The 57,671-nt window shown below is 59.6% G+C and carries 48 protein-coding genes (2 of these 48 cut by a window edge); 7 read left to right on the top strand and 41 right to left on the bottom strand.

The window, feature by feature from the left end; all coding sequences use genetic code 11:
* The 12 genes from msub_RS03480 to leuC all read right to left on the bottom strand — a co-directional run.
* Positions 1-64, bottom strand: the 5' end (the start) of a protein-coding gene (locus tag msub_RS03480; RefSeq protein WP_048494723.1) for an SPOR domain-containing protein. It extends 614 nt beyond the left edge of the window; the window shows 64 of its 678 coding nt (coding positions 1-64); its start codon is at positions 62-64; the stop codon falls past the left edge of the window.
* A gap of 142 nt (positions 65-206) precedes the next feature.
* Positions 207-1,532 (bottom strand): bifunctional tetrahydrofolate synthase/dihydrofolate synthase, encoded by a 1,326-nt coding sequence (folC, locus tag msub_RS03485; RefSeq protein WP_048494724.1) that lies wholly within the window; start codon positions 1,530-1,532, stop codon positions 207-209.
* Positions 1,516-2,442, bottom strand: a complete 927-nt coding sequence (accD, locus tag msub_RS03490) for an acetyl-CoA carboxylase, carboxyltransferase subunit beta (protein WP_048494725.1) — start codon at positions 2,440-2,442, stop codon at positions 1,516-1,518. The genes folC and accD overlap by 17 nt, the downstream gene beginning before the upstream one ends.
* A 46-nt stretch (positions 2,443-2,488) precedes the next feature.
* Positions 2,489-3,301 (bottom strand): tryptophan synthase subunit alpha, encoded by an 813-nt coding sequence (gene trpA, locus msub_RS03495; RefSeq protein ID WP_048494726.1) that lies wholly within the window; start codon positions 3,299-3,301, stop codon positions 2,489-2,491.
* 19 nt (positions 3,302-3,320) lie between these two features.
* Entirely contained in the window at positions 3,321-4,529 is a 1,209-nt protein-coding gene (gene trpB / locus msub_RS03500; protein ID WP_406564699.1) for a tryptophan synthase subunit beta, read from the bottom strand.
* Complete coding sequence (locus msub_RS03505; protein WP_048494727.1) at positions 4,522-5,151, bottom strand: phosphoribosylanthranilate isomerase; 630 nt, start codon at positions 5,149-5,151, stop codon at positions 4,522-4,524. Before msub_RS03505 ends, trpB begins: the two co-directional genes overlap by 8 nt.
* Complete coding sequence (gene truA, locus msub_RS03510) at positions 5,148-6,056, bottom strand: tRNA pseudouridine(38-40) synthase TruA (RefSeq protein WP_048494728.1); 909 nt, start codon at positions 6,054-6,056, stop codon at positions 5,148-5,150. Before truA ends, msub_RS03505 begins: the two co-directional genes overlap by 4 nt.
* Before the next feature lie 106 nt (positions 6,057-6,162).
* The gene (locus msub_RS03515) at positions 6,163-9,375 is read right to left on the bottom strand and encodes a FimV/HubP family polar landmark protein (RefSeq protein ID WP_048494729.1); all 3,213 of its coding nucleotides are present in this window, start codon (positions 9,373-9,375) and stop codon (positions 6,163-6,165) included.
* Positions 9,376-9,689: 314 nt separating this feature from the next.
* Positions 9,690-10,805: an aspartate-semialdehyde dehydrogenase gene (asd, locus tag msub_RS03520; protein WP_048494730.1), complete on the bottom strand. Its 1,116-nt coding sequence runs from the start codon at positions 10,803-10,805 to the stop codon at positions 9,690-9,692.
* Between the two features lie 130 nt (positions 10,806-10,935).
* Positions 10,936-12,009 (bottom strand): 3-isopropylmalate dehydrogenase, encoded by a 1,074-nt coding sequence (gene leuB / locus msub_RS03525; RefSeq protein ID WP_048494731.1) that lies wholly within the window; start codon positions 12,007-12,009, stop codon positions 10,936-10,938.
* A 320-nt stretch (positions 12,010-12,329) separates the two neighbouring features.
* The gene (gene leuD, locus msub_RS03535) at positions 12,330-12,977 is read right to left on the bottom strand and encodes a 3-isopropylmalate dehydratase small subunit (protein WP_048494733.1); all 648 of its coding nucleotides are present in this window, start codon (positions 12,975-12,977) and stop codon (positions 12,330-12,332) included.
* 16 nt (positions 12,978-12,993) lie between these two features.
* Positions 12,994-14,412 carry a 3-isopropylmalate dehydratase large subunit gene (gene leuC / locus msub_RS03540; protein WP_048494734.1) on the bottom strand — a complete coding sequence of 473 codons (1,419 nt, stop codon included), beginning with the start codon at positions 14,410-14,412 and terminating at the stop codon, positions 12,994-12,996.
* 424 nt (positions 14,413-14,836) lie between these two features.
* Between leuC and msub_RS03545 the strand changes: the two genes are divergently transcribed.
* On the top strand, positions 14,837-15,709 hold the full coding sequence (locus msub_RS03545) for a LysR family transcriptional regulator (protein WP_048494735.1): 873 nt from the start codon (positions 14,837-14,839) through the stop codon (positions 15,707-15,709).
* Between the two features lie 3 nt (positions 15,710-15,712).
* Here msub_RS03545 and msub_RS03550 read toward each other — a convergent pair whose 3' ends face one another.
* The 10 genes from msub_RS03550 to msub_RS03595 all read right to left on the bottom strand — a co-directional run bounded on the left by msub_RS03550 (position 15,713) and on the right by msub_RS03595 (position 26,833).
* Complete coding sequence (locus msub_RS03550; protein WP_048494736.1) at positions 15,713-16,861, bottom strand: MFS transporter; 1,149 nt, start codon at positions 16,859-16,861, stop codon at positions 15,713-15,715.
* 140 nt (positions 16,862-17,001) lie between these two features.
* Entirely contained in the window at positions 17,002-18,096 is a 1,095-nt protein-coding gene (gene aroC / locus msub_RS03555; RefSeq protein ID WP_048494737.1) for a chorismate synthase, read from the bottom strand.
* 37 nt (positions 18,097-18,133) lie between these two features.
* Positions 18,134-19,036 carry a 50S ribosomal protein L3 N(5)-glutamine methyltransferase gene (gene prmB, locus msub_RS03560; protein ID WP_048494738.1) on the bottom strand — a complete coding sequence of 301 codons (903 nt, stop codon included), beginning with the start codon at positions 19,034-19,036 and terminating at the stop codon, positions 18,134-18,136.
* A gap of 94 nt (positions 19,037-19,130) precedes the next feature.
* Positions 19,131-20,342: a patatin-like phospholipase family protein gene (locus msub_RS03565; protein WP_048494739.1), complete on the bottom strand. Its 1,212-nt coding sequence runs from the start codon at positions 20,340-20,342 to the stop codon at positions 19,131-19,133.
* A 5-nt stretch (positions 20,343-20,347) separates the two neighbouring features.
* Positions 20,348-21,262 carry a DUF4892 domain-containing protein gene (locus msub_RS03570; RefSeq protein ID WP_053077932.1) on the bottom strand — a complete coding sequence of 305 codons (915 nt, stop codon included), beginning with the start codon at positions 21,260-21,262 and terminating at the stop codon, positions 20,348-20,350.
* Positions 21,255-22,205 (bottom strand): alpha/beta fold hydrolase, encoded by a 951-nt coding sequence (locus msub_RS03575; protein WP_048494740.1) that lies wholly within the window; start codon positions 22,203-22,205, stop codon positions 21,255-21,257. Before msub_RS03575 ends, msub_RS03570 begins: the two co-directional genes overlap by 8 nt.
* A 13-nt stretch (positions 22,206-22,218) precedes the next feature.
* Positions 22,219-22,569 (bottom strand): PilZ domain-containing protein, encoded by a 351-nt coding sequence (locus msub_RS03580; RefSeq protein ID WP_008171779.1) that lies wholly within the window; start codon positions 22,567-22,569, stop codon positions 22,219-22,221.
* An 88-nt stretch (positions 22,570-22,657) separates the two neighbouring features.
* On the bottom strand, positions 22,658-23,719 hold the full coding sequence (locus msub_RS03585; RefSeq protein WP_048494741.1) for a DNA polymerase: 1,062 nt from the start codon (positions 23,717-23,719) through the stop codon (positions 22,658-22,660).
* A complete protein-coding gene (locus tag msub_RS03590; protein WP_048494742.1) occupies positions 23,712-25,802 on the bottom strand; it encodes a transglutaminase TgpA family protein in 2,091 nt (696 codons plus the stop codon). Before msub_RS03590 ends, msub_RS03585 begins: the two co-directional genes overlap by 8 nt.
* Positions 25,799-26,833, bottom strand: coding sequence for a DUF58 domain-containing protein (locus msub_RS03595; protein ID WP_048496961.1), 1,035 nt, complete (start codon positions 26,831-26,833; stop codon positions 25,799-25,801). Before msub_RS03595 ends, msub_RS03590 begins: the two co-directional genes overlap by 4 nt.
* 202 nt (positions 26,834-27,035) lie before the next feature.
* Here msub_RS03595 and msub_RS03600 point away from each other — a divergent pair, with 202 nt between their 5' ends.
* Positions 27,036-27,653: a hypothetical protein gene (locus tag msub_RS03600; RefSeq protein ID WP_048494743.1), complete on the top strand. Its 618-nt coding sequence runs from the start codon at positions 27,036-27,038 to the stop codon at positions 27,651-27,653.
* Positions 27,654-27,791: 138 nt separating this feature from the next.
* On the opposite strand, the gene msub_RS03605 is transcribed toward msub_RS03600, so the two are convergent.
* Positions 27,792-28,724, bottom strand: coding sequence for a DUF6160 family protein (locus msub_RS03605; protein ID WP_048494744.1), 933 nt, complete (start codon positions 28,722-28,724; stop codon positions 27,792-27,794).
* A 189-nt stretch (positions 28,725-28,913) separates the two neighbouring features.
* A complete protein-coding gene (locus msub_RS03610) occupies positions 28,914-29,528 on the bottom strand; it encodes a hypothetical protein (RefSeq protein ID WP_156182717.1) in 615 nt (204 codons plus the stop codon).
* A gap of 186 nt (positions 29,529-29,714) precedes the next feature.
* Between msub_RS03610 and pabB the strand changes: the two genes are divergently transcribed.
* On the top strand, positions 29,715-31,058 hold the full coding sequence (gene pabB / locus msub_RS03615) for an aminodeoxychorismate synthase component I (RefSeq protein WP_048494746.1): 1,344 nt from the start codon (positions 29,715-29,717) through the stop codon (positions 31,056-31,058).
* 77 nt (positions 31,059-31,135) lie between these two features.
* On the opposite strand, the gene thrH is transcribed toward pabB, so the two are convergent.
* On the bottom strand, positions 31,136-31,750 hold the full coding sequence (thrH, locus tag msub_RS03620) for a bifunctional phosphoserine phosphatase/homoserine phosphotransferase ThrH (protein ID WP_048494747.1): 615 nt from the start codon (positions 31,748-31,750) through the stop codon (positions 31,136-31,138).
* A 214-nt stretch (positions 31,751-31,964) separates the two neighbouring features.
* Here thrH and msub_RS03625 point away from each other — a divergent pair, with 214 nt between their 5' ends.
* Positions 31,965-32,705: a phosphoadenylyl-sulfate reductase gene (locus msub_RS03625; RefSeq protein WP_264750638.1), complete on the top strand. Its 741-nt coding sequence runs from the start codon at positions 31,965-31,967 to the stop codon at positions 32,703-32,705.
* 43 nt (positions 32,706-32,748) lie between these two features.
* Here the strand turns inward: msub_RS03625 and cysB are convergent, their stop codons facing one another.
* Positions 32,749-33,726, bottom strand: a complete 978-nt coding sequence (cysB, locus tag msub_RS03630) for an HTH-type transcriptional regulator CysB (protein WP_048494749.1) — start codon at positions 33,724-33,726, stop codon at positions 32,749-32,751.
* A 232-nt stretch (positions 33,727-33,958) separates the two neighbouring features.
* Here cysB and msub_RS03635 point away from each other — a divergent pair, with 232 nt between their 5' ends.
* On the top strand, positions 33,959-36,691 hold the full coding sequence (locus msub_RS03635) for a LuxR C-terminal-related transcriptional regulator (protein ID WP_048494750.1): 2,733 nt from the start codon (positions 33,959-33,961) through the stop codon (positions 36,689-36,691).
* A 269-nt stretch (positions 36,692-36,960) separates the two neighbouring features.
* Here the strand turns inward: msub_RS03635 and dinG are convergent, their stop codons facing one another.
* The 5 genes from dinG to msub_RS03660 are packed head-to-tail and all read right to left on the bottom strand — an operon-like array spanning position 36,961 to position 43,885.
* Positions 36,961-39,162 (bottom strand): ATP-dependent DNA helicase DinG, encoded by a 2,202-nt coding sequence (dinG, locus tag msub_RS03640; RefSeq protein ID WP_048494751.1) that lies wholly within the window; start codon positions 39,160-39,162, stop codon positions 36,961-36,963.
* Positions 39,162-39,884, bottom strand: coding sequence for a general secretion pathway protein GspB (locus msub_RS03645; protein ID WP_048494752.1), 723 nt, complete (start codon positions 39,882-39,884; stop codon positions 39,162-39,164). The genes dinG and msub_RS03645 overlap by 1 nt, the downstream gene beginning before the upstream one ends.
* A gap of 2 nt (positions 39,885-39,886) precedes the next feature.
* Positions 39,887-41,578 carry an ExeA family protein gene (locus msub_RS03650; protein ID WP_048494753.1) on the bottom strand — a complete coding sequence of 564 codons (1,692 nt, stop codon included), beginning with the start codon at positions 41,576-41,578 and terminating at the stop codon, positions 39,887-39,889.
* Between the two features lies 1 nt (position 41,579).
* The gene (locus tag msub_RS03655) at positions 41,580-43,067 is read right to left on the bottom strand and encodes a DUF3336 domain-containing protein (protein ID WP_048494754.1); all 1,488 of its coding nucleotides are present in this window, start codon (positions 43,065-43,067) and stop codon (positions 41,580-41,582) included.
* 29 nt (positions 43,068-43,096) lie between these two features.
* The gene (locus tag msub_RS03660; RefSeq protein ID WP_048494755.1) at positions 43,097-43,885 is read right to left on the bottom strand and encodes an MlaA family lipoprotein; all 789 of its coding nucleotides are present in this window, start codon (positions 43,883-43,885) and stop codon (positions 43,097-43,099) included.
* 92 nt (positions 43,886-43,977) lie between these two features.
* On the opposite strand from msub_RS03660, the gene msub_RS03665 reads away from it, so the two are divergent.
* Complete coding sequence (locus tag msub_RS03665) at positions 43,978-44,385, top strand: acyl-CoA thioesterase (RefSeq protein WP_048494756.1); 408 nt, start codon at positions 43,978-43,980, stop codon at positions 44,383-44,385.
* Between the two features lie 12 nt (positions 44,386-44,397).
* Here the strand turns inward: msub_RS03665 and msub_RS03670 are convergent, their stop codons facing one another.
* The 3 genes from msub_RS03670 to msub_RS03680 form a co-directional block, all read right to left on the bottom strand.
* A complete protein-coding gene (locus tag msub_RS03670) occupies positions 44,398-45,519 on the bottom strand; it encodes a beta-ketoacyl-ACP synthase III (protein WP_048494757.1) in 1,122 nt (373 codons plus the stop codon).
* A gap of 132 nt (positions 45,520-45,651) precedes the next feature.
* Positions 45,652-49,587 (bottom strand): ATP-dependent RNA helicase HrpA, encoded by a 3,936-nt coding sequence (hrpA, locus tag msub_RS03675; protein ID WP_197083785.1) that lies wholly within the window; start codon positions 49,585-49,587, stop codon positions 45,652-45,654.
* Positions 49,588-49,710: 123 nt separating this feature from the next.
* Entirely contained in the window at positions 49,711-51,387 is a 1,677-nt protein-coding gene (locus msub_RS03680) for a long-chain fatty acid--CoA ligase (RefSeq protein WP_048494758.1), read from the bottom strand.
* A 188-nt stretch (positions 51,388-51,575) separates the two neighbouring features.
* On the opposite strand from msub_RS03680, the gene msub_RS03685 reads away from it, so the two are divergent.
* Complete coding sequence (locus tag msub_RS03685) at positions 51,576-52,061, top strand: MaoC/PaaZ C-terminal domain-containing protein (RefSeq protein WP_048494759.1); 486 nt, start codon at positions 51,576-51,578, stop codon at positions 52,059-52,061.
* 41 nt (positions 52,062-52,102) lie between these two features.
* On the opposite strand, the gene msub_RS03690 is transcribed toward msub_RS03685, so the two are convergent.
* The 7 genes in view from msub_RS03690 to msub_RS03720 are tightly spaced (at most 16 nt apart) and all read right to left on the bottom strand, a layout consistent with a single transcriptional unit that may run on beyond the window.
* Complete coding sequence (locus msub_RS03690; RefSeq protein WP_048494760.1) at positions 52,103-53,101, bottom strand: AgmX/PglI C-terminal domain-containing protein; 999 nt, start codon at positions 53,099-53,101, stop codon at positions 52,103-52,105.
* On the bottom strand, positions 53,094-53,582 hold the full coding sequence (locus tag msub_RS03695; protein ID WP_048494761.1) for an ExbD/TolR family protein: 489 nt from the start codon (positions 53,580-53,582) through the stop codon (positions 53,094-53,096). Before msub_RS03695 ends, msub_RS03690 begins: the two co-directional genes overlap by 8 nt.
* A complete protein-coding gene (locus msub_RS03700) occupies positions 53,579-54,109 on the bottom strand; it encodes an ExbD/TolR family protein (protein WP_048494762.1) in 531 nt (176 codons plus the stop codon). The genes msub_RS03695 and msub_RS03700 overlap by 4 nt, the downstream gene beginning before the upstream one ends.
* 9 nt (positions 54,110-54,118) lie before the next feature.
* Positions 54,119-54,814 (bottom strand): MotA/TolQ/ExbB proton channel family protein, encoded by a 696-nt coding sequence (locus msub_RS03705; RefSeq protein WP_048494763.1) that lies wholly within the window; start codon positions 54,812-54,814, stop codon positions 54,119-54,121.
* Between the two features lie 16 nt (positions 54,815-54,830).
* Positions 54,831-55,178, bottom strand: a complete 348-nt coding sequence (locus msub_RS03710; RefSeq protein ID WP_048494764.1) for a hypothetical protein — start codon at positions 55,176-55,178, stop codon at positions 54,831-54,833.
* The gene (locus msub_RS03715; protein ID WP_048494765.1) at positions 55,179-55,664 is read right to left on the bottom strand and encodes a tetratricopeptide repeat protein; all 486 of its coding nucleotides are present in this window, start codon (positions 55,662-55,664) and stop codon (positions 55,179-55,181) included.
* Positions 55,654-57,671: the 3' portion of a tetratricopeptide repeat protein gene (locus msub_RS03720; protein WP_048494766.1), read on the bottom strand. It continues 805 nt past the right edge of the window; 2,018 of the gene's 2,823 nt are visible here — the last part of the coding sequence; its start codon lies off the right edge, out of view; it ends in the stop codon at positions 55,654-55,656. Before msub_RS03720 ends, msub_RS03715 begins: the two co-directional genes overlap by 11 nt.

The following is a 57,671-nucleotide window of genomic DNA, read 5'->3' on the forward strand; positions in this document are numbered from 1 at the left end:
CAAAGATAACCGCCAGGGAAACGAGCACCAACGCCCCGATTATTCTCTGCTTCAATCCATCCACGTTGCCAGGCTCCCGATTGTATGATTGCGCTTTGGTGACTGCGCCCTTGCAGGCGCCTACCGGCCGATACTAACCGCCCGACCGCCGGAACTCAAAGGCTGGGCCGCCGCCATGGACAAAGTTTAAGGCGGTCAGTTCAATATCAGAGCCGCGACTCATTCCTGTGCAGCAGAATATCGCGGGCCTGCGCCACGGTAAAAAATGAACCGAAAACCACCAGCAGATCTTCCGCCGCAGCATTTGATAACGCCGCTTTCAACGCCTCCAGAACCGTTTCCGAGACCCTGGCATCGGTTATGCCCGCAGCGGAAAGCCTGCTTTTCAGGACAGAGCCCGAAAGCCCCCTTGGAACATCAAGCCCGGCCAGATACCAGTGATCCACCACGGCGGCCATGGCCCGACCGACGCCTTCAACGTCCTTGTCGGCCAGCGCACCATAAACGGCGTGAATCTGTTTACCGGGCGCTTTCAGGCTCGCCAGCCGGCCAGACAACCAGCCAGCGGCATGAGGGTTGTGGCCGACGTCGACAAAGATCTTCGGATTTTCCCCAAGCAATTCGAACCGGCCGGGAACACTCAGGGTAGAAAGCGTTTCCTCTATTGCCGAAACATCGAGGCCTGGCTCGAGACTCTGGATCGCCACGGCCGCTGCGGCAACGCTTTTGACCGGCAGCGGACCGGCCGGCAGACGGAGGTGACGCCCGCCATATTCAAGCCCGGGACCTGACCCCGCGCCCTTCTCACCATCGGACAGTGACAGGTGATAATCGCGCCCCAGCAGGGCCAGACTGACCTTCTGCGCAGCAACCTGCTGTAGCACCGAGCGGGGCGGATCATCATCAGCATACACAGCAGGAATTCCCGGCCTCAGGACGCCGGCCTTTTCAAAACCGATGACTTCCCGGTTATCGCCAAGAAAGGCAACATGATCGATGTCTACCGAGGTCAGGATAACGAGATCGGCATCCAGGACATTCACCGCATCCAGCCGCCCGCCCAGACCGACCTCCAGAATCCACTGATCGACACCGGCGTTGGCGAAAGCGACGAACGCCGCCAGCGTACCGAATTCGAAATAGGTCAAAGAGACTGTTCCACGAGCTGCCTCGACGGCCTCAAAGGCCCTGATCAGCGCCTCGTCCGGGATATCAGTACCGTCCAGGCGGACACGCTCGTTATAGCGCTGGAGATGCGGCGAGGTGTAGGCACCGGTCCGGCGCCCGGCGGCACGCAGGAGAGCCTCTACAGCGGCAACCGCACTGCCCTTGCCGTTGGTGCCGGCAATCGTGATGATGCGGGCTTGCGGCTTGCGCGGGAAAAGCCTGCGAAGCACGATCAGGACGCGATCCAGCCCCAGGTCAATCTCTGTCGGGTGTATCGCCTCAAGATAGGCTAGCCAATGGTCAACGCTGGCACCAGCCCCCGGCGAAACCGGGAGCTGGCTGGAGGGGTCACTCGGCGGGGGCATCTGTTTCGGGCTTTTCCGACACTTCAAACTCGATGGGGTCTTCGGTGCCCGGGCGCTCCTGGCCGGTGAACTTGGCCAGAACATGGGCAATCCGCTCGCGCATCTGGTGACGATGAAGGATCATGTCAATCGCCCCGTGCTCCAGCAGAAACTCACTGCGCTGGAACCCTTCCGGCAGCTTTTCACGAACCGTCTGCTCGATGACCCGTGGGCCGGCAAAACCGATCAGGGCGTTGGGCTCAGCGATATTGAGATCGCCGAGCATCGCCAGGCTGGCGGACACCCCGCCGAAAACCGGGTCTGTCATCACCGAAATATAGGGAATGCCTTCCTGTTTCATTCGCTCAAGGACTGCAGCGGTTTTTGACATCTGCATCAGTGACAGGATGGCTTCCTGCATCCGCGCACCGCCACTGGCGGAAAAACAGACCAGGGGAATATGGTGTTCCAGCGCAACATTGGCAGCCTGAACGAATTTCTCGCCGACCACCTGGCCCATGGAGCCACCCAGAAAGTTGAACTCGAAGGCGCAGGCGACCAGTGGAACACCGAGGGTCGTACCCCTCATGGCAATCAGCGCGTCCTTCTCCCCCGTCGCTTTCTGGGCCTGGGACAGGCGATCCTTGTAGCGCTTGGTATCCTTGAACTTCAGGCGATCCCATGGCTCAAGCTCGGCAGCAATCTCTTCCCGGCCGTCCTCGTCAAGGAACACATCCAGACGCCGGCGGGCAGGCACCCTGAGATGGTGGTTACACTTCGGGCAAACATCGAGATTTTTCTCAAGCTCCGGCTTGTAGAGAAATGCGCCGCATTTAGGGCATTTCTTCCAAAGCCCTTCCGGTACACCGGTTCTCTGCTTGGATTCCGAGCGAATCTTGCTCGGCATGATCTTGTCCAGCCAGTTACTCATGGTTTCATCCTGTCCTTTGATGCCTGTCTGCCCTCACACCTGTCAATCAGGAGGCCAGGCTGTCCAGCGCTTCGCGCATCGGGTGAAGCAGATCCGTCAGTGCTCGCTTGAGCTGGTCGGTATCTGCCTGATTCCTGGCTATTGTATCGACCAGCACACTGCCAACAATTACACCATCGGATACCCGACCCACAGCAGCGGCCGTTTCCGCATCCCGAATGCCGAAGCCGACGCCCACGGGAAGTGCTGTCAGCTTGTGAATGTGATTTACTTTTGCGGCAACCTCGTCCACGTTGATTGTGGCCGAACCTGTCACACCCTTGATTGAAACATAGTACACATAACCGGAAGAGTGCTCACTGATCGCACGAATCCGGTCATCGGTAGTGGTTGGTGCCAGCAGGAAGATAGCGTCAAGATCGCGTGCGGTGAACAGCGGTGCCACCTCGTCGGCCTCTTCAGGCGGCAGATCAACCGTCAGAATGCCGTCCACACCCGCATCCTTGGCCGCGTCCGCAAACTTCTCATAGCCCATGGCTTCCATGGGGTTCAGGTAGCCCATCAACACCACCGGTGTCGTGTCATCAGTCTTGCGGAACTCCTTGACCATGCCAATGACCTGCCGGAGGGACGTGCCGTGCACCAGGGCCCGCTCACAGGCCAACTGAATGACGGGACCATCGGCCATCGGGTCCGAGAATGGCACCCCCAGCTCGATTATGTCAGCACCGGCCGCAACCAGTGTATGCATCAGATCTACCGTGACATCGGGATGCGGATCACCGGCGGTAATGTAAGGGATAAGCGCCTTCCGGCCCTGTCCTTTCAGGGTTTTGAGAACCCCTTCGATTCGGCTCATGCCTGCTCCTGTTGATTCTTCAGATCTTGATGCCTTCAAGCCTGGCAACTGTGTTGATGTCCTTGTCTCCGCGACCGGAGACGTTGATAACCACGATCTGGTCTTTATCCATGGTGGCCGCCAGTTTGATGGCGTAGGCCACCGCGTGAGCGGTTTCCAGGGCGGGCATGATACCTTCGACGCGCGTCAGTTTGCGGAAACCTTCCATCGCCTCATCGTCGGTCACCGACACATAGTGTGCCCGGCCAATATCCTTGAGCCAGCTATGCTCCGGGCCCACACCAGGGTAGTCCAGACCGGCACTGACCGAATGGGTGCCCGCAATCTGGCCGTTCTCGTCTTCCATCAGGTAGGTCCGGTTACCGTGCAGCACGCCCGGACGACCGGCGCACAGAGGGGCCGCGTGCTTGCCGGTTTCGATGCCCAGGCCACCGGCTTCCACGCCATACAGTTCCACGGATTCATCCGCCAGGAATGGATAGAACAGCCCGATCGCATTGGAGCCACCACCGACACAGGCAACCAGGGCGTCCGGTAATTTACCGGTTTTCTCGAGGCACTGGCGGCGGGTCTCCCTGCCGATGACCGACTGGAAATCACGGACCAGCATCGGATATGGGTGCGGTCCGGCCACCGTTCCGATGATATAGAAGGTTTCATCAACGTTCGCCACCCAGTCACGCATGGCATCGTTCATGGCGTCCTTCAGGGTTTTGGTGCCACTCTCGACAGCGTGGACCTCAGCCCCCAACAGCTTCATTCTGAAAACGTTCAGCGACTGGCGCTGGACATCCTCCGCCCCCATGAACACGTGACATTCAAGCCCCAGCCGGGCACAGACTGTGGCCGTGGCCACCCCGTGCTGGCCAGCGCCGGTCTCTGCGATAATCCGCTTTTTACCCAGAAAACTGGCGAGCAGTGCCTGGCCAATGGTGTTATTCACCTTGTGGGCACCGGTGTGGCAAAGGTCTTCCCGCTTCAGCCAGATCTGCGCACCGCCGGTCTCACGGGTCAGTCGCTCGGCAAAGTAAAGAGGCGTGGGCCGGCCCACATAATCCGCCAGTTCCTTGTCGAACTGCGCCTGAAATTCCGGGTCTTTCTTGAGGCGGTTATATTCTTTCTCGAGCGTCATCAGGGAATCCATCAGAGTCTCGGAAACAAACCGCCCACCAAAGGCCCCGAAGTGACCCCGCGCGTCCGGCAGTGCGCTCAGCATTTCTTCAGTCAGTTTTACAGACACGGTGAACCTCTTTGATAAAATAAGAAATTTTCTGGCAATCCTTGATGCCTTTGCCTTGTTCGACGCCGCCGCTGACATCCACCGCCCACGGTTTCACCTGGTTTACTGCGGCGAATACGTTAGCAGATGACAAACCGCCGGCCAATATAAGCGGGAGCGGCCTCTCCGTCGGAATAAGATCCCAGTTGAACGCCTTTCCGGTACCGCCGTATTTTTCCGGATCCCATGCATCCACCAGCAGCCCCGAAGAGGCCCGGTATTCGTCAAAAGCGCGCTCGATCTGGCCGGGTTCCCGCACCCGGATCGCCTTGATCCAGCGTCGAGCAAAGGTAGCGCAGAAAGCGGCGGTTTCATCGCCGTGGAATTGCAAAAGATCCAGCGGAACCTTCTCGAGCACGGCCTCGACTTCCTGATGAGCAGGATTTACAAACAGGCCGACCACGGAGACAAAGGCAGGGACACGGCGAACCAGTTCTGCCGCCTGAGCCACCGAAACGGCCCGGGGGCTTGGCCCATAGAACACGAAGCCAACCGCATCTGCGCCACAATCAACCGCGGCATCAACGTCCTCAGGACGAGTCAGACCGCATATCTTCACGCGTGCGCTCATTGGCTCAGAACCCGTTGTCTGGGATGGATATGTGTGGGTGCAAGCGGGCTATTTTCCGCCCGACTGTACCAGGGCCTCAAAAACCCGGGACCACACTCGGCGGCAGGTACACCAAACGCCCCGGGATACCCCACATCAACAAGATACAGGCCGTGGGGCGGCGCGGTCACACCGGCAACTGTACGGTCTCTGGCAGCCAGTATCTCATGAATCCACTCTGCTGGCTGCCTCCCCGCTCCAACCGCCATCAACGCCCCGGCAATATTACGCACCATGTGATGCAGGAATGCATTCGCCTGCACATCTATTACGACAAAATCACGCTTCCGGGTTACCGAGATCCTCTCCAGAAACCGGATGGGCGTACGGGACTGGCAGCCGGCGGCACGGAACGACGAGAAATCGTGTTCACCGGCCAGCACCTGTGCTGCCCGATCCATGAGTTCGGCATCAAGGGGGCGGAATGTCCAGCTCACCTGCCCCCGCTGGATACCCGGCCGCACCGGATGGTTGTAGATAATGTAGCGGTACCGACGGTAGGTGGCCGAAAAACGGGCATGGAAGTCACCGGTGCCGTTCCCTGCCCAATGCACGGAAATGTCCTCGGGCAACGCGGTATTGATACCCATGACCCAGGAACGGAGATTCCGCACGGAAGGCGTATCAAAATGGGCAATCTGGTAGCTTGCGTGGACGCCGGCGTCTGTGCGCCCGGCACAGACCAGATCCACCGGATGGTCGGCGACCTTTGCAACCGCCCGGGTAAGCTCGGCTTCTACAGACCGTACTCCGGATTTCTGGAGCTGCCAGCCATGAAAACTGCGGCCATCATACTCAAACGCGAGCGCAACGCGCCCTGCTCCAATAGCGTTATCCGTGGTGAGTTGCTGGGTTTCAAGAAACAAAGGCGGATCCGGAACGAGTGTTTCTGTGAAAGCAAAACGCCGGCTTGATGCCGGGAATGAACCCGACGGCCGGCGTTTGCTGCCTGTAAGACCCGATTATAACGGATCAGGACAGATTTTTAAGGAGATCCTGTGCCTCCAACTTCTGATCCTCGTTGCCTTCCAGGGCGACTTCCTCGAGGATATCCCTGGCGCCATCGGCATCGCCCATCTCGATGTAAGCCCGGGCAAGATCAAGCTTGGTGGCAGCCTCATCGGTACCCGCCAGGAAATCAAAGTCATCGTCATCCCCCAGATCACTTTCGTCGAGATCCGGAACCGACGACCGGGACGGTTCATCTGCTACCTCATCCGACGCGACGGGCAACTCCAGGTCTTCATCAGACGCCTCGTCAACATCAGCGGCGAGTTCCTGATCTTCCAGGGTGTCCTCTACGCCCTGCTGCTCAAGCTCCTCGACGCCCTCGACGGTTTCTTCCGGCCCGGCCGCTTCACTATCGCCCAACACATCGCCTTCGGCGAGGGTGTCTTCAAGGCCCAGCTCCTCATCCAGGGATGCCACATCTTCCGCCTCGTGGTTGGTCGAATCCGCAGAATCGGAGAACTCCTCCATCAGCGCCAGGTCTTCGTCTGACACATCCAGCTCAAGGTCGTCCAGAGAGGATTCCTCCATCTCGCTGCCGCCGAGTTCGTCTTCTTCTCCGGCCACCTTGTCCAGCTCTGCGTCCAGTTCATCCAGGAAGGACTCGTCCAGTGTCTCAAGATCGGATTCCGCATCAGACTCGGGTTCGGCCTCGGCAGTTGCGCTCTCTTCGATAACGCCGCCTTCATCGCCAGCCAGAGGGTCCTGTTCCAGCTCATCGTCGTCGAGTTCCAGGTTCAGCTCATCCTCAAGCTCATCGGTTTTCGATTCATCGTCCGCCAATTCCTCAAGATCCTTTTCGAAATCCGAGCTCATATCCCACTCGAGAGATTCCGGCACTTCCTCTGGTTCAGCGGCTTTCTCGTCGGATTCACGCTCAATACCCGACAGGTCAAATTCAATCAGGTCGTCTTTGCTTTCTTCCTCCTGATCCTCCCGGGCTTCGGCTTCTTCAGTTCCTGAGGCAACCGGAGACTCGGAACCTTCCCGCTCTTCAAATTCACTCAGGTCAAAGTCAGAAAGATCGGAGTCAAAATCACCGAACTCGTTCTCCTCAGACTCCTCCTTCTTGGCATCAAACTGGTCGGCCAGGAGTTCATCCGACTCCGGCGTAGCCGTCTCATCACTGGCGTCAGTCTCGGTGTCATAGGACGTTGCAAATGAATCCGAACGCAGTTGTGACTCGAGGTCATCGATGCTTGGCATGGATTCCGCTTCTTCCAGCCGGCCACGAAGATCGCTGGCGGCCGACAGGGCGTCCTCGTCGTCCAGAGCCTCGATTTCGCCGAACTGCCGCTCAAAAGACTGGCGATCCTGAGTATCTGCATACACGCCCAGGAGTTTCAGGCGAAGGTCGGTTCGACTGGGCTCCCGGGAGATTGCGGCCTCAAGCGCCTGTGCCGCCTGATCGTGGCGGCCGTAGGCGATATAGGCGTCAGCTTCCTCGAGGGCATCACTGGCGGCAGATTCCTGATCTTCTTCATCAAGCGTGAGATCAAAGGAATCTGCACCCTCGTCGTTCTCGCCACTGTTCAGTTGCTCATAAAACGCTTTTTCACGATTGGCATTGCGGCGAGCAAGTAGCAGCAACAACAACAGAAGCACGATCAACCCGCCGCCGAGGGCGACCTGATACATCGGGTTATTGGTAATGGCGTCTATCACATTACCCGGGAAGCCTTTGTCCGCAGCAGGCGCCTGGGGCGCGGGCCTGGGTGAGGGCTGTGCGGTTTGTGAAGGCTGCGATGCAGCAGGTGCGGGTTCTGCCATTTCCTCACCGGACTTCTCAGCCGCGGAATCGGCACTGGCTGTCGCAGGCTTACCGGCGCCTGCGGTCTCGGTTTCCCCGGCAGCGCTTTCATCTGTGCCTGTGGCAGAGCCGGCTTCGGCCTGGCCACCTGCTACTGGTGACGCATCCGACGGTGTCTCTTCGGTAGTGTCCGTCGCTGTCGCATCTTCCTTGGTTGCGGATGGCTCTCCGGTGGCGACTGTTTCGGCTTCGGCGCTCGTGGCCTCAGTCGGGGTTGCCGGTTCGCCCTGAGCTGCGTCGCCGACTGACTGCTGAATCTCGGCAAGCTGGGTATTCTTCAGCTCAATCAGACGCTGGAGTGTCTCAACCTGGGCCTGCAGATCTTCCACCCGGCTGTTCAGCTCGGTATTTTCGCGCCGGGCGCTTTCCAGCTCTTCCATCACAACAGCGGTGCCGGCATCAGCGCCACCGGGCAATTGCCCGTCGCCGCCTGCCGAGCCACCTTCAGAAGAATCGCGGCCGGTTTTGTCTGCGACGACCAGCTTCAGCTCGTCACCACCGGCTGCCGGAGTCGCGGCCTGGGGTTGTTGTTGCTGGCCCTCAGTTGCATCCACGGTACGCTGTGGCGACCGGAACTCCTCGTTCTGCTGGCTGACAATGCGCGTCGCCTGGGCACGGGTCCGGCTCTGGATCTGATCAAGCGAGGGTACACGGAGAACTTCGCCGCGCTTCAGACGGTTGATGTTATTGCTGATGAAGGCGTCCGGGTTCAGATCCTGGATTGCCAGCATGACCTGCTGCATGGAAACGCTGTCATTGGGACGAACTCGGGCAGCAATGGTCCACAGGGTGTCCGATGGCCCGGTCGGCCCGAAGGTATCGGCCTGATAGCCGGTGCCCAGTGAACGCTCGGCCTGCGCCTGGCGGCGGGCTGATTCCTGGCTACGGGTTGCCGATGGCTGCCGGGTTGTTTCAGTGGCCGCGGCGCCAGGTACGTTAACGGCTTCCTGAACACCCGATTCTTCTGCGTACACGGGCGGATCAACAAGCACGGCGTATTCACGCATCAACCGGCCGTTCGGCCAGGTCATTTCCAGCAGGAAATTGAGGTACGGCTCCCTCAGGGGCTCACGCGAGGAGACGCTGACAGCGAGACTGCCATCGTTACGGGTGACCACCTGGAACCGGAGCTTGCTCAGAAACTGGTTGCGATCCAGCCCCACCTGCTCGTACGCCTGTTCCGACGCAATGTTGACGAACACGTCCGCCGGATTGATGCCACGGCTTTGGGGCAGAACGATCTCTGCGTCCAGTGGCTCATTCAGATAGGACTGAAGTTCAATTTCACCCAGCCCAAGGGCGTGTGCGACGCCGGATCCGAGCCCTCCCGCCAGAGCCAGGGCAACCGCAAGCTTGCGTACCTTCATGCTTTTTCCTTTCCAGTCTCCGTTATTCGTTACTGCTCTTTTACAAACAGAATCGGACGAGGTTGGATGACTTCCGTCTGGATAATTCTCGTTATTATGGGTTCTTTTTAATTTTCAGTCCGGCAAGTATTGTTGATAAAACCTCGTTTATCAATCAATCAGCCGCAATCCTTGTACCATTTTTTTATCAATCACGCGGAACTGCCTAGCGCTCTTGAAAATAACAGGGGCGGAGGCTGAAATCAGCCTCCGCCCCCTAACCGGTTTACCGAAACCGGACACAGTTGGCATTTATTGCCTCTGTGTAACAATTCTTAACGCTCCTGAAGGATCCGGAGCATACGACGCAGCGGCTCAGCGGCGCCCCAGAGCAACTGGTCACCCACGGTAAACGCAGAAATGTACTCTGGCCCCATGGACAGCTTGCGGATCCGACCGATGGGCACACTCAATGTGCCAGTCACCTTGGCCGGTGTCAGCTCCCGGATGCTCGCATCGCGATCGTTGGGGATGACCTTCACCCAGTCGTTGGCCGTGGCCAGGATCGACTCGATCTCGGCAACCGGCAGATCCTTCTTCAGCTTGATGGTCAGCGCCTGGCTGTGGGAGCGCATGGCCCCGATCCGCACGCAGATACCGTCAATAGGAATCGGATTATCCGAGCGACCGAGAATCTTGTTGGTCTCAACCCCGGCCTTCCACTCTTCCTTGCTCATGCCGTTATCGAGCTGTTTGTCGATGAACGGAATCAGGCTACCGGCCAGCGGCACCTGAAAATGCTCGGTCGGGAAACCATCGGAGCGCATGGTTTCGGTCACCTTCCGGTCAATTTCCAGAATCGCCGAAGAAGGGTCCTCCAGCTCGGCACTGACGCTGCTGTTGAGCTCGCCCATCTGGTTCAGCAGTTCACGCATGTTCTGTGCACCGGAACCGGAAGCCGCCTGATAGGTCATGGGGGATACCCACTCGATCAGGTCCTCTTCCAGCAGACCACCCAGGGCCAGCATCATCAGGCTGACGGTGCAGTTACCGCCGATGTAATCCTTGACGCCCTTTTCCAGCGCCGCATCAATCACATTGCGGTTCACCGGATCCAGAACAATCACCGAGTGGTCGACCATCCGGAGCGTGGAGGCGGCGTCAATCCAGTAGCCTTCCCAGCCTGCATCACGGAGTTTCTGGTAAACCGCACCGGTGTAATCGCCACCCTGGCAGGTCACGATCACATCCATGGTTTTCAGAATCTCGATATCAAACGCGTCCTGCAGGGCGGGCACGCCCTGCTTGCCAACGTCCGGGGCCGGTTTGCCAGCCTGGGAGGTGGTGAAAAACACCGGTTCGATATCGGCGAAATCGTTTTCTTCACGCATGCGCTGCATGAGGACCGAGCCCACCATGCCACGCCAACCTACAAGTCCAACTCGCTTCATGTGCGATCTTTAGACCTCGTTTTATGCCCGCCCGCTGCCTTTATCGCTGGCAGGGACAGGATGGATGATCCCGCGGCAACTGCATCCCGCTGCCGTCGGGTCTCGAATACACTGTATTCAGAAGCGCTGATTATAACGCAGCGAGTACCGCCTCACCCATTTCCCGGGTGGAAACCCGCTTCGCGCCTTCCGACATGATATCTGCCGTTCGCAGGCCCTGGTCCAGAACCTTGCTGACCGCCGCTTCAATCGCCTCTGCGGCCGTTTCCTCATTCAGACTGTACCGCAACATCATGGCGGCACTGAGGATGGTGGCCAGCGGATTGGCAATGCCCTTGCCGGCAATGTCCGGCGCTGAACCGTGGCACGGCTCGTACATGCCCTGCTTTTCGGAGTTCAGCGACGCCGAGGGCAACATGCCAATGGAGCCGGTAAGCATAGCCGCTTCGTCGGAAAGAATATCACCAAACATGTTGCCAGTCACAATCACATCGAACTGCTTGGGTGCCCGAACCAGCTGCATGGCGGCATTATCCACATACATGTGGGAGAGCTCCACATCCGGGTATTCCCGACGCAGATCGTTCATGATTTCCCGCCACAGAACAGTGACTTCCAGAACATTCGCCTTGTCAACGGAACACAGCTTCTTGCCCCGCTGCTGGGCTGCCTCGAAGGCGACCCGGCCGATACGACGAATTTCCGATTCTGTATAAGCGTAGGTGTTGTAGCCCTGACGCTCTCCGCTTTCCAGTTCGCGAACGCCGCGCGGCTGACCAAAATAGATGCCGCCAGTCAGTTCCCGGACAATCATGATGTCCAGACCGGATACCACTTCCGGCTTCAATGACGACGCGGAGGCCAGCTGTGGATACAGGATGGCCGGGCGCAGGTTGGCAAACAGCTCCAGATTGGAACGCAATCCGAGCAGCCCTTTCTCCGGGCGCTTGGCCATCGGCAGGCCGTCCCATTGCGGGCCGCCAACGGCGCCCAGCAGGATGGCATCGGCCTTCCGCGCCTTTTCCAGCGTCTCCTCCGGCAGCGGCGTGTCGGCTTCATCAATCGCCGCGCCGCCGACAAGAGCAGATTCGAAATTCAGACCAAGATCGAACTGATCATTGATTTTATGAAGCACCTTTTCGGCTTCCGCAACGATTTCCGGGCCGATGCCGTCGCCGGGAAGCATTAATACTGTTCTGGGCATGTGTTTTCCTTGTTCCATTTCTCTGTGTCGGATTACGCTCGCGCTAATCCGACCTACCTAATTGGGATTTTCGTAGGGTCCCTGTCGGATTATGCTCGCGCTAATCCGGCCTACCTAATTGGGATTTTCGTAGGGTCTCTGTCGGATTACGCTCGCGCTAATTCGGCCTACCTAATTGGGATTTTCGTAGAGTCCCTGTCGGATTACGCCTTTGGCTAATCCCACCTACTTAATTGGGGTTTTCTTCGGATAGCGGCCAGACAGGTAGGTCGGATTAGCACCAGCGTAATCCGACATCAAAATCACCTGCAGCACCAAAGTCAGCTGCCCGCACCAAACAACCAGGGCGCTGTTTTCCGGCGACTGTCTTCATAGGACTTGATAGCGTCTGCATCCTCCAGCGTGACACCAATATCATCCAGGCCGTTCAGCAGGCAGTGGCGGCGGAAATCATCCACCTCGAAACTGAAGGTCTCATCAGACGGTGTGGTTACCGTTCTGGCGTCAAGGTCCACCGACAACTGATAGCCTTCGCTCTGCTCCGCCTCCTGGAAAAGCCGATCAACCACTTCCTCAGGAAGAACAATGGGTAACAGACCATTCTTGAAGCAGTTGTTATAGAAAATATCGGCAAAACTCGGAGCAATGATCACCCGGAAGCCGAAATCTTCCAGTGCCCAGGGGGCGTGCTCGCGGCTCGACCCGCAACCAAAATTGCGCCGGGCCAAGAGTACACTGGCGCCCTTGTACCGGTCCTGATTCAGGACAAAATCCGGATTGATCGGCCGCTTGGAGCAGTCCTGATCCGGCCTGCCTTCGTCCAGATAGCGCAGCTCGTCAAACAGGTTCGGCCCGAAACCGGTGCGCTTGATGGATTTCAGAAACTGCTTGGGAATAATCATGTCCGTGTCCACATTGGAACGGTCCATGGGGGCGACAACGCCCTGGTGTTGCGTAAATGCGCGCATGGTTCTCTCCTGTGGATCAGTTCATCAGCTCACGGACATCAACGAAATGGCCCGCCACCGCAGCGGCCGCCGCCATGGCCGGGCTCACCAGATGGGTGCGACCACCAAAGCCCTGGCGCCCTTCGAAATTCCGGTTCGACGTGGAGGCACAATGCTCGCCCTGGCCCAGCTTGTCGGCGTTCATGGCCAGGCACATGGAGCAACCCGGATCGCGCCATTCCAGACCCGCTTCAATGAAAATCCTGTCCAGGCCCTCCTGCTCCGCCTGCACCTTCACCAACCCGGATCCCGGCACCACCATGGCCTGCTTCAGCGTTGGAGACACCTTGCGCCCCTTCACCACGGCAGCCGCCTCGCGCAAATCCTCAATACGGCTGTTGGTGCAGGAACCGATAAACACCCTGTCCAGCTTGATGTCGGTAATCGGCATATTCGCCTGCAAGCCCATGTATTTCAGCGCGCGCACGATGCCCTCACGCTTGATCGGATCGGCTTCCTTCTCCGGGTCCGGCACATTGCCGCCAACCCCGGCAACCATTTCAGGGGAAGTACCCCAGCTCACCTGTGGCTGGATTTCCGAGCCTTCCAGCTCAACAACCTTGTCGAAAACCGCGTCCTCGTCACTGTGCAGGGTACGCCAGTAGTCCATCGCCGCATCCCACTGCTCGCCCTTGGGCGAGAACGGACGGCCACGCACGTATTCAATCGTGGTGTCGTCGACTGCAACCATACCCACCCGGGCACCGGCCTCGATCGACATGTTGCAGATGGTCATCCGGGCTTCCATGCTCAAACCCCGAATAGCCTCACCACCAAACTCGATCGCATGGCCGGTCCCGCCGGCCGTGCCGATCTTGCTGATAATGGCCAGAACCACATCCTTGCCGGTCACCCGCGGCCCGAGCTTGCCATTCACCTTCACCAGCATGTTCTTCATCTTCTGCTGCACCAGGCACTGGGTCGCCAGCACATGCTCAACCTCACTGGTACCGATACCGTGCGCCAGACAGCCAAATGCCCCATGGGTAGAGGTGTGGGAATCACCACAGACAATGCTCATGCCGGGCAAGGTGGCGCCCTGCTCTGGCCCAATCACATGCACAATACCCTGGCGCTGGTCCTTGATCTTGAACTCAAGAATCCCGAACTCATCGCAGTTCTTGTCGAGGGTTTCCACCTGAATCCGGGATACCGGGTCGACAATACCTTCCACACCCCGTTCACGATCAGTGGTCGGAACGTTGTGGTCCGGGGTCGCAATGTTGGCATCAATCCGCCACGGCTTGCGCCCGGCCAGGCGCAGGCCTTCGAACGCCTGCGGTGAGGTCACTTCGTGCAGTAAGTGACGATCGATATAAATCAGCGCGGAGCCATCGTCGCGCTGTTTGACGAGATGATCGTCCCACAATTTATCGTATAAGGTCTTGCCCGCCATGGTTCTCTCTCACTCTCTGGGGGTTTCTGGTTATCGCATTTGATGGTCCATCTTACCGCTTTGCCATGGATAACCTCAATTCATGTTTTTCATCTATCGCATTCCTTTGGGTTATTCGATAAGCTTCGGTGAAGGTCGCATGGAGGGCAGAGCTTCCCAAAACACGCCCGTGAATACGTCCCTGTAGGGCTCGGTCGCGCCATCCCTGGCGCTCCACGGTTTTGGGAAGCTCTGCCCTCCATACTCCCAGAACTTTGCGGGTATTCGCGACACTCTGGGGAGCGGGTTGGAACAGCGTTTTCAAAACCGTAGAGGGCCAGGGATGGCCCGAAACGAGCCCACATGGACGTGCTTGTCGGCGTGTTTTGAAAACGCTGTTCCAACCCGGGACCTTCCCCCAGGTTCAAATACCGGAAAAACAGGCATGGATTCAAACGCATTAAAAGCCTTCCTGACCATCGTAGATCAGGGCTCGTTCTCGGAAGCCGCTGAGATACTGCATCTGACACAGCCGGCAATCTCCAAGCGCTTGGCAGCCCTGGAAAACCAGTTGGGCACCAGTCTGATTGACCGCAGCCACCGCCAGATCCGCCTGACTGACGCAGGCAACCGCCTGCTCCCCCATGCCCGAAAGATTCTGGACGAAATCCACAACGCCCGTGTCGCCCTTTCGCCGGATTCGGGCCAGGTGGAAGGCGAGCTTCAGATTATTGCCAGCCACCACATCGGCCTGCACCACCTTCCCAACTGGCTTCGCCGGTTCAAACGGCAATACCCGCAGGTCTCCATCAACCTGCAATTCATGGAATCCGATGCCGCTTATGAGCAGATGCGCAAGCGCAACGCCGAGCTCGCGTTCGTCACCCTGAGCGACAGCATGGAGCCCAGCTTCAAGGTATTCGCGCAGTGGCCAGACCCGATGGAATTTGTGGCAGGCGTTGAGCATCCACTGGCGAGACTGAACAAACCGGTACTTTCAGACCTGGCTGATCATCCTGCGCTGCTGCCCGACACCTCAACAGCCACCTACAGGGTGGTTAGCCGGCTGTTCCTGGAAGCCAACCTCCACCTCAACCCGCAGATGCCAACGAATTACCTGGAAACCCTGAAAATGATGACCAGCGTCGGCCTTGGCTGGAGCGTATTACCGATGCGGATGGTGGATGAGAGCCTTCGCGTGCTGGAGATCAACCGGCCGGTATCCCGGGTTCTCGGAGGCATCGGGCTGGCAGGAAGGCAGCTCAGCAATGCATCGAAGGCACTGCTGGAGATTGTTCAGGAAGAAGAAGGCCCCTGAGAGTCAGGCCTGCGCTTCAACCGGCGGGGGCCTGAGCCCCCGCCAGGTAATCACAATGGCAATGGCCATGGCCACAGCACCGCCCCAGAAAGCCGCCGAGGTATTGAAGCCATCCACCAGAAAACCCGACAGCCACGCCCCCAGCGCACCACCGGCACCAAACGTCAGCCCGCTGTACAGAGCCTGCCCCTGACCATGATGATGCTTTCCGAAAAAACCCTGGATGTATTGAACCGAAATGGCATGAAGCGCGCCGTAGGAAGCAGCGTGCAGCAACTGGGCAAACAGCAGCATGGCCAGCACATCCGTCAGCTCGGCGATCAGCACCCAGCGAATCATTGTCAGCGTGAGTGCACCAATAGCAATCTGCCGGACCGTGAAATTACGGGTCAGCCGGTGCATAACCAGAAACAGCGCGATTTCCGCCACCACTCCGAGTGACCACAGCAGCCCTATCGCCAATTTGCCATAACCATGCTGCGCAAGGTGAATACTGAAAAAGGTGTAATAGGCGCCGTGGGAAACCTGGAGCAGAAAGTTCATCAGGAAAAAGGTCACCACTGCCGGGTGCGTGACAATCGCCTTCAGGCTACCCCTCGGTGCCGGCGACTTTCGCTCCCCCCGATCGGAAGGCACAAGAAAAGCAGACACTGCTATTCCGACAAACACTGGCAACAGCAGCCAGGGGAGATTCTGGATCGGCACCAGCTCAAGCAAACCACCTACCGATGCCACCGCACCGATAAAACCGATCGAGCCCCAGAGGCGGACCCTGCCGTACTTCTCCCGGTTCGCGCCAAGGGTTCGAAGGGTGATCACCTCATAAAGCGGCAGAATCGCGTTCCAGAAAAAGGTAAAGGCCAGCATTACCAGCAACAGGCCGTAAAACCCTGGCTGCAGAAAAACACCGGCGAAGAACAGCGAGCCGGTAATCGCTCCGAACCGGACCAGCCTTACCCGTTGCCCCGTCCTGTCGCCGAGCCAGCCCCAGACACTGGGCGCGATGACTTTGGTGAGCTGAATGGTGGCCATCAGAGTGGCGATCTGAAGATAGGTGTAGCCCAGCCCCTCGAGGTAGAGGGACCAGTACGGAAGGAGCCCGCCCAGGAGCGCAAAGAACCAGAAATAGAGGTTGGAAAGGCGCCAGTAGATAACAGAACCTCTTTATCGATACGACAGAAGACGATTCGCGCGCTTGGGGTCTTGGGATGTTGTCGGATTACGCCCGTGGCTAATCCGACCTACGGGTTCTCTATCCGAAGATTCAGTTTCACCAAATCTGAAAAGCCAAATCAGAGCTGCCCAATAACCGGCGTAGAAACCGAAACATCCCCATTCTGCCCCCGATGCCGCAAATAATGATCCATCAGCACAATGGCCATCATCGCCTCGGCAATCGGCGTCGCCCGAATACCCACACAGGGATCGTGCCGCCCGGTCGTAATCACCTCCACCGGGTTGCCGTGCACATCAATGCTTCGCCCCGGCAACCGCAGGCTCGATGTCGGCTTCAGCGCAATACTCGCCACAATCGGCTGGCCAGAGGAAATGCCCCCGAGCACTCCGCCGGCGTTGTTGGACAGAAAACCCTCAGGTGTCATCTCATCCCGATGCTCGGTGCCCTTCTGCTCAATGCAGTCAAAGCCGGCACCAATCTCCACGCCCTTCACCGCATTGATACTCATCAACGCATGGGCCAGATCCGCATCCAGGCGGTCAAAGATCGGCTCACCCAGCCCGGGCGGCACACCTTCGGCAACCACATTGATCCGGGCACCGATGGAATCCCCCTCCTTGCGGAGCGCATCCATATAGGCTTCCATTTCGGCAACCTTGTCCGCATCCGGGCAAAAGAAAGGGTTCTGATGCACCTGATCCCAGTCCAGCTTTTCAGCCTTGATCGGGCCAAGTTGGGAGAGATAGCCGCGAATACGAATTCCGAGCCGCTGCTCGAGGAACTTCCGCGCCACCGCACCCGCGGCCACCCGCATGGCCGTCTCCCGCGCCGACGAACGCCCGCCACCGCGATAATCGCGGACACCGTACTTGTGCATGTAGGTGTAGTCCGCGTGGGCCGGCCGGAACTGCTCGGCTATTTTCGAGTAGTCCTTCGACCGCTGGTCGGTGTTTTCAATCAGCAATCCGATGGGCGTGCCGGTGGTTTTACCCTCAAACACCCCGGAGAGAATTTTTACCTCGTCCGCTTCCCGGCGCTGGGTCGTGTGCCGGGAGGTGCCAGGCTTGCGACGATCCAGATCGCGCTGCATATCCGCTTCCGAGAGCTCAAGCCCCGGAGGGCAGCCGTCGATGATGCAACCCAGTGCCGCCCCGTGGCTCTCGCCGAAGGAGGTAACAGTAAACAGTTTTCCGAATGTATTTCCAGACATAATTCAGTATCTTATTAAACTTTTATGAGAAACAGGATTAAATGGAATCCTGCCAATGGCGCAGGTCCTGTTCGGTAACCAGAAAGACGCCATCGCCGCCGTTTTCGAACTCGAGCCAGGTCAAGGGCAGGTCCGGATAGGCCTCATCCAGAGCTACCCAGCTATTACCAACTTCCACGATCAGGAGCCCTCCCGGTGTGAGATGGTTTGCCGCATTGGCAATAATCCTGTGAGCAATATCCAGCCCGTCTTTTCCGGCGGCCAGGCCCAGCTCCGGCTCATGGCGATATTCGTCCGGCATGCTGGCCAGGTCATCCGCGTCCACATAGGGCGGGTTGCTGACGATCACATCGTACCGGCCCTCAATAGTCGCGAACACGTCCGATTGTACGGTTCGAACCCGGTCCCGGACTCCGTGCAGTTCGATGTTTGAATCCGCCACGGCCAGTGCATCGGCAGAAATATCCGAAAGATCCACCTCGGCGTCGGTGAAAACCGAGGCCGCCCCGATGCCGATGCAGCCACTGCCGGTACAGAGATCAAGAATGCGCTCAACAGGCTTGTCGCCCAGCCAGGGCTGAAAACCATTTTCGATCAGTTCACCGATGGGCGAACGAGGCACCAGTACGCGCTCATCCACGTGGAACGGCATCCCCATGAACCAGGCTTCGCCCAACAGATAAGCCAGGGGCACACGGTCATCCACCCGGCGGCAGATGCGCTCCACAATCAGCTCCCGCTCGCCACGGGTAAGCCGGGCATCCAGAAACACCGTGTTATTTTCCAGCGGCAGATGCAGGCTGCGCATGACCAACTGCACCGCCTCGTCCCAGACATTGTCGGTACCATGACCAAAAAACAGCGGCGAGGCCGCAAACTGCGAGGAGGCGTAGCGGAGGTAATCCCGAACGCTGTGGAGATCATCAATGGGGCTGGTCACAAACGTAAATCCTGTGAGAGAGCGTGTCAGCGCGGGATTATACGCTGTTTGTCGGCCTGACTGCAGCCCTGCCATACAGCGCCGTGGAATCGTCTCAGACGGCCAGCGGCCCGGAACTGCTGCGACTTTCCTCAAACCGGTCCAGAGCCGCCGCCATCCGCTCGCGGCCGAGCTGAATCAGCTCCGGCGCTTTGTGATAGTCATAGCTCCGGCAGGCATTTTTCGGGACATTCACCAGCAGATCAGGGGGATAGCCGGCAATCTTGTACTGCACGAGCGCGCTCTGCATGGTTTCGATGGTCAGGTTCATCACATCGAACTTGCCAATTCCGAGCTTGTCCCAGTCGATGGTTTCGTGATCTTCCTGGACTTTCTTGTCGGGATGCTTCTTCTCAACCTGCTTGTGATGCTCTTTTTTCTTCACTTCCCTCGATATCTTTTCTTCCGGGCTTTCGCCGCTATCCGGTTTGCGCGCAGTCAGCGATTTCAGCGCATCCCAGTCAAACCAGCGGGACGCTTTATCCCGGATGGTGTCCACCCACTCCTCCATGTCTGGGCCTGTGTCGTCCCCGGCAAAGGCGGCATCCGGGATGCGCCGGCTTCGGTCATCCTCGCCACTGAGGTTGACGGCCACAATCATGTCGGCATGGGAGGAAATGGTGGGGATGATCGGCAATGGATTCAGCAAGGCACCGTCCACCAGAACCCGGCCATTGAGAACCAGCGGCGTGACGACGCTCGGTATGGCCACCGAAGCGCGAATGGCCTGATCCAGCGGGCCTTCCTGGAACCAGATTTCCTTGTGGGCCAGCAGATCGGTCGCCACGGCTGTAAAGGCAATGGGGAGGTTCTCGATGCGGGTATCACCCAGCATTTCCCGCACCACAGAGAAGATTTTTTCGCCCCGGATAGCGCCAACGGAGTTAAAGGTGACATCCAGCAGCTTCAGCACATCAAACTGGCCAAGGCCGGTCACCCAGTCCTTGTAGTCCTGCATCTTTCCGGCGGCGTACATGCCACCAATCAGGGCTCCCATGGAACAGCCGGAAATAGCGACGATGTCGTAACCGCGCTCGGCCAGTATTTCAATGGCGCCAATGTGGGCATACCCCCGCGCGCCACCACTGCCCAGGGTGAGCGCAACGGTCTTCCGCCGCCGGGTTTTGTGCTCTAGCGTTTCCGGGTTTGCCGGCGCGTTAGTCGCCGACACATCCGAACTCTGCAAAACCCGGGAGGCACCGTTACGGGGCTCGTCCCCCGGGGCCGGGCCTTTTGAGCCCTGATTGTCATCCGTTGATTTGCCCATTGTGTTTACCTTGAGATCATAACCACTTCTACCCGGTTTCCCTGCCGATCCGGATTACTGAGCACCACCGCCGGGCCCGCCACGATGATTTCCTGCTGATCACGGGAAACGCCGGTTTTGGCCAGTATTTCCGACAACGACTCGGCCGCCCTGCGGGCGCGCGCCATAGCCTCACTGAAGGCTTCGCCGGTTTCAAGCGCCGAGTAACCCACCAGCACAACCAATGTGCCCTCTGCTTGCGCGGCGTCCGTTACATGCCGCCGGTCACCGGGCTGCCAGTCAAAGTCGTAGGTGACACCGCCCTGCCATGGAACAACAACCGGCCCCTCAATCCGGCTGGCCAGATTTCCGAACCCGGGAATCGTGGCCCCCGGGGCCACGCGCAAGCGTTCAACCCAGACATATTCCCGCAGGTTTCCCCGGGTAACAGTATAAACCAGAGTCAGCCACCGGGTTCCGTCCTCTGCGATGGTGCCGGCCACAAGGTAATCCTGGCCTGCGTCGGCACCATACAGCACCGCCTGGTGGAAGACCTGGTTTGCCCAGACATTGCTCCTGCCACAGTTGACGCCGGAGCAATCAAACAGGATCTGGGCGTTTCTCTGGCCAAGCAGGCGCAGATAATGATCCCTCGCACTGTCCCGGCTTGAATCCCGGGCCACCTGGTACAGGCGCCCCTCCCCACTCACCGGAAGCCTCGCCAGGCTGTCGGCGCGGATTTCATTGTTGATCTCCTTGACCGCAGCGAACAGAACCAGGTGGCCCGGGGAGTCGATATTGACCGTGGTTTCCAGCGTTGACTGCGCAAAGGCCGCCGGAAAATCACCCGGTGCAGCCATTGCCAGAGACGGCAGACTCAGAGCACAGCAGGCAGCCAGCAAAAGACGGATAATCAGTGGTTTCAGCAAGCGATTACTCATTTCCCAGAAATTGTCTGACGGCATCCGTCACGTGACGGGTGTCCCCATCCAGATGACAATGGTGGCCACCCGGTACCTTCGCTATCTGAAGGTCTGGAATGGCGCCGGCGCGTTCATCCAGGTCCGTTCTGTGCGCCAGAAGCCCCTGGTCGGCCCGGATAAACAGAGCGCGGGTTTCCAAAGCAGAAAGAGTCGCCATTACCTGTGCTTCCGTCATCATCAGCGGTGACGGATGCCGCAGCCGTGAATCCGTGCGCCACACGAAACCGTCAGCCTCCGGCTTCATGTTACGGGGCACCAGCGTTAAAGCTGCCTCCGGGCTCAGCGGGCTTAATCCACCCTCTCGCGCCCTGGCGGCCGTCGCAATATCCGGGTACACCACTTGCCGGCCGGAACCGGCAATGCGTTTCTTGATTGCCTTTCGGAGCTGGGGAATGGTTTCGCCGACCGGGCGGCTGATTGCACCAAGGCTGTCGATCATCACCAGGTTGCGCACCCGCTCGGGAAAGGCTGCAGCGTAAAGGGTACCGACAATGCCCCCGAGGGAGTGGCCAACCAGATTGATCCGCCCGTCGGGGGTTTCCTGGAAATAGCGCTCGACCAGTTCGGCAAGGTCTGCCACATAATCCATCAACAGGTAGCTCTGCCCTTCCGGTCGGTGGCCCGAGTGACCATGGCCGGCGAAATCCAGGGCGTAAACCGGGCCCAGGCTGGTTAATTCCGGCGCAAGCCTGACGAAAGTAAGGCTGTTATCCAGCCAGCCATGCAGCATCACGGTCGGCGTGTTTTCGTGAACACCCTCATCCGCCTGCCAGCTCAGCCCGGCCAGAGTGATATGGCGGAGTTTCCACCCGGATTCACGACACGGCTTGTCGCTTTGCCCGGCAAAACCGCCTTCCGCCAGACTGTCTGCAGCCTCGGGAGATAGTGCAATATCGTTCATGCAGGCCCCGCCTTCACATGGTGTGTGTTGGCCGATCGGAACTCAGAGAGCCTGCCAGGTAGGATTCGATCTTGGTGCGGGCGGTTTCGTCATCACCGTTGAACTGAACGCCAATTCCGGCAGCGCGATTGCCCTGGGCACCTTTCGGAGTAATCCAGATGACCTTGCCGGCTACCGGGATTTTCTCCGGCTCATCCATCAGGTTGAGAAGCAGGAACACCTCATCCCCCAACTGATACTGCTTCTGGGTCGGGATAAACAGCCCCCCCTGGCGAATGTAAGGCATATAGGCCGCGTAGAGAACGGCTTTATCCTTTATCGTCAGGGTAAGAATGCCACTGCGCGCACCGAATCCGGGCCCCATAACTGACACCTTTCTGTAAGATCAATTTTTACGTGTTGCGGGATGCAAAAATCCCTGTCATTCCCGAATCATAGCAGCAGTTGACCGCTTAGGCGTAATCCTGTCGGGCGACCGCTGCCTGTCCTGCCGGGCGCTTGACCGGCATCAATGCCTGCCAGGCTATGAGCAAGCGGCTGGCTTCCAGTTCCGGGCTGGCGTTATAAACGCCGGCGGCTCGGGACTCTTTTACCCTATCCAGCAGTTCGTGGGCTCGCCAGGCCGGGGTCGATTTCGCCAGAAAGCCCAGCATATCGGCTGCGTCGGTATCCTGCGCTTTGCCTCCAACGATAAGCCGGGCCAGATCCGCCCCCCAGGTTTCAAACAACCAGAGCGTGTCCTCCAGCCCCAGAGCTTTGAATGCCTTGGCGGCCTCCCCGACCGGGATCTTCGCCTTCATGAAGTCCTTGAACCGCCCCAGCGCCGTATCCCGCAGACCGATGAAGTCCCCGGTCGCATAGTCAAATGCCAGCCTTGGCGCGTTACCGGAGAGCATGAGTGCTTTGGCCAGCACATCGGCGGAGGGCCGTGCGTCCTCAGACAACCCCTGAACCCGATTGGTCAGCCACCGGTTGGCGTCTTCATCACCGGGCACCGGGATGGCCAGTGTCTGGCAGCGGGAGCGGATGGTTGGAATGACCGGGCGACCGCTTTCCTGCAGAAGAATCAGGGTCACGTCGGGAAGCGGCTCTTCCAGGGTCTTGAGCAAGGCATTCGCGGCGTTGATGTTGAGTTGATCGGCACGGTCAATGATGGCGACCTTGTGATGCGCCACCTGGGGCGATGCAACGGCAAAAGACGAGAGCGCCCTGATCTGATCGACCTTGACCATGCGGGATTTCTCCGGCGCATAGACACGGACATCCGGATGGCTTGCGGCCGCAAAAAGCTGGCACTGCTTACACTCGCCGCACGCTACCGGCGCTCCCGCTTCAAGGTTCGCCGGCCGTCCACAAAGCCGCAGCCGGGCAACGGCTTCGGCCCAGGCGCGCTTACCCACACCTCGTTCCCCGGCAATAATCAACGCGTGCGCAAGCCGGTCCTCCGCAATTCGGCTCTGAACCGTATGCCAGGCGCGCTTCAGCCAGGGCATGTCTTCGGCAATATCAGTCACGACGTTTTCCTGTCCGGGAATGGGGTCTGCGCACTTGTTTTTTCATGGTCGCGAGTAACCGGCGCATCCGTTTCAGTTGCTCGCCACTCTCATTCTCTGCGCCCGCTTGCTCTGGGCCTGCGCTATAGTAATGGCTGTTGACCATCCGGGCAAAAAGCCGGGCAGAATCCGCCGCCGCAGGTTCGGCTTTGGCCAGCCTCATGGCCAGCACGGTGGGCGTCTCACCGTGGCGAACCGGCACGCCGGCGGCGGCGCACAGCCGGTGCCAGGTATCCACCACCCGCCGGAAGGCATCCCGCCTTTCCCCGCGGCGCATCTGCAACGCGGATATCAGCCCCGCGATCAGCAATCCGGCCCCGACAATGCCCGCGGTCAGGTATCCCAGCTCCCGCATGCCAAAACCGCCCGGCAAGCGAGACATCAAATTCATCTGGCTCTGGCCCTGATAGCCCACCACCCAGCGCTGCCACTGATAATTGATGCGATCCAGTTGCAGGCTCGCCCATTGCACCAGGGCAACGTCTGCGTAGCGCTGCGGGGAGGCCCAGTCATTTTCGAGGAACGAACCTTCCTCGGCCACCGCCTCCCGCAGGCCGGACTCGATCCGCTCCGGAGCAATAGCGGCGGTGGGATCGACCCTTACCCAGCCCCGGCCATCAAGATAGGCCTCAACCCAGGCATGGGCATCGTACTGGCGTACGATCAGGTAATCACCGCCGGCACCGGGCTCGCCGCCCTGATAGCCAACCACAATACGCGCCGGGATACCGGCTGCCCTCAATACAAAGGTCGTCGCGCCGGCATAGTGGGCACAGAAGCCGCGCTTTGCATCGAACAATAGGGTATCGATGCCATTGTCCGGCATGGCCGGGGGCCTCAGGGTGTAAAAATAGGGCTGTTGCCGGAACCGCTGCAGCAGCGAGCGGACCACCTGCTCGTCGTTTATGGTTCGGCGCAGCTCGGCGGCGAGTTCCCGCGCCCTCGGATTGCCCTCCCGGGGCAGTTGAAGGTAGCGGCGAAGCTCCGCCCTCTGGGCCGGCTGATCCGGGCCGGCGTTCTGATCCAGCCCCAGACGGTAACGCACAGCGCTGTCTGCGGGCCGGCGGAACCGGAACAGATCGGCCGATGCCTCAACCACGTTGTCGGACACCGCCCGGGAGTTTTCCAGGGCAAAGGCCCAGCGCTGGTCGGTTGGTTCCAGCAACACATCGTATTCGTCTCGTTTCAGAGGGCCCACGCCACCGTCGACAGCGACCCGGCCGAGGGGGCTGAAGCCTTCGGCCTGGCCCTGCCGCCAGGTCTCTCCGTCCAGATAATCCAGCACCAGACCCCGCCAGTAGCGATCTCGATGGGGCGGTATCTCGCCGCCAAAAGTCACCCGGAAGGCGGGCTCACTGCTCTGGGCCAGATCGGAAATATCCCCGGGCCGCATGGTGTCACTGATGCCGGTTCGCGCCTCACCCGAGACCAGCGGAACATTCCAGAGCGGCGACATGCGCGGGAAAAAGACAAACAGCAGAACCACAACCGGCAGGGTTTTCAGAAACAGGCCGCCCAATCTCCGCCAGCCCGACCTCAGCCCTCCCGGAAGATCCGGGGCATTGAGCACCTGCAGCCCCACAAGCAGCAGCGCCACGCCGGTGAAGGTCACCAGGGCCCAGAGAATCTCCTGGTGGAACAGGAAGTTCACCGTGGCGAGGTAGACAAGGATGAAAAACAGCACGTAGAAGTCGCGAACCGTGCGGGTTTCCAGCCATTTCAGCCCTACCGCCAGCACGAAGAAGGAGGCGGCGGTGTCCACGGTAAACCGCCCCTGCACCGTCGCCACATACACGCCGATCAACAGCAGCATGATGCCGGTTCTGAGCCCGCGGCCGGGCAATCTCACCCGGCCATACTGGGCCAGCCAGCGCCAGCCGGCGAGCACCGCGCAGGCCGACATAAGCCACAGGGGCAGCCGGTCCCACTGAGGCGTTAGCAGCAGGGCAAAACTGCCAATCAGCCAGAGCAGGGCTTTCGATGGCAGACCGTTTGCCGGCACACTCTCGGCATCGTTGGTCCTGAGGCGATCGAGAAAACTCAAACCTGCCCCTCCTTGGTGGTCTGTGGTGATTCAGCCGACCGGCGTTTCCGGGTGCCATGGGGTTCGGTTGTGGCATCCCGGGGCCTTTCTTCGCCCCAGGTCGCCAGCACCCGGAGGCAGCGAGCGACATGGGCGGGACCGGAATCGGGCTCGATGACCTGCCCCGGCAGGTTCAGGCCAAACCGGGCACCGCTTTTGCCCCGCTCATTGACCAGAAACGCCAGATAACTGAGGCGCAACTCATGATCTGCCCCCGGGTAGGCATTGAAATCCAGCCAGTGCGGACTCCCCTGCTCGCCTTCCCAGTCGGCAACCACCATCTGCCCGGTTCGTGCAAACCGCTTCCACTGAACCCGCTGGCTCAGGTCACCCTCCCGCCAGGGCCGGATATCGGCGTGATCATTTCCGTCAACGGATCGTGCGTCCGCCGATTCCTCGCCATCGTCTACCGTACTAAACGCCTCTGGCGCAGGCACCGGCCTCGGAAACACCACGCCAGCCGACACCGGGCGAACCCAGGACCAGGCTTTCAGCAGACCAAAGGGAAAGCGGGTTTCGATACGAATCCTGTCCGGCCGCAGGTACCCACGATGGGCAGAATGAACCGGCAGGGTGACATCCTGCGCCTGCCCGGAGTGGACATGCACCGGGGCGTGGCACGATTCCTCACAGGAAAGCAGGATGGCAATCGCATCATCCCGGCCGGCCCTGAGCCGGAAATGGAAGGGGATGTCATCGCCGGCAAACCCCTCCCCTGGCTGCACCAGCGTTAACTCCAGGCCTGCGAGATTCCGGTGGGTCTGGTGCATGGCGCCGACAAAAACCGCGCCCAGGAGAAACGTGGTGAGGTAGATCAGGCTGTTCTGATAATTGATGCCGGTTAGCAGCATGATGAACAGCAACAGACCAAAAACCACGCCCGCGCCAGTGGGCAGAATAAAGATATTTTTCTGGCTGAAGGTCTGCAGATCGGAGCGCGGAATTCTCCGGTTGATCCAGCGGCTCCAGCGGTTTTTGAACAGGTTTTTCATAGTGTCACTGAGGCCAGTCATTGCCGGAAAAGTTCACGGTACCTGACCATGATTTTGTCGTGTTTGGTAAGAGTACCGGAAAAGAGTACCGGAAAATCGCCGATTCTGATCACAATCCCGGGTTTTGCCGCTTGAATTCCTGTCTGACAAACCGAATACTTGCCGAAAGAAGTGTGTTTTTCACACCGCAAGAGGCAACCTTATGAAACGCCGACACCTGCTGGCCACCGCCATAAGCGGGCTGGTTATATCGCCCCCTTCTATGGGCGGCGTCCAGGCCATGACAGCCGATGAGATGGTGGATACCTACGTGAAGGACTCCGCGGTTATCGTCGTGCCGAAAGAACGCCGGAAACCCGAGGCAGACCGTCAGCGCATCATTCGCGCCCTGACCATCTCGCCCGGCGAACCGGTGTTGTCCGAAGCTGAGGAGGAAGCCTATCGCGAGGCGTTGCGCCGCTACACCAAGGAAGGTAAAGACGAAGCCCTGGAAAATGCTCAGGATGAATTCCTGCGCCGCGCCCTGCTGCTGCCCCAGGAAGAACTGGCCCGGGCCCAGCCACCGGCCGAGTTTACCCCAACCATCCCGCCACTGATTTTCGGGCAGCAGGCCCAGATTCCGGAAGAACCCTTCACCCAGACGTTTCTTAACGACCAGTTGGGGATTGGCTTTGACGGGCAGAACCTGAATTTCAGCATCGGTAATCCACCGGGAATCGACCAGATTCAGATTCCCCAGGCGATTAATGAAGGGCCGATTAGCCTAACACCAAGGCCGGGTGGCGGGTTTGATCTTTCTATTGCGGTGCCGGATCAGTAGCGGATAGGTCAACTGGCACTAAAACAAAAAACGGCAGCCATTGATTGGTTGCCGTTTTTTGTTGTTCGAAGTTTTCTCTTGGCGACGAAAAACGCCCCGCAGTGCGGGGCGTTTCACCAACTTGGGTATCAGGTCAGATTAGTGACCGTAGATAGCCAGCTTGGTGTTGGTAACAGCCACGTTATCCATGGCCACGGAACCGATGGAGGTGCCACCGATTTCGATCGCGCCGATGGACATGTCCATGTACACGTTGTTTACATCGATGCGCAGTACGTCAGTGGCAGTGGAATCACCCAGCCCGGCACCCTTGTACACATCAAGGTTCACGTTCGCGTACTTGCTGAGTTTACCGTAGGCCAACTGACCGGCAGGAGTAGCCAGGTCATAGCCACCTTCGTTCGCTTCTGTACCACTTCCAACGGTGAGCCCGTCCCCGTCATAGTCAAAGTTGTCACCGGCACCGGTAACAACCATGTCACGGATACCAACACCCAGGAAGTCAACGTCGAAGTCCATGTCGTCGATGTCGAAGGCAACAGCCATGTTCAGGTGATCGGTAGCCGTATCAACCTTCAGGTCCAGAGCAGCGAGGTCACCGTGCATCGCCAGATTGGAGATCAGGGTGGTGCTGTCAGTACCGTTGCTGCCGGCCAACAGTTCCATCGAACCTGCGGTCATACCCCAGTCGATGGGCACTGGCGCGCCAGTAGTCGCGTCAGTCTGCAGGGAACCTACGTGAATGATTGCATCGCCATCATCAGCGACATCAATTTTAATCTGGATCTGATCCAGGAGGCCATTAGTGACTTCACCGGTGGTGGCATCTGTAGTCTCACCATCAGCCGTCACGCCGGCACCACCCAGCACGATGTCGTTAACCGCGAAGGAACCTTCGTCGGTGTACTTGAACTGGCCAATGCTTACCTTGGTTTCCAGCTCGATGGTCACACCGGCCTGACCGGTGACATTACCCATCGCGCTGTCATTCATGGCTTTCAGTTCAGCGTTCGCTGCGAAAGGGGCAGCAGCAATCGCAGTTACAAGAGCAATTTTCTTCAGGCCTTTCATTTTTATCTCCTTATAAAACTCTTTTGTTCTTATGCGAGTTTTTGGTTTTGGGTGTGGAGACCAACGCTCCACAACTCCATTTAAGATTGTTTTACAGTCCTAGTCCGTGACTGCATTCACAAATCCTTACCACTCCTTTACAACCTGAAACAAACGTGTCGAATCTCTCAAATCAATGAAACAGCGGCCCTAGGAGGCAGCCCCCGGCGCATCGGCCTTGCTGTCGTAAAACATCTGGAATGGTTTTTCCCGGGTAACGGACTTGGCGTACTTGACCTGCCCGCCCTCAACAACGAAGGGGACAATCTTCGTAGCAGAGACCCCGAGGCGGTGCTCGTGCTCAACCACCAGGGCCCGCTGAGTGTTTTCTTCCGAGAGCTGCCCTGCATAGAGAATCACTGCCGCATTAATCTTGCCCCGGCGTGCAACGGATTTCAGCGCTGCCCGGAACATCACTACCCGGATAGAGGCAGGCGCACCCTCAGCGGATTTGTCCAGCTTGAGCTCCTTCACCGTCACACCATCATCCATCAGCATCCAGGCCGCCGGCATGGCACTGCCCTCGGCTTTCATCCGGGGAGCGTACTCCTCCGTCGCGTTCTTGGTGAGATAGGCCAACTGTTCCTTGGCAACGATGATGTACCTGGCCATTTCCTCGCGGGTCAGCGTGCCGTCGGATATCACGCTGTTTTCAGGAATCTTGAGTTCCAGTGTTTTCTCCTCTGCGGTGACCTGCCCGGAAAAGGCAGTTAACAATCCGACCAACAAGGCCGCTTTACGCAGTGAACGAGGTTTGAATTCCATGCTTGAGGTTTCCGTTTTATTGTCATTGATTTCCACGCAACCGGCCTGCCTCGGTTAGAATAGCGCTCCGGATTCAGGCTGGCGGGTCGGGTGAACTTTACCCAGTTATTAGATCAGTGGCCTTCCGTAACCGACAATGCCGTTTTTGTGGCCTGGGTATCATTCCTTTAATCTTGCGGGGGTAATTTGCGCCGGTCCGTCTCCAGGGAAATCTATGAACGCCTTCTGCACCATGCCCGTGGTCAAACCGACTTTGCCTACATAGGCAGCGTTGGAGCCGGACCAGGCCGGGGTGACTGCAGCGGGTTTTCCGCCTGCGCCCTCAGCCAAAAGCTGATCAGCCGGGCTCCCGGTCAGTTACTGGCAACCGATGCACTGGCTGAAGACATGGAGGCACTGGCAGAACGCTATCGAATAGCGCCGGATACCAAAGGCGGTTTTCTTACCGGTGGCTGGATGGGTGTGCTGAGCTACGAACTGGGATACGTCCGGGAGCGGCGCCTCGCGGATCAGTGCCCGGAGCTGCCGGTACCGCTCTGCTCCGCGGGTTTCTATCTCTGGGCGGCCAGCCACAACCGCCAAGCGGACACCTACAGGCTCTGGATTCACCCCGAGTGTCCGAAAGCGATTACTGAACAACTGGACCGCTGGATGGCAACCAGCCCTCCAGCGCCAGCTCCACTCTGGCATATGACCAGCCCTTTTCTGCCCAGACAGTCGGCGGCAGCCTTTCGGCAAGCCGTGCAATCGGTACGCCGCTACATCGAAGCGGGCGACTGTTACCAGGCCAACCTTTCCCAGGAATTTTCGGGACGCTACACGGGTGACCCCTGGCTGGCGTTTCAGGCCCTTGCGAGGGCTAACCCTACGCCCTACAGCGGTTTTATCCGTACTGGCGAGGCCGCCATTCTGTCCATATCGCCGGAACGTTTCCTTGAAATACATGGCCGTACCGTAACCACCAGCCCCATCAAGGGCACCAGACCCAGGGGAAGAACCTCCGAGGAAGATGCTGACTACGCCGCCGAACTGAAGGCCTCGGCAAAAGACCTCGCCGAAAACCTCATGATCGTAGACCTGCTCCGTAACGATCTAAGCCTCAACGCCAAACCCGGCAGCGTGAAAGTCGACAAACTGTTTGCCCTGGAGTCCTACCGCAACGTTCACCACTTGGTCAGCCACATTCGCGCCGAACTGGCGGACGGGGTCACGCCCATGAAGGCCCTGTTTGACGCCTTCCCCGGGGGCTCGATTACCGGCGCGCCGAAAATCCGGGCCATGGAAATCATCCGGGAGCTGGAGCCCCACTGGCGTGGGCCTTACTGCGGCTCCATATTCTACCGGGGGCTGGATGGCACACTGGACAGCAATATTGCGATTCGCACTATGCTGTGCGATGGCAAGGGCACCATTCGGTGCTGGGGTGGTGGCGGTATTGTGGCGGATTCGGACCCGGAGGCGGAGTACCAGGAGACGCTGGCGAAGGTTGGGCCTTTGATGCGGTTTCTGGAGGAGTTGGTTATCGAGTGAAAATGGGGTCAGATGAAAAGGGGGTCAGATGAAAATTTCATCTGACCCCCTTTTCATCTGACCCCGACTTTGCCTGCTCAGGCGCTGTGAATGGCGCTGGCCTTGAGGAATTCCTGCCTCAGGTCGTCAAAGTTATGCACTGCCGGGAATTGCGGGAACTCGTCGATCACGTTCTGCGGGGCGTGGAACAGAATGCCTGCTTCGGCCTGGCCCAGCATGGTGGTGTCGTTATAGGAGTCCCCGGCGGCGATTACCCGGTAGTTCAGCAACTGGAACGCCCTCACGGACTGGCGCTTGGGGTCCCGCTGGCGCAGCAGGTAGTTGGTGATCTGGCCGTTATCCGCCACTTCGAGCTTGTGGCACAGCAAGGCCGGGTAGCCCAGCTTCTTCATCAACGGCATGGCGAATTCGTAGAAGGTGTCAGACAGAATGACCACCTGGAAACGCTCGCGTAGCCAGTCGAGGAATTCCCGGGCGCCGGGGAGCGGGTCCAGCTCACCGATCACTTCCTGGATCTGCGGCAGGCCATAACCATGCTGGTCCAGCAGTTTCAGGCGCTGCTTCATCAGCACGTCGTAATCCGGAATGTCGCGGGTGGTGGCCTTGAGCTCCTCAATACCGGTTTTTTCGGCGAACGCGATCCAGATTTCCGGGATCAATACTCCTTCAAGGTCAAGGCATGCCAGTTCCACAACGATCTCCTGATTGATAGGTAAGGGGCCGCAGCGGAAAATCCGCCGACCGGACTACGGAGCGTATGATAAGAAAAACCGGGCGGGAATGCATCGTGGAAGTGTAAACCCGCGCTGATGAATGGCGGAATAACCATATAGATTGTCATTCCTTCAGGGTATGAGGCATTTAATGGTAGCCTTTTCCCACAGTTAGATACTTTTGCATATTCAGATAAGGCAACCCCGGGCCATGACCGATATTCAAACCTTGCGGGAAGAGCTCGAAGGCCAGAGCCCCCGCTCGATTCTCAAGGCCGCGCTCAAGCAGTACGACAACATCGCTATTTCCTTCAGCGGTGCGGAAGACGTGGTACTGATTGAAATGGCCCACAAGCTTACCGATAACCTGCAGGTCTTCACCCTGGATACCGGGCGCCTGCACCCGGAAACCTACGAGTTTGTCGAACGCGTTCGCAAACACTATGGCATCAAGATTGAAGTGCTGTTCCCGGACGCCGGCGAAGTTCAGCACCTGGTCAACAAGAAGGGTCTGTTCAGCTTCTACGAAGACGGGCACACAGAGTGCTGCGGCATTCGCAAGGTTAACCCGCTACGCCGCAAGCTGGCCACCGTTGACGCCTGGATAACCGGCCAGCGCAAGGACCAGAGCCCCGGCACCCGTAACGATGTTCCGGTGGTTCAGGAAGACGCGGCCTTCTCCACCGATGGGAAAACCCTGGTGAAGTTCAATCCGCTGGCGAACTGGAGCTCGAAGGAAGTCTGGGATTATATCCGGATGACCGAAGCGCCCTACAACAAGCTCCACGAAAAGGGCTTTGTCAGCATCGGCTGCCAGCCCTGCACCCGCCCTGTCCTGCCTGGACAGCATGAACGGGAAGGCCGCTGGTGGTGGGAAGAGGCCACCCAGAAGGAATGCGGCCTCCACGCCGGCAACCTGATCGCCCGGGACTGACCGGGCGGCGGATTACCCGCGCCTACCGGGTTACCCTCCCCGATTAATAGGTGGGTAGCTCAATATCCCTGAACAGCTCCTCGATCTCCGATCGGCTGCCCTGGTGCGCAACCGCCTCATCGACTCTCGCCTTGGTGAGGTGCGGCGCAAAGCGCTGGATGAAATCGTACATATAGCCCCGGAGGAAAGTGCCCTTGCGGAAGCCGATTCGCGTTACGCTGGGGCGGAACAGCTTGCGGGCATCCAGGGCGACCAGATCGGTATCGGTTTTCGGATCAAACGCCATGCTGGCAATGATCCCGACACCAAGCCCAAGCCGCACGTAGGTCTTGATCACGTCCGCGTCTGCGGCGGTAAATACCACCTTGGGCGTCAGCCCCTGGGTCTGGAAGGCTTCATCCAGCTTGGACCTGCCGGTAAAGCCGAATACATAGGTGACCAGCGGGTATTCCGCCAGCTCCGGCAGGGTGAGTTCCGGCAGCTTGGCCAAAGGATGATCCCTGGGCACAATCACACAGCGGTTCCAGCGGTAGCAGGGCATCATGATCAGGTCATTGAACAGCTCCATGGCCTCGGTGGCGATGGCAAAATCCACAGCGCCATTGGCCGCCATCTCGGAAATCTGCATGGGTGTTCCCTGGTGCATGTGCAGGGAAACATCGGGGTATTCCTCGATGAAGCCACTGATCACCGGCGGCAGTGCGTAACGGGCCTGGGTATGGGTGGTGGCAAGGCTAAGGTCACCCTTGCGCTGGTTGCTGAATTCCTGGGCAATTTTCTTGATACCCTCTACCCGCCGCAGAATCTCTCCCGCTTCCCGGATAATAATCTCCCCGCCCGGGGTAATACGGGTAAGGTGTTTGCCGCTGCGGGCAAACACTTCCAGGCCCAGCTCATCCTCCAGCAGGCGGATCTGCTTGGAGATACCGGGTTGCGAGGTAAAGAGGCTTTGAGCGGTTGCGGACACATTGAGATCGTGATGCGCGACTTCCCAGATATAGCGCAACTGTTGTAGTTTCATTGAGTCTGTTGCTCCCTGGCGACCGGAGGATCTTGAAGAAGAATACGCATAAAAATACAGTTTTTCATTCTTTTTTAATATAGGCAATTCCTTCCAGACAGTTTAGACCAAAATTGCATTTACGCAGCCCCTGATAAAACCCCGGGCTGATTAAATGGCCGCACCGGCCCTTGACTTGACTGTGACAAAGGACACAATCGCTACTCGATACGCGCCATCTTTCAGGAATACCATGCTGCTGACCACCAAATTTCTCAGGCCAACCTCGGATCCCCGCGCGGTCAAGCGCGAGCGGCTGAGTGCGCTGCTCGAGCCCGACAGCCAGAGGCACCTGAACCTGGTGGTTGCGCCGGCGGGTTTTGGCAAAACCACCCTGGTGGCGCAATGGTGCTCCCGGTCATCCTCTCCAACCGCCTGGCTTTCCCTCGATGAGCACGATGATGAGCCCAGGCGCTTCTGGCAGTACGTCACAGGGGCCTTTGAGCACGCGGGCCTGGCCGGCGCCGGTGAATTGCGCAAACAGCTCGCTCACCAAACCGATGATGCCTTCACCGAGGCCATTACCGGGCTGATCAACACTCTCGCTCAGGACGGCAGTTCCTGGTCGCTGGTTCTGGACGACTTCCATTTCATCCAGGCCCCCGCGATCCAGCGGCAGTTCGCGTATTTTGTCGATTACCTGCCTCCGGGTGTGACAATAACCCTGGCCTCCCGGACGGAACCGCCACTGCCCCTGGCGCGGTGGCGGGTGCGCCGCTGGATTCAGGACATCCACCCTGGCCTGCTGGCGTTCTCGGAAGAGGAATGCCGGCAGTTCTTTCACGACACCATGGGCCTGGCGATTCCAGAGGAGGATGTCCGGGCAATCTGCCGAAAAACCGAAGGCTGGGTCGCTGCCATGCAGCTGTCGGCGCTCTCCGGAAGCGGTGGCTCTGCGGGCAGCGGGCAGATTGGTCTCGATGAGCGCCACATCAGTGACTATGTTCTGACCGAGGTGCTGGACCAGCAACCTCAGGAACTCGCCGACTTTCTGCTGGAAACCGCCTGTTGTCCGCGGCTGTGCGCGTCTTTGTGTGATTCCATTCGTAGCGCCGGCGACAGCCAGGAGGTCCTGCAGAAGCTGCTCAGCCAGAACCTGTTCCTGATCCCCCTCGACACCCGGAACGAATGGTTTCGTTACCATGATCTGTTCCGCGATGCCCTGCTCCTGCGTATTCGCCAGAACCAACCCGAAAAAGCGAACCGGCTCTGGCAGAAAACCGTAGACTGGCTGCTGGCCCACGGCCATGTGCAGGAGGGCATCGCCCAGATCGTGCGCCATGAGGACTGGCCCTGGCTTGCCCGGGTACTGGCCGAGCATGGCAATAACCTGATTCACGGCGGCTACCATTTACCGGTGCTGGACTGGCTTGAATCACTGCCCCGGGAACTGGTTGCCGACAACCCGCAGCTCCAGATGCTGCGAATCTGGGGCCTGTTCTTCGCCAACCGGGTGGATACCCTGGCGCCCCTGCTGACCTCGCTGGAAGACCTTCTGGACCGGCATGTGGCGGATTCCCACCCCAATGCCGAGGGTGCGCTCGGGCTGCAAAGTGAAATTTCGCTGATGCGGTCCTACCTGGCCCGGACCCGCAGCGATGATAAAAGCGCTACGGATCTTACCCGACAGGTTCTGAAGGAAATTGACCACACCCGCATTCCCCTGAAGTCGGTTACCTACTACGGCCTGGGGCTGGACTATTATGGCAAGGGCGAGCTTGCTGAGGCCGAAGACGCGCTGCAGTCCGCCGTGCGTTATGGTCAAGTCGAGCAAAAGCCAAGCACGGTGCTCTCCAGCGGCGGATTGCTGGCATGGATCCAGTACAACCGTGGCGATATTGATCTGGCCCTGGATACCTGCACGGATATCCGTGAGTGGGTAGACCGGCACTACGCCGACCCCAGCCAGCCGCGGCTGATTTCCTGCTGGCAGAACAGCACCCTGTGCGAAATTCACCGGGAGCGGGACCATCCACAACTTGCCGCCACCCACCTGCAGCCCCTGCTCGAACACGTCGAGCGCGGCACTGAGGCCGGGCAGCATGTCGTTATTCAATACGTTCGAGGCCATCTTGCCTTCAGCGAAGGCAAACTGCAGGAAGCGATCGAGGCGCTGGAAGATGCCGCCCAGACCGCCCGCAAGCGCCGGGACCAGATTCTTTTCGAGCCACCGGCGAGCACCGCCCTGCTGGCCCGATGCTACCTGGCTACCGGCTTCCCGGATAAAGCCCGGGCCTGCCTGGATTCCAGGGTGGATTCCGAATTCACCAACCCCCTGAACCTGGAGCAGAACCGGATCAGTGAAGCGCGGGTGCTGGTGGCTCAGAACCAGCCTGAACGGGCCCAGGAAATTCTCAGTGCCCTGCTGCAGCCGGCGGAGCGCAACGCTCACAACCGCCATCTGGTGGAAATCCTGCTGGTGTATGGTGAGGCCCTGGCCCTGCAGAACCGGATGGACGAGGCCCGTCAAATGCTCACCCGGGCCATCACCCGCGCCGCCGAATCCGGATTCATGCGCCTGCTGGCAGAAGAAAGCCCGTACCTGCGCTCACTCCTGCTGTCGTTACCCGCGCTGAACACGCCGGGCACCTGGAACAGCCGTGTCCGGGCCATGCTACTGAAACACGGGGAAGCGACTGGAAACGGCGAGGCAACCGAGGCGGCTGAGGCTATGGCTTCGGCCAGGGCCGCGTCAGAGCGAGCCGCCAAACCAGCGGATACCCTTCCCGAGCCGCTCAGCCAGAGGGAGCTGGAGGTACTGGCACTGATTCATCAGGGCCATGCCAATAAAGAAATCGCCTCCCGGATGCAGGTGGCCCCGGCAACCGTAAAGGCTCACATCCGCAACCTGTATGGCAAGCTGGGCGTGGGCCGCAGAACCGAAGCCCTCGCCCGGGCGCGGGAACTCGGCCTTCTGGAAGCCTGAGGCGGACAATCCCGAAATGTGCACTCCGTCACACTTTCCAGCACTTTTCTAAGCCTGCTACGCCCTTTGGACGATCCGTCTACGCCCCTTGCTGCTCTATCATTTGTTCAACGGTGAGGGAAACCTCGCCCCGAATTCTGAAACTTCAGGCCTTCAGATTTCTTGTTCCGCGTTGTTTCGACGCCCGGGTTCGTGAAGAGCCCATTTGCCAAGAGCCACCCCATCCGGGCTGGCTCTTTTTTTATGGCCGGGCGAAGCGCAGGGAAAGATCAGCGTTCGATGATCCGCCGGAACGGCGGCAAGGCATCCAGCAGGAGCTGGCCGTAGCGGCGGGCAATAATCCGGCGGTCCAGTATAGTGACGCGCCCGGTATCCTGCTCGGTCCTGAGCAGGCGCCCGACCGCCTGAACCAGCTTGATCGAGGCATCGGGCACGGTGATTTCCATGAACGGATTGCCCCCTCGCTGGGTCACCCACTCGGCAAGGCTGGACTCAATGGGGTCATCCGGCACCGAGAACGGCAGGCGGGTGATCACCACGTGGTGCAGATACTTGCCGGGCAGGTCGATACCCTCGGCAAAGCTGGCCACCCCGAACAGCACGCTGGGCCGGCCCTCGTCGACACGGCTGCAATGCTGCCGAAGCACCTCACCCTTGGCCATGTCGTCCTGGGTAATGATCAGGTCCGGATACTCCGGGGCCAGGGCATCCCGCACCTGAATCATCTGTCGCCGGGAGGTGAACAGCACCAGGGTTGCCTTCTCACCCGCCCAAAGATCCGGCAGCCGCCGAATCAGCTCATCGGCAAAACCGTCATCCGTGGGCATGGCCGACATCGCCGGCACTTCCACGGTGGCCATCTCGGCATAACGGAAGGAGCTGGGCACCACCAGGAACCGGCTGCCCTGCGGCAAGCCGGCCCGGGAGTTAAGCCGGTCAAAGCGCCCAAGGGCGGTCAGCGTTGCGCTGGTCAGCACAGCCCCGTATGCCCGGGACCAGAGCCGGGAATACAGCAGGTTGTCCGCCAACACTGGCGAGCTGTAGAGCGTGATGTCCTCGGCATGGTCCCACCGCTGGCGAACCGCCCAGCGCGCCGGTGGCGGGCTTTTGAAGGAGGGCGTCTTCGGCCCCTGTTCGTTGCCTGCGTCCGAATCCTCGGCAGCGTCTCCCTGGGTTGCGCCGCCCTGCTCGCACCAGGCGGTCCACAATCTCAACTGATCCTCGGCCCGGCTGTGGAAGGAACCAATCACCGGATACCAGGCTTCGGCGGTTTCCCGGTCAATCTCGTGTTCCTTGCGCTCGTCAAAGGCGCCCTGCAATTCGTCGGCAAGGACCCCCAACTGGCGCACCAGGTTGGCAGTGGCAATCCGGGCCTCGGCCGACAGTTCCGCCATGGCCTCAGGCAGCGCCCCCTCGGGATATCGCCACTGGGCCGTTCGGCGCTCCTCGTTGAACTCCCAGCCGGTGTTCTGTTCGGCTTCCTCGTAAACCCTGGCCAGAACCAGATCAACATCCCGGGAGGCCGAGCCAATCCGGTCAAGGCTCTTGGCCGCCTGGCTGCCCCCCGGCAGGTACGGCTGCATTTTAACCAGCGCCTGGGAGAGCTGCTTCAGCCACTGTCGGGTCGAGTTGAGGGGAACCGAAGCGGCGAAGTGATTCAGGGCCTTGTCCGGCAGGTGGTGGGCCTCATCAAAAATATACAGAGCGTTTTCCGGCTCCGGCAGGATGGCACCGCCACCGAGCGCCAGGTCCGCCAGCACCAGATCATGGTTCGCCACTACAATGTCGGCGTCATCCAGATCTTTCCGGGCGTCGAAAAACGCGCAGCTATCGAAATAACTGCAGTGGCGGTTGGTGCATTGCCGGTGGTCGGTTGTGACCTGGCGCCAGACATCGTCAGGAATCTGCTCGGGCCAGTGGTCCCGGTCACCGTCCCAGTTTCTTGAGCCGTAGCTGGCCAGCATCTCCTCGAAGAAAGCCCGGGTACCCGGCTCCTCCGATTTCGGCCCATCCAGCAGGAAAAGCGGCATGGTGTCGCTGTCGCCGTTGCCTTCGTCGTGCAGGCGCGCCTCCAGCCGGGACATGCAGAGATACCGGCCCCGGCCCTTGGCCAGGGTCCAGTTGAAATCCATGGTGCTGTGCTTTTTCAGATCCGGCAGGTCTTTCAGCACGATCTGGTCCTGCAGTGCCACGGTCGCAGTGGAAATGACCAGGGTCTTACCCAGGGCCTTGGCCACGGGAATGGCCGCAATCAGGTAGGCGAGAGTCTTGCCGGTACCGGTTCCCGCCTCGACGACACAGGCCGACGCCGGCGAGGTTCTCTGGCCATCGTTCTCGGTGATCTCGCCCATGTATCTGGCAATTTCGGCGATCATCAACCGCTGGCCGTAGCGCGCACGGATCTGCTTGCCCGCCAGAACGTCGCGGTAGCCTTGCTGGATTTCCTGTTTGGTGTCGTCAGTCAGGGCCATCAGCGCGGGCTCACCCAGTTCCGGACAACGCCAACGCGGAATCGCTGGCCATCAAGGCTAAGCACAACCCCTTCCTCGGTGATGTCTTCCACCCGTAAGCCGTCCACTGAATCGCCGATACGCAGGTAGGCGTTGTTAATCATCACACGGCGGGATGACGGGGACGACGAGTAAATATGGCTGTTAAAGGTCAAATCCGGAACACTCTTCTGAAATGAAAGGGGCAACTCTACCAGATGGGGCACCCGGCCCGCCTGCTCCAGCGCGGGCAGCGGCGCAAACGTCGGCGGCGAATCGGCTGAGGGCACAATAATGGTCGCCTGCTGCCTCGGCGCCGGTGCCGTGAGCGGATTGGCCTCGGCCTGGCGCTCTGGCGCCGGAACCGGGTCTCCGGTCTCTGCAACCGGTTGATCCGGGGCGGATTCCGCCACAACGGCGGTCGCTTCCGGTTCCTTTGAACCTGCTTTCCGCTCGGGTTCGGGTTCCCCGGCCAGGGGCATTTCAGCCGGTTGTACCGGTTGGGCCGGCGGCCGAACACCCGGCCAGAAAACAAATGCCAGCACACCGGCATTAAGCATCAGGGCGCCGACAATCCAGATTACCGGTGACACCTTCTTCTTTTTGGGCCGGTGAATCAGTTGCACCTGCTGGCCAAGATCGGGCACCCGGCCCTGGCGGCGCTCCGCCTCGGATTTTCTCAATGCATCAAGAATATAAGACATGGCTACTCTCGATCTCCTGACCGATCCCCCGGCCCGGTACCCGGCCCTGAAGGCTTTAGCCGGGGTACGGGCGCCCCGAGATCGTTATTCATCTGGATAACCGTCATGGCACCGGCAATTCCGTCGACGGTAAGGCCCTGGAGGTCCTGGTACCAGCGTACCTGCTCCTCAGAACTCATGCGCTTGATCCGGTCGCTTTCCTGCCGGCTGGCACTGAGCGCCTCCGCCAGTTCCATCATCCGGGCGCCAAGCCACAGCGTCTGGCCGTTCTCGGCGCTGTAAAAGCCATCGCCGTTGAGGTATTCCGGCAGGCGCCACAACACTCGGTATTCCCCGAACCAGTAGGGCTCGATACTGGCGAAGGACAACTCCCGGTTACCGGACGGCAATGCAATTTCCGCCGTGTCGCCACTCAACTGGCGAATCACCACATACCCGGTGTTGCCGGCCCGGTCCTTGAGCCGCAACATCGCCGGTCGGTCCAGAAACTCCAGGCTTCGGCGACTGCCCTGTCGCTCCAGACACCCCAGCCCGGCCTCCCGGGCGAAATCGCAGGCTATCGGCGACTCGGCCGGTTGATAATCCCGGCCCCAGATCCCGAATAACATCCGGAACGCCTCGGGCGAATCCAGCAGCTGGCCGGGCACATCGAGTTTGGCGAGGGTCTGCGGTTTCGCCGCCTGCGCGGTTTTGGCCGGCTCTTCGCCAATCCGTTCAATAGCGCCCTGCAAGGGTTCCGCCGTGGCCTGCACTGGCAGTGCCGGTTCGTCCGGCGCCCAGCGTTCAACCAGCCAGGCAGTTCCGATGATGGCAACCAGCACAGAGGCGGCAACAATCAGGTATTGGGACCTGTCGGGTGAGCCCGGGCGGGATGGCGAGGGGCCAACCGAATGACCGCGAACCTCTTTCGCGGCATGCCGAACGTGATCCGCGGTAATGTCATGCTCACCTTCGGCGTAGGCCCCAAGCAGGGCCCGATCACTGATCAGGTTTATCAGCCGGGGAATGCCGTGGCTTTCCCGGTAAAGCCGCTGGACGGCCCGGGGCGAAAAAATATCCCCGCGCATACCGGCAACGCTGAGACGGTAACGAAGGTAAGCCGGCAACTCGTCCTTGCCAATCGCATCCAGATGGTAGCGAGCGGTTACCCGCTGGTTCAGTTGCCGCAATTCCGGAAGGGCGAGCATCTCCTGGAGTTCCGGCTGGCCAAGCAGCACAATCTGCAACAGTTTCTTCTCGGCGGTTTCCAGGTTGGTAAGAAGCCTGAGCTGCTCAAGCACATCCGCGGAGAGGTTCTGCGCCTCGTCGATCATCAACACCTTGTGCCGGCCTGCCGCATGGGCCTTCAACAGGTCCTGGTTGATCAGATCAACCAGTTGCTTGATGGTGGCGCCTATATCATGGGGAATCTCCAGTTCATCACAGATCGACGACAGCAATTCCCGGGCAGACAGGCGGGGATTCAGGATCAGCGCAATGTCGACGTGATCCGGCACATTTTCAATGAAGCAGCGGGAAACCGTGGTTTTACCGGTGCCCACTTCGCCGGTAATAACAATGAAACCACCCTGCCCCTGGACACCGTACATCAGGTGCGCCAGGGCCTCCTTGTGGCGGCCACTGAGATACAGGTAGCGGGGGTCCGGGGCAATGGAGAACGGAGGCTCGGTAAAGCCGAAAAAGTCGTAATACATGTCAGGACGTACCAGAATCCGCGTTGCTGATCACTCTGAGCTCAGCGGTTCGCCGGTTCTGCTGTTTCAGCCTTCGCACGCAACGCTCCAGGGTTTTGGAAATTCGGGCGTGTGAACGAATCATCGAAATTTTCGGCCAGGTGGCCCGCTCGCCGGCAAGAATCATCTCCCGGACATAGGCCGGGTCCGGGTTCGCCAGCATACGGCGATAGTCCTTGATGGAATACGTGGGGGCGATGGTGACGTCTCCCGAGTACCGCTGGCCCATGATCGTGTATAACTGACCGGACATCTGCCGCAGGAGTTCCGGCCTTAGCCGTTTGCGCAGGTAATCAAAGATCCCCTGCCCGTGAAACTGCATTTCCGATTTCAGCAGGTGCATGGGCAGGTTGCCAAGGGACAGCTTTTCATCGCTGCCCCGCTGGCTGAGAAACGGCACCACATGGGGGTTGGTCTGGCTGACGATGGTAAAGTTCACATCGTAAAGGTGCATCAAACGCTCGATGGGCAAATCGCTGACCACCGAGCCATCCACGAACTTCAGGCGCGGCATGTAGGGCAGCGCATTGCCCTGAATGTCCTTTTTCATCAGCGTCACGGGCGGGAATATCCCCGGCACCGCGGCACTGGCCAGCACCGCGCTCCAAACCATCAGGTAGGGCGAGGTATAGCCGCACAGCAGACGGGCCTTCTGATGGGCCTGCACCGGCGACACGCTGACGTTGATGGAGCGGCCCGTCCGCTGATAGGCCTCCTCAAAGGTGTATTCGCCAATGTTGGCACGCAGGCAGGCACGTAGTTGCTCCTGGTCCATCAGGCCATCACCGCGCACCGCACTGAGCAATCCCTGCCACTTCCAGGCCTTCAGATTGTGATTTTCCGGAACCAGCATTTCCGGGATTTCGGCATCGGTGTGAACGCCGAGAATACCCGCAATGATGGCGCCGATGCTGGAACCCGCAATCACCTGCGGCAGCAGCCCTTTTTCCCAAAGCGCCTTGATTACGCCAAAGTGGAACACACCGAGAGTCGCACCACCACTGAGCAGTAGTGTCGGGCGACCATAACTGGTAAGCGTGTCCCGGAAAAACTGGAGTTTATCCGCTACCGGAAAACCGGGCACCGGGTTATCGCACAGGAAATCGAGGGCTTCACAGACCTGGGTAATGTACTCCTCGATCAGGTGTTTGGTGCCGACCCTGGAGCGGGTATAGAGCGCGGGGTTGCCCATGTTCCCCAGGTCGTGGTGCAACCCCTCGCGCAGGGCCCGTTTCAGGCGCTCGAAATCATTCTGCTGGCGATACTGCTTGAGGTTGCTCAACCGGTCGTAAATGAGCTCGTAATGGTAGAGGTCAGAGGCAAAATCTTCCTTCCACTCTGCATTGCCCTCCAGGAAATCCAGCTCCAGAGCGGCGGCCTTCCACACTTCGTAGTTCGGCGCTTCGGCCAGCATTTTCCGGAACTTGGCTATTCTTGGATCCTTGAGCACCGCTGAACTCCTTTCAACCCGGCTGGAACTCAGAAGTTTTCCAGCATCAGTTCTTCATCATTGCCACTGGCAAAGGGATCATTGATGACCTCTCCGTCGTTAATCAGGAACGCACGGCGCTGCAAAAACGCGTTGCGGACAAACGTATAGCTGTCGCCCGAAATGAAGCTCTCTGCCGGGATCAGGTCCGCCCGTTTATCGACAACCTGGAGCGACCGGGCAAAATACACCTCCGGGCTCTCCACTGCATCCCAGGCCGACGGCAACGCAAACGCGTCGGTCACGAATCCGCCAAAGTGCCGGGGGGTGGAGGGGCCAAGCAAAGGTAACATCAGATAAGGCCCGGACCCCACGCCCCAGTAGCCAAGCGTCTGGCCAAAGTCTTCCGGCCGCTCCGGGAGGTCAAAGGCCGTGGCCACGTCAATCAGGCCACCAAGACCGAACACGGTGTTGTAGGTGAAGCGGCCAAACGCCACCACGGCAGACTCGCCCTTGAGCTGAAACACACTGTTGCTGAAGTTTCTCAGTTCAGTCAGGTTATTGAAAAAATTGGTGATACCGCGATCCACCATCTGGGGAGTGTAGGCCCGGTAGGCCTTTGCCACCGGTTTCAGGAACCAGCGGTCGATGGTGCGATTAAAGCTGAAGACCTTGCGATTCCAGTTTTCGTAGGGGTCTTTGGGGTCGACCGGAACTGAACCTTCAGGTGCCGGCGCCTGCATCGCCTGGGCTGCAACCTGGTTTAAAGGAAGAATGGCCACCAGGACAAGTAGAAGGACAATTGCTGTTGGCCGGCGCCGGGTAAAAAGTTGTTTCATCGTCTGCTCTTGGGTTGTTTAATTCGTCTCGATTCGTCGAAAATACCGGCGCTTTTCTTATCATTATTGAACCGTTGTTCCGGAGGAACCCGATGTCAGTACCGGGAAATCATGTACATACCATCACCATGCCACTCCGCTGGGGAGACATGGATGCATACGGCCATGCCAACAATACGGCCTACTTCCGTTTTTTCGAGGAAGCGCGGATCGTCTGGCTGGCGTCACTGCAGCTCGGCGGCCCAGATGAGCCCACCGGCCCCGTTATTATAAAGACCAGTGCCACCTTTCTAAAGGAATTGAATCACCCGGCAACGGTAGAGGTGAAAACATACGCTGACAAAGCGGGCAACACCAGCCTCGATACCTATCATTTGCTGACAGATGCCGACACCGGTGCGGTTTATGCAGAGGGCTTTGCCAAAATCGTGTGGTTTGACCGGGCGACCCGCTCGTCTGCCCGGCTGCCAGACACCCTGCGGGCACTGGCAGCCGGTTGACCACCGTACAGCCTATCGGCGGCGCACGACCACGCTGCCGATGGAATACCCGGCGCCGAATGAGCAGATAACACCCAGGTCACCGCTGACCAGATCGTCCTTGTGCTTGTGAAAGGCAATAATAGAGCCGGCGGAGCTGGTGTTGGCATACTCATCCAGGATCACCGGCGCCTCATCCTCGCTGGCATCACGGCCCAGCACCTTGCGGGCAATCAACTGATTCATGTTCAGATTGGCCTGGTGCAGCCACATGCGCCGGAGCGCGTCAGTGCCAATCGACAGGCTCTGGAGCTGGTTCAGGATGGTTTCGGCCACCAGGGGTGACACCTCCTTGAACACCTTGCGCCCCTGCTGGACGAACAGCTTGTCGGGCTTGCCAATTCCGGATTCGTCGGCCCGGTTCAGGAAGCCGAAATTATTCCGGATGTTATTGGAGAATTTGGTCTTCAGGCTGGTGCCGAGAATCTCGAAACCCTGCCCGGCACGGGTGTCTTCTTCGCGTTCCACAAGAATTGCCGTGCAGGCATCACCGAAAATGAAATGGCTGTCCCGGTCGCGGAAGTTCAAGTGGCCGGAGCAGATTTCCGGGCTTACCACCAGCACCGCCCGGGCGCTGCCGTTCTCCACGGAATTCACCGCAGCCTGCAGGCCAAACGTGGCCGAACTGCAGGCCACGTTCATGTCGTAGGCAAAACCGTCAATACCCAGGGCTTCCTGAACTTCGATAGACACCGCGGGATAAGCCCGCTGCATATTCGAGCAGGCGACAATAACGGCATCGACATCCTGTGCGGATTTTCCCGCCTGAGCCAGCGCTTCCCGGCACGCAGACACGGCCATATCGCATTGCACCGAGGGTTCGTCGTTGCTGCGCTCGGGGATATACGGCGTCATGCGCTTCGGATCGAGAATGCCGTCCTTGTTGATGACATGGCGGCGCTTTATGCCGGACGCTTTTTCAATGAAGGCGGAGGAGGATGGCTGCAACGGAGCCACCTCACCCCGGGCAATGGCGTCTGCATTGTCGGCGTTGAACAGTTCAACGTACTGGTTAAAGGCTTCCACCAGTTCGTCGTTATCAATGGTTGCTGGCGGTGTGTAGAGACCGGTCCCGCTAATAACGGCTTTAATCACGCTAACCCCACGTCATGATTGTGAAAACAGGATGTCAGGAAAAACACTGCCAGAAATACTAACACAGTCTCGGGGTTTTGCCCGCCGGAGATCGGTCACCGGTACCGGATTGGTGCGGGGTGAACAGCCTTGTCAGACCCGGGTTTTCTCCCACTGCCGGTCCAGCCGTTTTACCGATACGGTGATCACCGTGCCCAGTTGCTGGGCAAAAAACGAGACCCGGAACTCCTCAAGCATCCACCGGTATTGCACCAGCTCCGGGTCCCGCACGCCCTGCCGCTGCTGCTCATCGCGCTTTGCCGCATAGCGGGACCAGAGCGGCTCGATGGTATGCAGGAATTCGCGCTCCCGGCCCATTTCCCGGGACATCTTCTCCAGACGGATCAGCGCCGCCTCGAAGTAGCGCCCGAACTCCGCCAGCCACTGTGGTGGCGTCGCCACCAAAAAGCCCGGGTACACCAGGTTCTGAAGCTGGAACTTGAGGTCCGCCATGCTATTGGCCAGAGCCAGGTTGATCTTGCCTTTCAGCTGTTTGGCCAATTTCTGATAGCCGGACATAGCCTGGAACAGCCGTTCGTCGGCCTGCTCCAGCGCGGGAATGAAATCGCCCCGGTGGCTGTCGAATACCCGCTCGAACTCCCCGGCCGTTCTTGGAATCCCGCCTGCAAGAAAATGCTGCATGGCCGTGGCCAACAGCAGGTCATCCAGCAGGACTTTTGACTGGCCCACCGGCGCAAACATCAGGGCGGATTGCTTGAATCGCGGTAGCTTGCGCTCCAGATCGTCGAGGGTCCGGCCGAACCGATTGAGGATCAGCCGGGCGACCGCCCTACGGGTGGTGTCTTCGGCGGTCAACCTGTCCAGGCACCGTATCTGGCGCACCGGTTTGCCCAGGTCTTCCAGTGCCGGGTAAACGGTTACCTGCATTCCGCCTTTCTCTGTCTGTACCTGTTCCTGCAGTTTGCCGAACTGCCAGTCGGTGTACTCCCCTGCTGGTTCCCTGGTGGACTGGTCACCGGTGGCCGATGCCAGCGCCTGCTCGGCGCGGCCCTCGAGTTGCCCCTGTAGCTCTGCGGTGTCCCGGCTCTCGGCGATGGGCTTACCGCCATCGCCCATCACCCGCAGATTCATTCGTAAATGCCTGGGCAACTCCGCCTCGGACCAGGCGTTCGGATCAATCCTTACACCGGTCATCCGGCGCAGTTGTTCACCCAGCTGCAAGGCCAGCGGCTCATTGGACGGCTGGAGATTGGCCAGTGCGGCATCCACAAAATCCGGCACCGGGACAAAATTCCGCCGCAGCGCCTTGGGGAGCGACTTCACCAGGGCGATGCACTTTTCCCGTAACAGCCCCGGCACCAGCCATTCCAGCCGACGGGAAGGAATCTGCTTGAGCGCCATCAGCGGAACCTGCAGGGTTACACCGTCCTGCTCACTGGTGGGCTCGAACTCATAACTCAGCGGGTAGCGCACGCCTTCCCATTCCAGGTAGTCCGGGTACAGGTCTGCCGACCCGGCATCCACCGGGCGCTGGAGAATGTCCTGTTCGGTCAGCTCCAGATCCTTCAACTGCTCCGCGGACAGGCCCTTCCACCAGCTTTCGAAATGCCGGCCGCTGACAATGTCCGACGGCAGGCGCTCATCGTAGAACGCCACCAGCACTTCATCGTCGACCAGAAGATCCCGGCGCCGGGTTTTCTTTTCCAGATTTTCAACGGTATCCAGCCTCTCGCGGTTACGGGCGATGAAGGGCGCCCTGGAGCGATAATCACCCTCCACCAGGGCCCGGCGGATAAACAGGTTGCGGCATTCCGCGGCGTCCACCCTGGCATAGGGAATCCGCCGCTTGGCCACGATATCCAGGCCGTACAGTGTCACCTTCTCGTAGCCCATCACTTGGGCCCGTTTCTGCTCCCAGTGGGGCTCAAAATAGTGGTGTTTCACGATGTGGCCGGCCAGGGGCTCGATCCACTCCGGCTGGATGGACGCCACCACCCGGGCAAACACCCGGCTGGTTTCAACAATCTCGGTGGCAACAATCCATTTCGGGCCGGTTTTGGACACCCTGGAGCCGGGGAAAATCATCACCTTGCGGTTACGGGTGGCCAGGTATTCCTTCTTCTCGACCTTGACCGCCACCTGCCCCAACAGACCCGCCAGAATGGCCTTGTGCAGGGCCTCGTAACTCGCCGCATCCCGGTTTGCCATCAGCTTCTGTTCCCGGCAGATCAGCGTGAGCTGGCGGTGGATATCCCGCCATTCCCGCATCCGCATCCAGCTCAGGAAGCTCTTCTGGCAGACCTTTTTCATCTGGTTCTGGGACAGCTCCTGTCGCTGCTCCTCGTAGAAGTTCCAGACATTCAGCAGGGTCACGAAGTCCGATTCCTTGTCATTGAACGGCGCGTGAGCCTGATCCGCCGCCTGCTGTTTGTCCTGGGGTCGTTCGCGGGGGTCCTGGATGCTCAGGCCGGCAATGATCACCAGGGTTTCCGACAAACTGCCCAGCTCGGCGGCGGCGACCAGCATTCTGGCCAGCCGGGGGTCCAGGGGCAGGCGCGCCATGGTCCGGCCAAGCCGGGTTACACGGCGCTTGTCATCGACCGCACCCAGCTCTTCCAGCAGTTTGTAGCCATCGTTGATCTGGCGCTTGTCCGGGGCCTCCAGAAACGGGAACTGGCGAATCTCGCCCAGGCCCGACGTGGCCATCTGCAGGATGACCGACGCCAGATTGGTACGCAGGATCTCAGGGTCGGTGTATTCCGGCCGGTTAATGAAATCGGTCTCATCGTAAAGCCGGAAGCAGATACCCGGTGCGACACGGCCACAGCGCCCTGCCCGCTGGTTGGCACTGGCCTGGGACACCGGTTCCACCGGCAGCCGCTGGATCTTGGAGCGAACGCTGTAGCGACTGATCCGGGCAACCCCGGTATCAATCACATAGCGAATACCCGGCACAGTCAGCGAGGTTTCCGCCACGTTGGTGGAGAGCACGATGCGCCTGCCCCGGTGCGACTGGAACACCCGGTTCTGCTCGGCGTTACTCAGGCGGGAATACAGGGGCAGTACTTCGGTATGCTTGAGATCCACGTGGCGCAGAACCTTGCTCAGATTCCGGATCTCCCGCTCGCCGGGCAGGAACACCAGCACATCACCGGGAGGCTGTTTCTCGCTGCGCTCGTGCTGTTCGATTTCGTCCAGGGCGCCCAGCACCCCGTCGGTCCAGCTCTGGTCGCGGTCGTCCTCGTCGCCCGCCAGCGGCCGATAGCGGATATCCACTGGATAGGTCCGGCCACTCACCTCAATCACCGGCGCCTTGTCGAAGAACTCGCTGAACCGGTCCACCTCGATGGTTGCGGAGGTAATAATGACCTTCAGGTCCGGCCGCTTGGGCAGGAGCTGGCGCAGGTAGCCCAGCAGAAAATCGATATTGAGGCTGCGCTCGTGGGCCTCATCAATGATCAGCGTATCGTAGCGGTCCAGAAACCGGTCATGCTGGACTTCCGCCAGCAGGATGCCGTCGGTCATCACCTTGACCCGGGACTGTTCCGAGGTGTTATCGGTAAAACGGACCTGGTAGCCAATCTGCTGGCCGACCTGCTCGCCGATTTCCTCTGCAATCCGGGCCGCCACACTGCGGGCGGCGATACGGCGTGGCTGAGTGTGGCCAATCAGGCCGCGGATGCCCCGGCCACTGTTCATGCAGATTTTGGGTATCTGGGTGGTTTTCCCGGAGCCGGTTTCCCCGGCGATGATCACCACCTGATGGTTCTCGATGGCCTCGCGGATGTCGTCCACCCGCTCGGAAACCGGCAGGCCTTCCGGGAAACTGGCCGGTTTATGGAGGGCATGGCGCTGTTGCACCTTCTCCAGCCCCCGGTCCAGCCAGCCGGCCATTTTTTCCAGGTCCTTCTGACCCGGTTTGCCCTTGGTGCGGGCAACCGTTTTTACGATGTGGGCTGCTTCCTGCTGGTTACAGGCGTCCAGCTGCTCCATCATGGCCTTGACGGCGGCTTCGCTGTCCGGTTTGAGGGTCGGTGTTCTGGAAATATCGGAACGGGTGTCTGTCATTGAATTGCCGGAATTACGCTCACTCGGATCGGGTTGGGCGACAGTCTATCGGGAAAGCCGGGGACTTAAAAACGGAAAAACCCCGCCGAAGCAGGGTTTCACGGGCGCAGGTACCGGGCCGGCTTACTTGTTAACGGCCTCGTCCCGCAGCTCGCGCCGCAGAATCTTGCCCACGTTGGTCTTGGGCAGTTCGTCGCGGAATTCAAAGTGCTTGGGCACCTTGTACGCGGTTAGCCGCTCGCGGCAGAATTCCTTGAGCTCGTTCTCGGTCACACCGTCAGCGGTGGGCACCAGGTAGACCTTGACCGCCTCGCCACTCTTGGCATCCGGAATACCGACAGCGGCGCACTCAACCACCTTCGGATGACTGCTGACCACGTCCTCAATCTCGTTCGGAAACACGTTGAAGCCGGACACAATGATCATGTCTTTCTTGCGGTCGACAATCCGGATGTAACCGTCTTCCTGGATCAGGGCAATATCCCCGGTGCGCAGGAAGCCGTCTGCCGTGAACGATTTCTGGGTGTCTTCCGGGCGCTGCCAGTAGCCACGCATTACCTGGGGGCCTTTCACACACAGCTCGCCGGGCTCGCCAAAGGGTGTTTCATTGCCCTCGTCGTCCAGGGTCTTGACCTGGGTTGAGGGAATCGGCAGGCCGATGGTGCCGATCTGAATGGCACTGGGCGGATTGAAGGTCACCACGGGAGAGGTCTCGGTCATTCCGAAGCCCTCGCAGATCTCGCACCCTGTTACCCGCTGCCACATTTTTGCCGTATCGCTGGTCAGGGCCATACCGCCGGAGGAGGTCAGCTTGAGACTGCTGAAGTCCAGATCCTGGAACTCCTCGTTGTTGCACAAGGCCACGAACAGGGTATTGAGGCCGAGGAATGCGGTAAATTTGTGGTTTTTCAGTTCCTTCACAAACCCGGGGATGTCTCTGGGGTTCGGAATCAGGATATTGTGGGAGCCTGCCTCCAGCATGATGCCGCAGTTCAGGGTGAAGGAGTAAATGTGGTACAGCGGCAGAGGCGCAATGACAACTTCCTGTCCCTCGTTAACCATCCCCTCCATCATCGGGCGGGTTTGCAGCAGGTTTGCCACCAGATTGCCATGGGTCAGCATGGCGCCTTTGGCGACGCCGGTCGTGCCGCCGGTATATTGCAGAACAGCGACATCGTCCGCCTTGCAGTCAACCGGTGAGAACTTTTCCCGGCCACCGGCACTGAGCACCGCCGGCAGTTTATGGGCCTGGGGAATGTTGAACGGAGGCACCATCTTTTTCACATGCTTGATCACCGCGTTCATCAACGTGCGCTTGATTGGTGAGTGCATATCGGCAATTTCAGTCACGATGACAAGTTCAATGCCGGTATGGGGCAGGACCTTTTCGGCATTTTCGGCCATGTTGGCCAGCACCACCAGCGCCTTGGCACCGGAATCGTTGAACTGGTGCTCCATTTCCCGCTTGGTATACAGCGGGTTGGTGTTCACCACAATCAGGCCGGCACGCATGGCACCGAACACAACCACCGGATACTGGCTGACGTTCGGCATCTGAACGGCAATCCGGTCGCCGGGCTTCAGGTCAGTCTTGTTCTGAATCCAGGCGGCAAAGTTGCGGCTCTGGGTGTCGAGATCGCGATAAGTGAGCGTTGCGCCAACAGCGGAGAATGCGGGACGGTCAGCAAATTTTTTGACCGCCTGTTCGAACACATCCACCATGCTTTTGTATTTGCTCAGGTCAACCTCGCGAGGTACGCCGGCGGGGTATTTATCCTGATAGAACTGCTCAAAATCCATTACCATCTCCTGTGTGGCGCTTCTGATTGTAATGATTTACCAATGTCAGGCTGATCAGAAAATCAACCCTACAAAAGTATCAGCCTCAAAAAAGTTGGGAGAGAATAGCAGTTTTGTAACCGATGAGGTAGTTTTCGGGGGACTTACCCGAACACCTGTACTCAAATGACAATAGTGCGGAGCACGCCATGAGCGATACCCTTGATACTCTTGAGAATATTACCTACGACGAGCTGAACGAGGGCGATACGGCCACCTTCACACGCACCCTTTCCGAAGACGAGCTGGTGCTGTTTGCCGCGGTTTCCGGTGACGTGAATCCGGTACACCTGGACTCGGAGTTTGCCGCCGGCTCCATGTTCAAGGAGCGGATTGCCCATGGCATGTGGAGCGGCTCCCTGATTTCTGCCGCACTGGCCACCGTTATGCCGGGCCCGGGAACCATCTACCTTGAGCAGAGCCTGTCATTCAAGCGCCCGGTAAAGCTTGATGACACACTCACCGTAAACCTGAAAGTGCTGAGCAAGGAGCCGAAAGGCCGTGTGGTGGTGGCGTGCGATGTGCGGAACCAGAATGGCCAGCAGGTGGTATCGGGCGAGGCCAGGGTTATAGCGCCAACAGAGAAAGTTTCCCTGCACAAACCCCAACTGCCCAGGATCACCATCGAAAGCTGATCCGGGCGAGGGGCAGCACGCCGCTGCCCCTTCCCTGCCCCTTACCCGGGCAGGAAATCAATCGGAAACCGCACCCGGCGCGTCTCGACCTGATCGGCACCAAAGTTGAACATCCTCACCCGCATGGCGATGCGCTGTTCCAGGGACGGATGCTCCAGTTCAGAGCTGACGACCTTGCAGGCGGAAACCGAACCGTCCGGTTCGATCACCAGCTCCAGCAATACCTTGCCCTCAAGCGTGGGATCCTGCCTCAGCTCTCTCCGGTACAGGGAGTAAAGTGCGGTTTTATTGGCATCAAAGACCTTGCGAATATTGCTCATGGCCCGCTCGCCCACGGTGGGTTCGGGTTTAGCCGCCGTTGCCGCCACGGCCCGGCTTTCCTCAACCGGCGCTGCGACCTTCCGGACATCGTGCCCGGCAACCGCTACTGCTATCTCCGGTGTTGCAGATTTTCCGACACCTCCGCTGCCGCTGAGGACCTCACGGGAATCCGGCGCTTCAACAGAATCCGCTGTAGCTGGTGAGCCGGTGTTGACCGCAAACTGGCGTGCCGGCGCCGTTTCGGGTTCGCGCAATGAGGCAAGCCGGTCTTTCATCGCCAACAGGCCCGATTTTGACGCCGTCGCCCGGGCCTGCTCGACGGTTTGCCGGGGCTTTGGCTGCGCTGGCTGGGCAACCACAGGTTCCGTTTGGGGCGCTGGTTCGGGTTCAGCCGTCACCGGTTCGGGGGTCGGCTTTTCCGGTTCTTTGCTCCGAACCTCGGGTTCAGGCTCAGGCATTGGCTTGACCGGCTCTGGCCTGGCCGGCGCCGGGGGCACAACAGGCTTTGGCTGTTCCAGCAGGCGCGCAAGCCTGGGTGGAATCTGCTCGGCCTTACTGCGCTCGATCTCCGGCAAATCCAGTGTCGGTATCAGAAACGCCGGGGGCAAAAACAACACCAGCATAACCACGACAATCGCCGTAAATCTGAGATTTTCGCGACTATCCCGGTTCCATGGCAGCCCCGGTTGATGCATCACCAAAGCCTGGGGGTCAGCCATTTCGAACTTCCCCCTCCACCGCAAGCCGTACCTGCCGGTACTGCTCATCAATGCAGGTCTGCATGACCTTCCGTAGCAACCGGTAATCGGTATCCCGGCCGGCCATGATGGTTACCGCCAACCCTTGCTCCGGGATTTCGGACCAACGGCTGCGACGCCAGGCCAGCTCCTCCGCCAACCCTGGGAAGTGGCTATCCCCCGTTTCAATACCCGATAACCGGACCACTTCCTTGCCCTGCACCAGAATCGAATCACCGGTCAGTTGAACCGTGAGGCTCTCTTCTGCCTGCTGTTTCGCGCTGGATGTCGGCAGTGGCAGGTCAGAGCCGTTCTGCATGACCTTCACATCGGAGGAGTTCACCATCAGGAAAAAAACCAGAATGGTGAAGATGTCCATCAGCGAGACCAGGTTGAGGCCACCCGCCCGGTGCATGCGGCCATAGTGCCGCTGAATTCTGCGAGCTTTACGGGATCGTTTCACACGCCCTCCCCGGATGATTCCTTGCCGGTGGCGGCCAGTTGACGGCTCTCCGACGCATCCATCAGGGACACATCCGGAAACAGTTCTCCCTCCACCACGCTGGCCGCGACGACGGCCGGGTAGGACCGAACCGTATCCATGGCGGTAACCAGGGTCTGGTAATCAATATCCGGGCCCACTTCCAGCACCAGATCGGTTTTCTCGGGCACCCGGGTTTTCACCTGCCGGAGCACCTCACGAAGCGCGGCGAAATCCTGCCCGCCGGCCTTTTTGGGGAGAACACGGATAACGCCGCGGTCGCTGTCTGCAATTTCGATTCCCTCCGGAATCAGCGTTACCACCAGGCGAAAGTCATCCGCTTCCGGTGCCTCACCGGGCTCCATTCCCGGAAAATTCAACTCAATCATGTGAACCTGGCTGAACACCATGCCCAACAACAGAACCGGCACCAGAACAATCATGAGGTTCAGAAAGGCAGTGATGTCCAGGTCCGGCGACGTACTCAGCCTGCGATGTCGGCGTCTCATGGCGTCAACTCAGGCCAGGGAGGGCCGGGGCTCAGGATTCGCCGCCCGGGGTGGCACCGCGCCGGAGGCCGCAGGCGCGCCCGGGTCAGAAATAATATTCAGCAGTTTCACGCCGGCCATTTCAAAACTGTCGACAATTTCGTTGGTGCGCGTCTGCAAAACCGCATGGAACATCAGCAGCGGTATCGCGGACATCAGCCCGAATGCCGTGGTATTCATGGCTACCGAGATACTGCCGGAGAGCAGGCTGGCTTTCTGCGAGGGGTCCGCCGCGGCCACCGCTGTAAAGGCGGCAATCAGGCCGATGATGGTACCGAGAAGCCCGAGAAGCGTGGCGATGTTTGCCAGCGTTGCCAGGTACTGGGTGCGCTTCTCCAGCCGCGGCAGGACTTCCATCAGACCCTCTTCCATGGCGTATTCGATGTCTTCACGCCGGCTGTTGCTCAGCAGACGGCCGATTCCGGCACCCATGATGGCGGCTATGGCACTGTTCGAGTTGCTGGCTGCTTTCATGGCGCGCTGATAATCACGCTTCTGGAGCAACGGCAGAATGCCACGCTCGAAGGCGATCCGGTTGCGCCGTCGCACTCCGGAAAGATAGACAAACCGTTCAACGGCGATCGCCAGGCCCAGCGCCAGCACAACAGCGATGGGGTACATGAAGGGGCCGCCTTCCTGAAAAAAACGTACGATGGTGTCGAGCATCTTTATTCTCCCGGTATTACTGCACAGTCACGGCTGAGCTCCCGAGGGGGCTCAGAATCAGGGGGTTCAGGTTTTCCCGAAACAGGCGATGCCGTTCCAGGGCCACCGGGTCTACCGGCCGAACCAGTTCCGGCGCGGTGTCATCCAGCTTCGCCCGGGGGCGCTTTGGCAGGCTTGGTGGCTGCCAGGGCAAAATGTAAAGTACCCTGGGCTCGTCCTCGCCCAGGCTTGCGGAAATGCCGTCAACGCTGAGGCGAACTGCATCGCCCTGCCCTGGCGCCGCAGTGGCCGTGGCCATCACGGCACTCCAGGCAACCAGGATTGCCAACACACCGGCTCTTTTGATTTTCAGATCACTGCGCATCTATTCCAGCCTCCGTTCAAGATCAGCAATCCACCCGGCCACCAGCTTGTCGTCTTCTTCGGTCAACGCCTGATAGCGTTCGTAGTGCGCGAGCGCCTTGTCGAGATCCAGCAGATAGAGCTCAGCGATTACCGCGAGGTTGAAGTGCAGCTCGGCAACCTCGGGAGACCGGGCGATACCCCTTTCCAGAAGCGTCACAGCATCGGCAAAACGGTGCTGGTCTTTCATCAGCAACGCCAGGTTATTCACAACCACGGCATTGCCCGGATCCAGTTCCACCGCTCTCTGCCATGCCTCGGCAGCGGCGTTCCGGCGGCCCTGCTCGAAGGCCAGTTGCCCCTGCGTTGCGAACTCTTTCGCCAGTTCCGGGTTGCTCTGGACAGGTTCGGGTTGCGGTTGCTGAGCAGCCGGCCCTGCGCAGCCGGCCAGCAGACCCAGCAAAAGGCTCCAGGCCAACCGGTATGTCCGCCCATAATTACACGCCATCGCCGGCCTCCATATTCCAGCTCAACCATTTCACATCGCGCTGGTAGCGCCCCGGGTGCAGCTTGGCCAGAACACCCAGGCTACGCTCAATCCAGGCATCGTAGCCCTGCGAGGTAATCCGTTGGTGGTTCTCCGAGTGCAGCCGGATGGCCTTTTCCTCGAACGGATGGGCCTCCTCTTCCAGCAGCATCCGGTACTGCATGGCCTCCATCTCGTTCAGCTCCGCTGGTACGGCGGACGCGATCAAATCCCGGGCCAGACCCCGATACAATTCCGCCCGACGATAAAGCGATTCTGATACCACGGCATCTCCACCAAGTGCCTCGGCATCCAGGAACCGTTGCCGTGCCGTCTCCAGCGCCTGCTGCTTGCGCGCCAGCGAATCTTCCAGCGGATGGCTCAGCTCGATGCTGGTGAACGTCGCTGCCGCCCGGGCGCCAAGAACCAGTGAGGCACGGGATGCCCATGCCAGGGTTTCCTCGCTGTGCCAGGGGCTGTCGAGTTCCGCGCGCACCAGCGCCTGCCGCCAGCGATCCGCCCCGGCATCGGACTCCACCAGGCGGTGACGCATGGTCTGGAGCTGAAGATGGCCCGAACTGTCTTCAACAGCGGGGCCGGTGGCCAGGTAGTCCCGGTACAGCGCGTTGCGTTCGGCAACATTGCCCGCTTCGTGAAGCAATGCCGCCGCTCTGAGCCGCAGCGTCCAGGGGGCGGGCTGGCCCGAGGCCGCCTGGAGGAGCTCTGATGCTGCCAGTGCTGGCTGCCCGGAGGACACCCACGCGTGGACCAGTTTTTCGCTGATACCCGAGGCCAGTTCATGGCCGGGAAAGTCCGAGCGGAAACGCTCAAGACCTTTGATCGCCGCAGGCCAGTCCGCTGCCTTGAGAAGGGTGTTGGCCGCATCATACTGGCCTTTGATGGCGATCTCCGACCCGGGCAGAATGGAACTGATGCGGCGGAAATGCCTGACCGCCTCTTCGGCATTGCCGCTGGTCGCAGCGCCCTCACCCTGGCGATACACCACCGTGGCCAACTGCTTGCGAATGCTTGCCATGTCGCCAGCCCCGGCCAGACCATTGGCAGAATGACCCGTGCCGGCATTTTCAGCGAGCGCCAGAGCCTGCTGCCAGGCCCTTTCTGCAAGACCGTATTCGGCCTGTTGCTGCCGGACTTTTGCCGTTACCTGCCACGCCGCATAACGTTCCGGGCCTGACGCTTCCTTGCTGGTGATGACTCGCGCACTGTAATCCAGCGCGCGCTGATGGTCGCCGGCGGCGAGCCAGCGCTTCGACAGGTCGGCCATCACGCCAGCGTTTCTGGCATCCCCGGGGAAACGGTCGGCAAACCGGTCGGCTTCGGCGGAAACTGCCGCAAGTGAGGGCCGGAAGTCCCGGCTGACCCGCTGGCCTTCGACGCCATCGCGCAGCAGGGTAACGGCAGCCCATCCGGCATCCGCGGCGGCCTGGTAACCAACCACCTCATAAGCGGCCTGCCGAAAGTCTGCCAGCGCCTCAGGGAACTGCCCTGCCTGGAGCCGGGCGTCGCCGGCAAGGCGAAGGACTTCACCCTTCGGAGCGGAGCGCCGGGCAAGGCCCTCGTAGTAGTCCGCAGCCGAGGCGAAGGCGGCCTGAGCGGCATTGATATCGCCCGATTCAGCGGCCCTGGTGCCCCGGTTATAGTGAAAGTCGGCCAGCATCCGGCTGAAGCCCTGCCATTTTTCGTGCTCGCTCTGGTTCAGGCGAGCGTAGCCAGTGGCAGATTCAAAACCCGCCACGAACTCTGCCCTGGCCTGGCGAATACGCTCAGGCTGGCCCGCTCGCTGCCAGACTTCAACGACCTGCAACATGAACGCTGGCACCTTGCCGTGGTTCGGGGCATAGCGAATAAATGCCTGGTTAACCGCGACACTGGCGTCGGTTTGCCCCAGGATGGCGTAGTAATCCGCCAGCCGGTCGAACAGGAGATGTACCCAGGGGCGACTACCGTTGTCGCCCAGCCAGGACACCA

Source organism: Marinobacter subterrani (genome assembly GCF_001045555.1).
Taxonomy (GTDB): Bacteria; Pseudomonadota; Gammaproteobacteria; order Pseudomonadales; family Oleiphilaceae; genus Marinobacter; species Marinobacter subterrani.

What these genes read in the sequence shown, in the direction of transcription:
- folC (WP_048494724.1), bottom strand. Translation starts at nt 1,532, where the DNA reads ATGCCCCCGCCGAGTGACCCCTCCAGCCAGCTCCCGGTTTCGCCGGGG.
- accD (WP_048494725.1), bottom strand. Translation starts at nt 2,442, where the DNA reads ATGAGTAACTGGCTGGACAAGATCATGCCGAGCAAGATTCGCTCGGAA.
- trpA (WP_048494726.1), bottom strand. Translation starts at nt 3,301, where the DNA reads ATGAGCCGAATCGAAGGGGTTCTCAAAACCCTGAAAGGACAGGGCCGG.
- msub_RS03505 (WP_048494727.1), bottom strand. Translation starts at nt 5,151, where the DNA reads ATGAGCGCACGCGTGAAGATATGCGGTCTGACTCGTCCTGAGGACGTT.
- msub_RS03515 (WP_048494729.1), bottom strand. Translation starts at nt 9,375, where the DNA reads ATGAAGGTACGCAAGCTTGCGGTTGCCCTGGCTCTGGCGGGAGGGCTC.
- asd (WP_048494730.1), bottom strand. Translation starts at nt 10,805, where the DNA reads ATGAAGCGAGTTGGACTTGTAGGTTGGCGTGGCATGGTGGGCTCGGTC.
- leuB (WP_048494731.1), bottom strand. Translation starts at nt 12,009, where the DNA reads ATGCCCAGAACAGTATTAATGCTTCCCGGCGACGGCATCGGCCCGGAA.
- leuD (WP_048494733.1), bottom strand. Translation starts at nt 12,977, where the DNA reads ATGCGCGCATTTACGCAACACCAGGGCGTTGTCGCCCCCATGGACCGT.
- leuC (WP_048494734.1), bottom strand. Translation starts at nt 14,412, where the DNA reads ATGGCGGGCAAGACCTTATACGATAAATTGTGGGACGATCATCTCGTC.
- msub_RS03545 (WP_048494735.1), top strand. Translation starts at nt 14,837, where the DNA reads ATGGATTCAAACGCATTAAAAGCCTTCCTGACCATCGTAGATCAGGGC.
- aroC (WP_048494737.1), bottom strand. Translation starts at nt 18,096, where the DNA reads ATGTCTGGAAATACATTCGGAAAACTGTTTACTGTTACCTCCTTCGGC.
- msub_RS03565 (WP_048494739.1), bottom strand. Translation starts at nt 20,342, where the DNA reads ATGGGCAAATCAACGGATGACAATCAGGGCTCAAAAGGCCCGGCCCCG.
- msub_RS03570 (WP_053077932.1), bottom strand. Translation starts at nt 21,262, where the DNA reads ATGAGTAATCGCTTGCTGAAACCACTGATTATCCGTCTTTTGCTGGCT.
- msub_RS03575 (WP_048494740.1), bottom strand. Translation starts at nt 22,205, where the DNA reads ATGAACGATATTGCACTATCTCCCGAGGCTGCAGACAGTCTGGCGGAA.
- msub_RS03580 (WP_008171779.1), bottom strand. Translation starts at nt 22,569, where the DNA reads ATGGGGCCCGGATTCGGTGCGCGCAGTGGCATTCTTACCCTGACGATA.
- msub_RS03595 (WP_048496961.1), bottom strand. Translation starts at nt 26,833, where the DNA reads ATGAAAAACCTGTTCAAAAACCGCTGGAGCCGCTGGATCAACCGGAGA.
- msub_RS03600 (WP_048494743.1), top strand. Translation starts at nt 27,036, where the DNA reads ATGAAACGCCGACACCTGCTGGCCACCGCCATAAGCGGGCTGGTTATA.
- msub_RS03605 (WP_048494744.1), bottom strand. Translation starts at nt 28,724, where the DNA reads ATGAAAGGCCTGAAGAAAATTGCTCTTGTAACTGCGATTGCTGCTGCC.
- msub_RS03610 (WP_156182717.1), bottom strand. Translation starts at nt 29,528, where the DNA reads ATGGAATTCAAACCTCGTTCACTGCGTAAAGCGGCCTTGTTGGTCGGA.
- cysB (WP_048494749.1), bottom strand. Translation starts at nt 33,726, where the DNA reads ATGAAACTACAACAGTTGCGCTATATCTGGGAAGTCGCGCATCACGAT.
- msub_RS03635 (WP_048494750.1), top strand. Translation starts at nt 33,959, where the DNA reads ATGCTGCTGACCACCAAATTTCTCAGGCCAACCTCGGATCCCCGCGCG.
- dinG (WP_048494751.1), bottom strand. Translation starts at nt 39,162, where the DNA reads ATGGCCCTGACTGACGACACCAAACAGGAAATCCAGCAAGGCTACCGC.
- msub_RS03645 (WP_048494752.1), bottom strand. Translation starts at nt 39,884, where the DNA reads ATGTCTTATATTCTTGATGCATTGAGAAAATCCGAGGCGGAGCGCCGC.
- msub_RS03650 (WP_048494753.1), bottom strand. Translation starts at nt 41,578, where the DNA reads ATGTATTACGACTTTTTCGGCTTTACCGAGCCTCCGTTCTCCATTGCC.
- msub_RS03660 (WP_048494755.1), bottom strand. Translation starts at nt 43,885, where the DNA reads ATGAAACAACTTTTTACCCGGCGCCGGCCAACAGCAATTGTCCTTCTA.
- msub_RS03665 (WP_048494756.1), top strand. Translation starts at nt 43,978, where the DNA reads ATGTCAGTACCGGGAAATCATGTACATACCATCACCATGCCACTCCGC.
- hrpA (WP_197083785.1), bottom strand. Translation starts at nt 49,587, where the DNA reads ATGACAGACACCCGTTCCGATATTTCCAGAACACCGACCCTCAAACCG.
- msub_RS03680 (WP_048494758.1), bottom strand. Translation starts at nt 51,387, where the DNA reads ATGGATTTTGAGCAGTTCTATCAGGATAAATACCCCGCCGGCGTACCT.
- msub_RS03685 (WP_048494759.1), top strand. Translation starts at nt 51,576, where the DNA reads ATGAGCGATACCCTTGATACTCTTGAGAATATTACCTACGACGAGCTG.
- msub_RS03690 (WP_048494760.1), bottom strand. Translation starts at nt 53,101, where the DNA reads ATGGCTGACCCCCAGGCTTTGGTGATGCATCAACCGGGGCTGCCATGG.
- msub_RS03700 (WP_048494762.1), bottom strand. Translation starts at nt 54,109, where the DNA reads ATGAGACGCCGACATCGCAGGCTGAGTACGTCGCCGGACCTGGACATC.
- msub_RS03705 (WP_048494763.1), bottom strand. Translation starts at nt 54,814, where the DNA reads ATGCTCGACACCATCGTACGTTTTTTTCAGGAAGGCGGCCCCTTCATG.
- msub_RS03710 (WP_048494764.1), bottom strand. Translation starts at nt 55,178, where the DNA reads ATGCGCAGTGATCTGAAAATCAAAAGAGCCGGTGTGTTGGCAATCCTG.
- msub_RS03715 (WP_048494765.1), bottom strand. Translation starts at nt 55,664, where the DNA reads ATGGCGTGTAATTATGGGCGGACATACCGGTTGGCCTGGAGCCTTTTG.